This window comes from Pseudomonas sp. G5(2012), from assembly GCF_000408945.1.
Taxonomy (GTDB): domain Bacteria; phylum Pseudomonadota; class Gammaproteobacteria; order Pseudomonadales; family Pseudomonadaceae; genus Aquipseudomonas; species Aquipseudomonas umsongensis.
The window spans coordinates 1-56,496 of the sequence record NZ_APIO01000090.1 but is presented as its reverse complement, the minus strand read 5'-3'; the positions used below and the strand labels follow the sequence as shown (position 1 = coordinate 56,496).

General features: G+C 59.7%; 53 protein-coding genes, 2 tRNA genes, 1 rRNA gene and 2 pseudogenes (1 of these 58 only partly in view). 28 read left to right on the top strand and 30 right to left on the bottom strand.

Going from position 1 to position 56,496, the window contains the following annotated elements; all coding sequences use genetic code 11:
- Both PG5_RS24265 and PG5_RS24260 read right to left on the bottom strand, forming a co-directional pair.
- Positions 1-209 carry the 5' portion of a putative signal transducing protein gene (locus PG5_RS24265; protein WP_020799767.1) on the bottom strand. It extends 52 nt beyond the left edge of the window, so the window shows 209 of its 261 coding nt (coding positions 1-209); it begins with the start codon at positions 207-209; the stop codon falls past the left edge of the window.
- A 9-nt stretch (positions 210-218) separates the two neighbouring features.
- On the bottom strand, positions 219-401 hold the full coding sequence (locus PG5_RS24260; RefSeq protein WP_020799766.1) for a CPXCG motif-containing cysteine-rich protein: 183 nt from the start codon (positions 399-401) through the stop codon (positions 219-221).
- Between the two features lie 139 nt (positions 402-540).
- Between PG5_RS24260 and PG5_RS24255 the strand changes: the two genes are divergently transcribed.
- Positions 541-1,707, top strand: a complete 1,167-nt coding sequence (locus PG5_RS24255; protein WP_020799765.1) for a 1-acyl-sn-glycerol-3-phosphate acyltransferase — start codon at positions 541-543, stop codon at positions 1,705-1,707.
- Between the two features lie 55 nt (positions 1,708-1,762).
- Here PG5_RS24255 and PG5_RS24250 read toward each other — a convergent pair whose 3' ends face one another.
- Together PG5_RS24250 and PG5_RS24245 are read right to left on the bottom strand one after the other, a co-directional pair.
- Entirely contained in the window at positions 1,763-2,041 is a 279-nt protein-coding gene (locus PG5_RS24250; protein ID WP_020799764.1) for a hypothetical protein, read from the bottom strand.
- Positions 2,042-2,315: 274 nt separating this feature from the next.
- Positions 2,316-2,900, bottom strand: a complete 585-nt coding sequence (locus tag PG5_RS24245) for a YajG family lipoprotein (protein ID WP_008060219.1) — start codon at positions 2,898-2,900, stop codon at positions 2,316-2,318.
- 199 nt (positions 2,901-3,099) lie between these two features.
- Here PG5_RS24245 and PG5_RS24240 point away from each other — a divergent pair, with 199 nt between their 5' ends.
- Positions 3,100-3,333 (top strand): hypothetical protein, encoded by a 234-nt coding sequence (locus PG5_RS24240; protein ID WP_020799763.1) that lies wholly within the window; start codon positions 3,100-3,102, stop codon positions 3,331-3,333.
- Between the two features lie 740 nt (positions 3,334-4,073).
- Positions 4,074-5,582 carry a malate dehydrogenase (quinone) gene (gene mqo / locus PG5_RS24235; protein WP_020799762.1) on the top strand — a complete coding sequence of 503 codons (1,509 nt, stop codon included), beginning with the start codon at positions 4,074-4,076 and terminating at the stop codon, positions 5,580-5,582.
- Between the two features lie 87 nt (positions 5,583-5,669).
- Here mqo and PG5_RS24230 read toward each other — a convergent pair whose 3' ends face one another.
- From PG5_RS24230 to PG5_RS24215, 4 genes are all read right to left on the bottom strand, one after another.
- A complete protein-coding gene (locus tag PG5_RS24230) occupies positions 5,670-5,957 on the bottom strand; it encodes a PA4642 family protein (RefSeq protein ID WP_020799761.1) in 288 nt (95 codons plus the stop codon).
- Between the two features lie 63 nt (positions 5,958-6,020).
- Complete coding sequence (locus PG5_RS24225; RefSeq protein ID WP_020799760.1) at positions 6,021-6,506, bottom strand: hypothetical protein; 486 nt, start codon at positions 6,504-6,506, stop codon at positions 6,021-6,023.
- A gap of 16 nt (positions 6,507-6,522) precedes the next feature.
- Complete coding sequence (locus tag PG5_RS24220; RefSeq protein ID WP_020799759.1) at positions 6,523-6,996, bottom strand: WbuC family cupin fold metalloprotein; 474 nt, start codon at positions 6,994-6,996, stop codon at positions 6,523-6,525.
- Between the two features lie 3 nt (positions 6,997-6,999).
- Complete coding sequence (locus PG5_RS24215; protein ID WP_020799757.1) at positions 7,000-7,557, bottom strand: hypoxanthine-guanine phosphoribosyltransferase; 558 nt, start codon at positions 7,555-7,557, stop codon at positions 7,000-7,002.
- 162 nt (positions 7,558-7,719) lie between these two features.
- Between PG5_RS24215 and upp the strand changes: the two genes are divergently transcribed.
- Positions 7,720-8,358, top strand: a complete 639-nt coding sequence (upp, locus tag PG5_RS24210; RefSeq protein WP_008060213.1) for a uracil phosphoribosyltransferase — start codon at positions 7,720-7,722, stop codon at positions 8,356-8,358.
- A gap of 2 nt (positions 8,359-8,360) precedes the next feature.
- A complete protein-coding gene (locus PG5_RS24205; RefSeq protein ID WP_020799756.1) occupies positions 8,361-9,635 on the top strand; it encodes a uracil-xanthine permease family protein in 1,275 nt (424 codons plus the stop codon).
- Positions 9,636-9,732: 97 nt separating this feature from the next.
- Here the strand turns inward: PG5_RS24205 and hemH are convergent, their stop codons facing one another.
- Together hemH and PG5_RS24195 are read right to left on the bottom strand one after the other, a co-directional pair.
- Entirely contained in the window at positions 9,733-10,758 is a 1,026-nt protein-coding gene (gene hemH / locus PG5_RS24200) for a ferrochelatase (RefSeq protein ID WP_020799755.1), read from the bottom strand.
- A gap of 13 nt (positions 10,759-10,771) precedes the next feature.
- Positions 10,772-11,674 carry a TIGR01777 family oxidoreductase gene (locus tag PG5_RS24195; RefSeq protein ID WP_042955700.1) on the bottom strand — a complete coding sequence of 301 codons (903 nt, stop codon included), beginning with the start codon at positions 11,672-11,674 and terminating at the stop codon, positions 10,772-10,774.
- Between the two features lie 198 nt (positions 11,675-11,872).
- On the opposite strand from PG5_RS24195, the gene PG5_RS24190 reads away from it, so the two are divergent.
- The 6 genes from PG5_RS24190 to PG5_RS24165 all read left to right on the top strand — a co-directional run bounded on the left by PG5_RS24190 (position 11,873) and on the right by PG5_RS24165 (position 17,634).
- The gene (locus PG5_RS24190) at positions 11,873-12,859 is read left to right on the top strand and encodes an NAD(P)/FAD-dependent oxidoreductase (protein WP_020799752.1); all 987 of its coding nucleotides are present in this window, start codon (positions 11,873-11,875) and stop codon (positions 12,857-12,859) included.
- 148 nt (positions 12,860-13,007) lie between these two features.
- Entirely contained in the window at positions 13,008-13,967 is a 960-nt protein-coding gene (locus tag PG5_RS24185; protein WP_020799751.1) for a DUF523 and DUF1722 domain-containing protein, read from the top strand.
- A complete protein-coding gene (locus PG5_RS24180) occupies positions 13,967-14,908 on the top strand; it encodes a MerR family transcriptional regulator (RefSeq protein ID WP_020799750.1) in 942 nt (313 codons plus the stop codon). The genes PG5_RS24185 and PG5_RS24180 overlap by 1 nt, the downstream gene beginning before the upstream one ends.
- Before the next feature lie 34 nt (positions 14,909-14,942).
- Entirely contained in the window at positions 14,943-16,388 is a 1,446-nt protein-coding gene (gene phrB / locus PG5_RS24175) for a deoxyribodipyrimidine photo-lyase (RefSeq protein WP_033044014.1), read from the top strand.
- Positions 16,389-16,460: 72 nt separating this feature from the next.
- Positions 16,461-17,243 (top strand): SDR family oxidoreductase, encoded by a 783-nt coding sequence (locus PG5_RS24170; RefSeq protein WP_020799748.1) that lies wholly within the window; start codon positions 16,461-16,463, stop codon positions 17,241-17,243.
- 85 nt (positions 17,244-17,328) lie between these two features.
- Positions 17,329-17,634 (top strand): YkgJ family cysteine cluster protein, encoded by a 306-nt coding sequence (locus PG5_RS24165; RefSeq protein ID WP_033044015.1) that lies wholly within the window; start codon positions 17,329-17,331, stop codon positions 17,632-17,634.
- 60 nt (positions 17,635-17,694) lie between these two features.
- Here the strand turns inward: PG5_RS24165 and PG5_RS24160 are convergent, their stop codons facing one another.
- From PG5_RS24160 to hemA, 6 genes are all read right to left on the bottom strand, one after another.
- Positions 17,695-18,213, bottom strand: a complete 519-nt coding sequence (locus tag PG5_RS24160; protein WP_020799745.1) for an acyloxyacyl hydrolase — start codon at positions 18,211-18,213, stop codon at positions 17,695-17,697.
- Between the two features lie 118 nt (positions 18,214-18,331).
- On the bottom strand, positions 18,332-19,123 hold the full coding sequence (gene murI, locus PG5_RS24155) for a glutamate racemase (protein WP_042955699.1): 792 nt from the start codon (positions 19,121-19,123) through the stop codon (positions 18,332-18,334).
- Positions 19,116-19,871 (bottom strand): molybdopterin-synthase adenylyltransferase MoeB, encoded by a 756-nt coding sequence (locus PG5_RS24150; protein ID WP_020799743.1) that lies wholly within the window; start codon positions 19,869-19,871, stop codon positions 19,116-19,118. Before PG5_RS24150 ends, murI begins: the two co-directional genes overlap by 8 nt.
- On the bottom strand, positions 19,865-20,695 hold the full coding sequence (gene prmC, locus PG5_RS24145; RefSeq protein ID WP_020799742.1) for a peptide chain release factor N(5)-glutamine methyltransferase: 831 nt from the start codon (positions 20,693-20,695) through the stop codon (positions 19,865-19,867). Before prmC ends, PG5_RS24150 begins: the two co-directional genes overlap by 7 nt.
- On the bottom strand, positions 20,696-21,778 hold the full coding sequence (gene prfA, locus PG5_RS24140; protein ID WP_020799741.1) for a peptide chain release factor 1: 1,083 nt from the start codon (positions 21,776-21,778) through the stop codon (positions 20,696-20,698).
- The gene (gene hemA, locus PG5_RS24135) at positions 21,775-23,064 is read right to left on the bottom strand and encodes a glutamyl-tRNA reductase (protein WP_020799740.1); all 1,290 of its coding nucleotides are present in this window, start codon (positions 23,062-23,064) and stop codon (positions 21,775-21,777) included. The genes prfA and hemA overlap by 4 nt, the downstream gene beginning before the upstream one ends.
- 314 nt (positions 23,065-23,378) lie before the next feature.
- On the opposite strand from hemA, the gene PG5_RS24130 reads away from it, so the two are divergent.
- From PG5_RS24130 to ychF, 8 genes are all read left to right on the top strand, one after another.
- A complete protein-coding gene (locus PG5_RS24130) occupies positions 23,379-25,103 on the top strand; it encodes a tetratricopeptide repeat protein (protein ID WP_042955698.1) in 1,725 nt (574 codons plus the stop codon).
- 4 nt (positions 25,104-25,107) lie between these two features.
- Positions 25,108-25,725 carry a lipoprotein insertase outer membrane protein LolB gene (gene lolB, locus PG5_RS24125; RefSeq protein ID WP_020799738.1) on the top strand — a complete coding sequence of 206 codons (618 nt, stop codon included), beginning with the start codon at positions 25,108-25,110 and terminating at the stop codon, positions 25,723-25,725.
- A 1-nt stretch (position 25,726) separates the two neighbouring features.
- Positions 25,727-26,578, top strand: coding sequence for a 4-(cytidine 5'-diphospho)-2-C-methyl-D-erythritol kinase (ispE, locus tag PG5_RS24120; protein ID WP_020799737.1), 852 nt, complete (start codon positions 25,727-25,729; stop codon positions 26,576-26,578).
- Between the two features lie 36 nt (positions 26,579-26,614).
- Positions 26,615-26,689, top strand: a tRNA-Gln gene (locus PG5_RS24115).
- A 45-nt stretch (positions 26,690-26,734) separates the two neighbouring features.
- A complete protein-coding gene (locus PG5_RS24110) occupies positions 26,735-27,676 on the top strand; it encodes a ribose-phosphate pyrophosphokinase (protein ID WP_003171603.1) in 942 nt (313 codons plus the stop codon).
- 142 nt (positions 27,677-27,818) lie between these two features.
- A complete protein-coding gene (locus tag PG5_RS24105) occupies positions 27,819-28,418 on the top strand; it encodes a 50S ribosomal protein L25/general stress protein Ctc (protein ID WP_007981839.1) in 600 nt (199 codons plus the stop codon).
- 169 nt (positions 28,419-28,587) lie between these two features.
- Complete coding sequence (gene pth / locus PG5_RS24100) at positions 28,588-29,172, top strand: aminoacyl-tRNA hydrolase (protein WP_020799735.1); 585 nt, start codon at positions 28,588-28,590, stop codon at positions 29,170-29,172.
- A 22-nt stretch (positions 29,173-29,194) separates the two neighbouring features.
- On the top strand, positions 29,195-30,295 hold the full coding sequence (gene ychF / locus PG5_RS24095; protein ID WP_020799734.1) for a redox-regulated ATPase YchF: 1,101 nt from the start codon (positions 29,195-29,197) through the stop codon (positions 30,293-30,295).
- 64 nt (positions 30,296-30,359) lie between these two features.
- Here ychF and PG5_RS24090 read toward each other — a convergent pair whose 3' ends face one another.
- Both PG5_RS24090 and PG5_RS24085 read right to left on the bottom strand, forming a co-directional pair.
- On the bottom strand, positions 30,360-32,561 hold the full coding sequence (locus PG5_RS24090; protein ID WP_020799733.1) for an OsmC domain/YcaO domain-containing protein: 2,202 nt from the start codon (positions 32,559-32,561) through the stop codon (positions 30,360-30,362).
- 100 nt (positions 32,562-32,661) lie between these two features.
- Complete coding sequence (locus tag PG5_RS24085) at positions 32,662-33,879, bottom strand: MFS transporter (protein WP_020799732.1); 1,218 nt, start codon at positions 33,877-33,879, stop codon at positions 32,662-32,664.
- Positions 33,880-34,121: 242 nt separating this feature from the next.
- Between PG5_RS24085 and PG5_RS24080 the strand changes: the two genes are divergently transcribed.
- A tRNA-Met gene (locus tag PG5_RS24080) sits at positions 34,122-34,198 on the top strand.
- Between the two features lie 182 nt (positions 34,199-34,380).
- Here the strand turns inward: PG5_RS24080 and PG5_RS24075 are convergent.
- A complete protein-coding gene (locus tag PG5_RS24075; RefSeq protein WP_020799731.1) occupies positions 34,381-35,490 on the bottom strand; it encodes a DUF2817 domain-containing protein in 1,110 nt (369 codons plus the stop codon).
- Between the two features lie 154 nt (positions 35,491-35,644).
- On the opposite strand from PG5_RS24075, the gene ggt reads away from it, so the two are divergent.
- Entirely contained in the window at positions 35,645-37,477 is a 1,833-nt protein-coding gene (gene ggt, locus PG5_RS24070; RefSeq protein ID WP_020799730.1) for a gamma-glutamyltransferase, read from the top strand.
- Positions 37,478-37,528: 51 nt separating this feature from the next.
- On the opposite strand, the gene ddlA is transcribed toward ggt, so the two are convergent.
- The 4 genes and pseudogenes from ddlA to PG5_RS24055 all read right to left on the bottom strand — a co-directional run bounded on the left by ddlA (position 37,529) and on the right by PG5_RS24055 (position 41,469).
- A complete protein-coding gene (gene ddlA / locus PG5_RS24065; protein WP_020799729.1) occupies positions 37,529-38,623 on the bottom strand; it encodes a D-alanine--D-alanine ligase in 1,095 nt (364 codons plus the stop codon).
- Between the two features lie 87 nt (positions 38,624-38,710).
- Positions 38,711-39,145: pseudogene (locus tag PG5_RS35450) on the bottom strand (methyl-accepting chemotaxis protein); the annotation flags it as partial.
- A gap of 105 nt (positions 39,146-39,250) precedes the next feature.
- Positions 39,251-39,937, bottom strand: a pseudogene (locus tag PG5_RS35445) (PAS domain-containing protein); the annotation flags it as partial.
- A 218-nt stretch (positions 39,938-40,155) separates the two neighbouring features.
- Positions 40,156-41,469, bottom strand: coding sequence for an MFS transporter (locus tag PG5_RS24055; protein WP_042955697.1), 1,314 nt, complete (start codon positions 41,467-41,469; stop codon positions 40,156-40,158).
- A gap of 200 nt (positions 41,470-41,669) precedes the next feature.
- Here PG5_RS24055 and PG5_RS24050 point away from each other — a divergent pair, with 200 nt between their 5' ends.
- The 3 genes from PG5_RS24050 to PG5_RS24040 all read left to right on the top strand — a co-directional run bounded on the left by PG5_RS24050 (position 41,670) and on the right by PG5_RS24040 (position 44,900).
- On the top strand, positions 41,670-43,088 hold the full coding sequence (locus PG5_RS24050) for a short-chain fatty acid transporter (protein WP_020799726.1): 1,419 nt from the start codon (positions 41,670-41,672) through the stop codon (positions 43,086-43,088).
- Positions 43,089-43,255: 167 nt separating this feature from the next.
- Positions 43,256-43,576, top strand: coding sequence for a hypothetical protein (locus tag PG5_RS24045; RefSeq protein ID WP_020799725.1), 321 nt, complete (start codon positions 43,256-43,258; stop codon positions 43,574-43,576).
- A gap of 151 nt (positions 43,577-43,727) precedes the next feature.
- Entirely contained in the window at positions 43,728-44,900 is a 1,173-nt protein-coding gene (locus PG5_RS24040) for a hypothetical protein (RefSeq protein ID WP_020799724.1), read from the top strand.
- Positions 44,901-44,982: 82 nt separating this feature from the next.
- On the opposite strand, the gene can is transcribed toward PG5_RS24040, so the two are convergent.
- Positions 44,983-45,627 (bottom strand): carbonate dehydratase, encoded by a 645-nt coding sequence (gene can / locus PG5_RS24035; RefSeq protein ID WP_008055619.1) that lies wholly within the window; start codon positions 45,625-45,627, stop codon positions 44,983-44,985.
- Positions 45,628-45,794: 167 nt separating this feature from the next.
- Between can and PG5_RS24030 the strand changes: the two genes are divergently transcribed.
- A complete protein-coding gene (locus tag PG5_RS24030) occupies positions 45,795-46,199 on the top strand; it encodes a hypothetical protein (protein WP_020799723.1) in 405 nt (134 codons plus the stop codon).
- A gap of 48 nt (positions 46,200-46,247) precedes the next feature.
- On the opposite strand, the gene rimI is transcribed toward PG5_RS24030, so the two are convergent.
- Both rimI and PG5_RS24020 read right to left on the bottom strand, forming a co-directional pair.
- Complete coding sequence (gene rimI, locus PG5_RS24025) at positions 46,248-46,700, bottom strand: ribosomal protein S18-alanine N-acetyltransferase (RefSeq protein WP_007978046.1); 453 nt, start codon at positions 46,698-46,700, stop codon at positions 46,248-46,250.
- A complete protein-coding gene (locus tag PG5_RS24020) occupies positions 46,693-47,433 on the bottom strand; it encodes a hypothetical protein (protein WP_020799722.1) in 741 nt (246 codons plus the stop codon). Before PG5_RS24020 ends, rimI begins: the two co-directional genes overlap by 8 nt.
- Positions 47,434-47,669: 236 nt before the next feature.
- On the opposite strand from PG5_RS24020, the gene mksB reads away from it, so the two are divergent.
- From mksB to mksF, 3 genes are read left to right on the top strand one after another with little or no spacing between them, the layout of a single operon-like run.
- Positions 47,670-48,947: an Mks condensin complex protein MksB gene (gene mksB / locus PG5_RS24015; RefSeq protein WP_177326151.1), complete on the top strand. Its 1,278-nt coding sequence runs from the start codon at positions 47,670-47,672 to the stop codon at positions 48,945-48,947.
- Positions 48,937-49,638, top strand: a complete 702-nt coding sequence (gene mksE / locus PG5_RS24010) for an Mks condensin complex protein MksE (RefSeq protein WP_020799720.1) — start codon at positions 48,937-48,939, stop codon at positions 49,636-49,638. The genes mksB and mksE overlap by 11 nt, the downstream gene beginning before the upstream one ends.
- Complete coding sequence (gene mksF / locus PG5_RS24005; RefSeq protein ID WP_020799719.1) at positions 49,635-52,475, top strand: Mks condensin complex protein MksF; 2,841 nt, start codon at positions 49,635-49,637, stop codon at positions 52,473-52,475. The genes mksE and mksF overlap by 4 nt, the downstream gene beginning before the upstream one ends.
- Positions 52,476-52,659: 184 nt before the next feature.
- Here mksF and PG5_RS24000 read toward each other — a convergent pair whose 3' ends face one another.
- From PG5_RS24000 to rrf, 4 genes are all read right to left on the bottom strand, one after another.
- Positions 52,660-54,963, bottom strand: a complete 2,304-nt coding sequence (locus PG5_RS24000) for a PqiB family protein (protein ID WP_020799718.1) — start codon at positions 54,961-54,963, stop codon at positions 52,660-52,662.
- Complete coding sequence (locus PG5_RS23995; protein WP_020799717.1) at positions 54,956-55,579, bottom strand: paraquat-inducible protein A; 624 nt, start codon at positions 55,577-55,579, stop codon at positions 54,956-54,958. The genes PG5_RS24000 and PG5_RS23995 overlap by 8 nt, the downstream gene beginning before the upstream one ends.
- Positions 55,566-56,225: a paraquat-inducible protein A gene (locus PG5_RS23990; RefSeq protein WP_020799716.1), complete on the bottom strand. Its 660-nt coding sequence runs from the start codon at positions 56,223-56,225 to the stop codon at positions 55,566-55,568. Before PG5_RS23990 ends, PG5_RS23995 begins: the two co-directional genes overlap by 14 nt.
- 149 nt (positions 56,226-56,374) lie before the next feature.
- Positions 56,375-56,490: ribosomal RNA gene (gene rrf, locus PG5_RS23985) — 5S ribosomal RNA — on the bottom strand.
- Positions 56,491-56,496: the final 6 nt, after the last annotated feature.

The following is a 56,496-nucleotide window of genomic DNA, read 5'->3' as shown; positions in this document are numbered from 1 at the left end:
AGCGCAGCATTGTACGCAGTGATCAGCTCTCGGGCGTATTCAGCCTGGTCATTTTCCACCGCCAGTCCCAGCAGGCCGAAGATCGGCAATTCACCCGTGGCGCCCACCAGATCGCGCCCCACCAGGTGCGCCTCGACACCCTCGCTGGCGAGCATGCCCTGCAGCAACTCGCCTTCCATCAGGTTTTCCGGTTCGTAGATTCGCTGCATGGGCGCCTCTCACTCGTTTTCACTGAAGACTTCCAGAAACCAATCCTCTCCGTGAACCTGCAACACGAACGTGATCGGCCGGCAACATACCTGACAGTCCTCGATATAGGTCTGATCGCCGCCCGACAAGTCCACCGTCGTTTCGACTTCTTCACCACAATACGGACATTCATACAGTGCAGATTCCAGCATCGCGGTCTCCCAGGTGACTTGTGCGTATAATCGCCGGTCTATTTGCAGGGCTATTTTTGTCTGGCTACTTTTTCAGACCGTGCCCTGCTGGTTTTCGATCAAAACCTTTACTTACCCTAGCCGTTTCTAACAAGAGAGCATGATGGGCGAATTCGATGCCATCCGACCTTACGACGATAGCGAAGTCCCAGCGGTGCTGGCACGACTGCTCGGCGACAAGGCGTTTCTAGATATCCTCACCCACTTCCGCTTTCCGCGTTTTGCCGGCGCCTTAGGCTGGGCGCTCAAACCCCTTATAGCTCATCGGCTACGCCGTGAGTTCGCCGGTATCACGTCGGTGGCCACCCTGCAGGACAAAGTCGAGTACTACGTCGACCACACGATCGAGCGCGCCACGGACGGTGTGACGTACACCGGCGTGGAGCAATTCAAGTCCGGCAGTGCCTACCTGTTCATCGCCAACCACCGCGATATCGTGATGGACCCGGCTTTCGTCAATTACGCCGTGTACCACGCCGGCCTGCCGACCCCGCGCATCGCCATCGGTGACAATCTGCTGCAAAAGCCCTTTGTCAGCGATCTCATGCGCCTGAACAAGAGCTTCATCGTGCACCGTTCGATCACCGGACGTCGCGAGAAAATGGCGGCGTACCAACTGCTGTCGGCGTACATCAACCATTCGATCCGCAACGATTGCGCCTCGATCTGGATCGCCCAGGCGGAAGGCCGAGCCAAGGACGGCGACGACCGCACCGAGTCGGCGATCCTGAAGATGTTCCACATGAGCCGCAAGGACGAGCCGTTCGGTGAGGTCATCCGTTCGCTGAACCTGACCCCCGTGTCGATCAGCTACGAGTACGACCCGTGCGACCAGGCCAAGGCCCGCGAACTCTACATCCGCGCCACCACCGGCAGCTACACCAAGGCCCCGGGCGAGGATGACGTGAGCATCGCCAAGGGCATCACCGGCTACAAGGGCCGGGTGCACGTGAACTTTGCGGCTCCCATCACGGAGTTGTTCGAAGACACCAAGCAATTGGCGATCGAGATGGACAAGCAGATCCTTGGCGGTTACCGCTTGTTCCCGGTGCACTACCTGGCCTATGCCCAATGGCAAGGTGCCGACCCGCAACTGCAGGTACCAAGCGCCAGCAAGCTGTTCCCGGCCGACGAACTGGCCAAGGCTCAGGAACAATGGCAGCAACGCCTGGATGCGTGCCCCGAGGAACATCGCCCGTACCTGGTGCTGCAATATGCGAACCCGGTGCGCAATCAGTATCGGGTGAAGGCTGGATTGCCGCTTTAACCTTGGATACGAGAACGGCGCCTACGAGCGCCGTTTTTGTTCCAGATAAAAAGATTCAGACCTGGGTGCTGATCCACGACACCAGCAGCGCCAACCCCATGCAGGCAAAACCGAAGCGATAGAAAAACCGGTTCATGCGCAGGGTTGCCCAATCCAGCGTCGGCTCCTGACTTGGACTGCTCTGGCGTTGCGCCTGGAGACTGGCCATCGCGCGCTGTTCGCGGCGACGCGTGGCGTGCAGCAGCCAACTGCCCGGGAAGGCCAGCAGCAAAGCCAGCAAGTTGATCAATTTTGCCGGATGGGCGGTAAACAGCGTCATCAAATGCAGCGACATTACGAACCTCAAACAAAACAGGTAGGGCAGACGCCGACCGACGACCGCGGCCGTGATTCTACCGAATGCCTTGCAGCCTTCCCTGTCTTTCCGACAATTAACGCCGTTTTGCTCAAGACCGCCTGCGATCCTTTTGTAGGAGCTGCCGCAGGTTCGGGCCGAGTTCGGACGATCTTTTGACTTTGCTTTTGGGGGATTTGGAACTGCCGAAGATCAAGATCAAAAGATCGTCCGAACGCGGCCCGAACCTTCGGCAGCTCCTACGGGGCTCGCATTACTCGCCGAGAACCTGACCCACGGTTGGATCCTTGAACAAGCGGGTCAACGCATCGCTCAACACGTCGCTGACCAGCTTGGTGTTGGTTTCCTGGTTGGGTGCCATGCCGAAACGCTGGTCCAGGGACGCGCCGTAACGACCGCTGTAGCGACGGTTGGCATTCTGTACATCGGAACGGAACGTCGCACCAATGGTTGCCTCGGTCACGTACATGCCCTCTTTCGGCGACTGGTACTTCAATTCGGCCAGGGTCACGGTGATTTGTGGGGCGTTCAGCGCATTCGCCGTCGGAGTAAAGCCCAGCAATCGCACGGCCGCTTCAGCCTGCGCCTGCAGTTTCGGCAGGATCTGTGCGCCCTGCACGGTAATCGCGCTGGTTTCCGGGTACAGGCCGCCACGGGTGCCCAGGGTTGGCGACGGGCGCCCGTCGACCACTCGCACCACCACCGGCTGGCCGTGGCCGACCGGCGCCAATTGAGCCGTCAGCTTGGGTTCCGGGTTCAGTTGTTGCGGGCTGTGGGCGCAGCCGACCAACGTCAAGCTGGTCACAGTGATCAAACCGAACAACAGGCGTTGCAACATTCTCTTCTCTCCAGAATCAGGCACTAACAGGTCCGCAGTATAGCGGTGCGTCGCTGCAGCGAACCAGCGCAACCATTGCAGAAAATTCTGACAAAACTTTCAGAATCCCCTTCCTGTCACGCATCTGTCACCCCCCATACACTTGCACGTAACGGCTCGCTGCCATTCTTTGCAACAGCCCCCCACACGGTACGTCGCCATGCGTTTCCTCGTTTCGCTGTTCGCACCACGTCCACGGCACCGCTGCTTTGCCCTGCTCGACAGCAACGGCCTCTGCCTGGCATTCAAGCAGTGCAGCCTCCAGCCCATGGGCGATGGCTGGGTTGAAATCGAAGAAATTCGCCTCAACTGGTTGCACCAACCGCTGCCTGCCAGTGCGCGTGTCAGCCAGCACCCACCGCGCTCACGGGTACAAAACCTGATGGCGACCTGACCAGACGCCTAATAAAAGTCATTAAACACGACCAATTCCCTGCGTTTCTTCGCTACAATCTCCCCCCGATTATAAGGACGTCTCCTGATCGGGCCTCGCAGCATCGTCAATGCTTCGGTTTTGGCACCCCGCACCGCCCACAGAGAGCCGCCCACACAGATCGAGTGAAGCTGGCGCGCTTGCTGTTCCTCAAGCACAACCTCCACTTTTCGCGAATCTGCAGAGCTGTCATTACGCTCGGTCACTGAGCTGTTTGCCCGTATTGCCTGCCTGGGTTCCCTTGGCGGCCAATCATCCGGGCACGGTGCCAGGCTGGGACAGCCCTTTTTTGAGGTTCACGTCTTCAAAAGAGCGTGAAAAAAACGGGTTTTCACAACTTCACAAGAGTGTGGCGAGCAAATGAATAGTTTTGCGTCTGAATATGCACCATTAGCGTCCAGTACAGCCCAACGACACAGGACCGAGTACACCTCGAATACCGGAGCCTGAAGCCTGTCCGCTACGGATTTGGTTGCACAAGCGGATGTATCGACCATAAGTCGAATTGCCAGTCGCACGTTGAAATGAGTTCATGGGACTCTTATTAGACCCGGCAGGTAGCGTCCGTCGAAGTTGCGAAAAATTGCGAAGATTCGGACATGGCGATCCTGCCATGGGTACCTGGGGCAACACAGACACGCCCCGTCACTCCTGGCAGCCATGCCGTCAATTTGGTGCTGCAGATTTTGGAGACGCGTTAAATGGCGCATAACGAAGCAGTCGACGTAGTACTGGTAGGGGCCGGCATCATGAGCGCCACCCTCGCGGTACTGCTCAAAGAGCTCGACCCCGCGATCAAGCTGGAAGTCGTCGAGCTGATGGATTCCGGTGCCGCGGAGAGTTCCAACCCGTGGAACAACGCCGGTACCGGTCACGCCGGCCTGTGCGAGCTGAACTACACGCCGCAGGCTGCCGATGGCACCGTCGACATCAAGAAAGCCGTGCACATCAACACCCAGTTCGAGGTGTCGAAGCAATTCTGGTCATACCTGACCAAGAAAGGCACGTTCGGCTCGTGCAAATCGTTCATCAGCCCGGTGCCACACCTGAGTTTCGTGCAGGGCGAGAGCGGCGTGTCGTTCCTCAAGGAGCGCTTCAACGTACTGCACAAGCACCACGCCTTCGCCGACATGGAATATACCGAAGACAAGGCCACGATGGCCGAGTGGATGCCGCTGATGATGCCGGGGCGCGATCCTGGCGAAGTTCTTGCGGCCACTCGCGTGATCAACGGTACCGACGTCAACTTCGGCGCCCTGACCAACCAGCTGCTCAAGCACCTGACCAGCGCTCCCGATGCCCAGGTCAAGTACTGCAAGCGCGTAACCGGCCTCAAGCGCAACAACGGCGGCTGGACCGTGAGCATCAAGGACGTCAACAGCGGCAACAGCCGTGAAGTCGACGCCAAGTTCGTCTTCCTCGGTGCGGGTGGCGCGGCATTGCCTCTGTTGCAGGCTTCGGGCATCGAAGAGAGCAAAGGCTTCGGCGGTTTCCCCATCAGTGGCCAATGGCTGCGTTGCGACAACCCGGAAGTGGTCAAGCATCACCAGGCCAAGGTCTACAGCCAGGCTGCCGTGGGCTCGCCACCGATGTCTGTCCCACACCTGGACACCCGCGTCGTCGACGGCAAGAAATCCCTGCTGTTCGGACCATACGCCGGTTTCACCACCAAGTTCCTCAAGCACGGCTCCTTCATGGACCTGCCGATGTCGGTTCGCGCTGGCAACATCGGCCCGATGCTGGCGGTGGCAAAAAACAACATGGACCTGACCAAGTACCTGGTCAGCGAAGTGATGCAGTCGATGGAGCAGCGCCTGGAGTCCCTGCGTCGCTTCTACCCCGAAGCGAAAGCCGAAGACTGGCGCCTGGAAGTGGCCGGCCAACGGGTGCAGATCATCAAGAAAGACCCGAAAAAAGGCGGCGTCCTGCAATTCGGTACCGAACTGGTCGCGGCCAAGGACGGCTCCCTTGCCGCCCTGCTCGGCGCCTCGCCAGGTGCTTCGGTGACGGTTTCGATCATGTTGGAACTGATCGAAAAATGCTTCCCAGGCAAAGCCAAGGGTGAATGGGCTGCCAAGCTGGCAGAGATCTTCCCGGCGCGGGAGAAAGTCCTGGAAACCGACGCGGCGCTGTATCGCAAGATCAACACGCAGAACAACGTCGCCCTGGAACTGGTTGAAGCCAGCAGCGAGACTGAAAGCTACGCTTGATCCGACCCCATGAAAAACGCCCCGTCCATCATTGATGGCGGGGCGTTTTTTTATGTCGGGGGGATTTATACCCTCGCCACAGATAGATCAGCCACGGGCCTTTTCGATCAGCTCGATGTATTCCGGCGCATTGCGCTGATCCTGGATCAGTGCAATGAAGGTTTTGCCATGCTCGTCCTTGCCGTTCACGTCATAACCGGCCTCGACAAAGAACGTCAGGAAACGCTCGAAGTCGTCGATCCGCAGACCACGGTACGCCTTGATCAGCTTGTGCAGGGACGGAGAAGTCGCGTCGACCGGTTCGAAATCGAGGAACAACTTGATCTGCTCATCGCCGATCTCGTCACCAATCACTTGTTTCTTATCTTTACGCATTGCCGACTCCAGCTCGCAGACATTTCACGGGGCGGGCAGTTTACCCCTGCGCGGGCGCCGGGCTCAACGCGGACGAACTGCCCCGGTGTGCAGATCGGCCCAGATGTGGCCGTTGGCATAGCTGAGAAACTGGCAATACACCGTGTCGTTGCGCAACAAATCCATGATCACCCGGTATTGAGCCTGCGGGTAATAAAGCGTCAGCGTCTTGCTCTTGTCGTCGTAGAGCGGTTTTTTCAGGCTTTTGCTTTCGCCATCGAAATTGACCAGCACCTGACTGATGGTCGCCCCCTTGTTCAAGGATTTGCCCTTGAGGCGGATCAGCAACGGCGAAGTGACGGGGATCGGCTGCTGGCTGGACTGACGCTGACTGCCGACCACCACCGAATACTCGGTGACTTGCAGCAGTTGTTGCTGCTCTGGTTGCGCATCACGCAGGGCCAAGTCGTCCGGCGGCAGGAATTGAGCGTGCATGGGCGCGGGGGCGGCGGCCAGGGGCAGGCTGAGGGTCAGCAACAGGGCGGCGCAGCAGCGGATCAACAGGTTCATGAAAAGCTCCAAGTGATCAATCGAACTGTGCGCGCATCCAGGCCTGATACTCGGCAACACCGGGTTCGCCTTCACGTGGCGCCCAGTGCGCCAGTTCACCTTCGCCCACCGGGCGATAGGGACCCGCCTTGCACTCGAACATCAGGCTATCGGCTTCGAGCACCACCAGCCCGTGGAACACGCCCGTAGGCAAATCCACGCCGACACAGTCGCCACCGGCCTGCAGCACCGTCTTGCTCAGGACTGCGCCCGACTCATCGAAGATCAATACGCCCAGCCGCCCCTTGAGCACCAGCAAGGTTTCAGCCTTGTTGTCGCCCAGGTGACGATGAGGCGGGATATACGTCGAGGGTTGCAAGCCCACGGCCATGCGATGGCAGGCGTCTTCCATCTGGTGGAAGTTGTGATGCTGGCGTCCACGAGGGTTGGCCGCCGCTTTCTCGGCCAATTCGGCGAACAAGGTGTGGTCAAGAAAGCGAGGCGAGGTCATGTCTTACATTCCTTTAACGGCAAAAATCCCGTTGGCGTTGCGCCAGTAGCCTTTGTAGTCCATGCCGTAGCCGAAGATGTAACGGTCGATGCAAGGCAAACCGACGAAATCCGCCTTCAGGTCCGGACGAGCCTTGCGGTCGTGGTCTTTGTCGATCAGCACGGCAGTGTGCACTTTACGCGCGCCAGCGTGCTTGCAGAAGTCGATGATGGCACCCAGGGTGTGACCTTCGTCAAGGATATCGTCGATGATCAGCACGTCACGGTCGATGAACGACACTTCAGGCTTGGCTTTCCAGAACAGCTCGCCGCCGCTGGTTTCGTTGCGATAGCGGGTGGCGTGCAGGTAGGAGGCTTCCAGCGGGAATTGCAGATGGGTGAGCAGTTTGCCGGAGAAAATCAACCCGCCGTTCATCACGCAGAACACCACCGGATTGCTGTCCGCCAATTGTTCGTTGATTTGTGCACCGACGCGGGCGATGGCCGCCTCGACTTCAGCTTCGGTGTACAGGCAGTCAGCCTCTCGCATGATTTGACGGATATGCTCGAGATCAGCGGACATGGCGCTCTCCAGGGGGGGCAGTTTCGGAAAAGTCGGCAAAGGTACGCATCAAGTGAGGCCAGATCAAGCGATTGTGGACTAACGTACTCTATGTCTATAGGACATCACCCTCGGATAGATTAATCTAGCCCGGTTTTTTTGCCCGCCGCCGGAGCCTTTCCCATGCCCATCCTCGAGATCCGCCACCCGCTGATCCGTCACAAACTTGGCCTAATGCGCCGCGCAGACATCAGCACGAAGAATTTCCGCGAGCTCGCTCAGGAAGTCGGCGCCCTGCTGACCTATGAAGCCACCAAAGACCTGCCGTTGGAAACCTACGACATCGAAGGTTGGTGCGGCACCGTGTCGGTCGAGAAAATCGCCGGCAAGAAAATTACCGTCGTGCCGATCCTGCGTGCCGGTATCGGCATGCTCGAAGGCGTGCTGAGCCTGATCCCGGGCGCCAAAGTCAGCGCCGTGGGCGTGGCCCGCAACGAGGAAACCCTCGAAGCCCACACCTACCTCGAGAAGCTGGTGCCGGAAATCGACGAACGCCTGGCAATGATCATCGACCCGATGCTCGCCACCGGCGGCTCGATGGTTGCCACCATCGACCTGCTGAAAAAAGCCGGTTGCAAGGACATTCGCGCCATGGTCCTTGTCGCTGCACCAGAAGGTATCGCCGTGGTCGAGAAAGCTCACCCGGACGTGATCATCTACACCGCGTCCATTGACCAGAAACTCAACGAACACGGTTACATCATCCCGGGCCTGGGCGATGCTGGCGACAAGATCTTCGGCACCAAGCAGAAGGACGCGTGAGCATGCAGCAAGAGTTCAACGATCCGCTCTGGCGCACGGTGCTGTCTGGCGCCCAGATGCTGTTCGTGGCCTTCGGCGCCCTGGTGTTGATGCCGCTGATCACGGGGCTCGACCCCAACGTGGCACTGTTCACCGCAGGCCTGGGGACGATTCTGTTCCAGGTCGTCACCGGGCGCCAGGTGCCGGTGTTCCTGGCATCGAGCTTCGCGTTCATCACTCCGATCATTCTCGCCAAGGGCCAATTCGGCCTCGCTGCGACCATGGGCGGCGTGATGGCGGCCGGTTTTGTCTATACGTTCCTCGGCCTGGCAGTGAAAATCAAAGGCACCGGCTTCATCGACCGCCTGCTGCCACCGGTGGTGATTGGCCCGGTGATCATCTCCATCGGCCTGGCAATGGCGCCGATCGCCGCCAACATGGCGATGGGCAAGGCCGGTGACGGTAGTGAACTGATTCATTACCAGACGGCGATGCTGATCTCGATGCCGGCGTTGCTGACCACCTTGATCGTCGCAGTGTTCGGCAAAGGCATTTTCCGCCTGGTGCCGATCATTTCCGGCGTCTTCGTGGGGTTTGCCATGTCGTTCTACTTTGGTGTGGTCGATACCGCGAAAATTGCCGCTGCACCATGGTTCGCCATTCCCCACTTCACCGCGCCAGAATTCAACTGGCAGGCGATCCTGTTCATCGTTCCGGTAGCCTTGGCCCCAGCCATCGAGCACATTGGCGGCGTGATCGCCGTGGGTAGCGTGACCGGTCGCGATTACCTGAAGAAGCCTGGCCTGCATCGCACCCTGTTGGGCGATGGCATTGCCACCACCGCCGCCGGCCTGTTCGGCGGTCCGCCCAACACCACCTATGCCGAAGTGACGGGCGCGGTGATGCTGACCAAGAACTACAATCCGAAAATCATGACCTGGGCGGCGATCTTCGCCATTAGCCTGGCGTTCATCGGCAAATTCGGTGCGCTGCTGCAAAGCATTCCGGTACCCGTGATGGGCGGGATTCTTTGCCTGTTGTTCGGCTCGATTGCGGCCGTGGGGATGAACACCCTGATTCGCCACAAGATCGACCTGGGTGAAGCACGCAACCTGGTGATCGTCTCGGTGACGCTGGTGTTCGGTATTGGCGGCGTGCTGGTCGGCACGGGCACTGGCCCGGACGATTTCGGCCTCAAAGGCATCGCGCTGTGCGCGGTGGTGGCGATTGCGCTGAACCTGATCCTGCCGGGCAATGACAGCTGGAAGCACAAGAAGGCGCAAGATCCGCTGTTGTAATGGCTTGAGTTCATCACCGTCGATGAAATAGCTTTCGCGAGCAGGCTCGCTCCCACAGAGGAGATCTATTGTGGGAGCGAGCCTGCTCGCGAAGCTTTTAAAGCACCAGCGGTGCTCGTTCGCACAACGCACTCAACGCCTTCGCCCACTGCGGATCATCGTTGAGGCACGGCACCAGCACCAACTCCTCCCCTCCCGCTTCGCGGAACTGCTCCAGCCCCCGATCACCGATTTCTTCCAGCGTCTCGATGCAATCGGCCACGAACGCCGGGCACATCACCAGCACCTTTTTCACGCCGCTTTTGCCAAGCTCATCCAGGCGAGCCTCGGTGTAGGGTTCAATCCACTTGGCGCGCCCAAGGCGCGACTGGAACGACACCGACCATTTGCCATCCGGCAATCCCATGCGCTTGGCGAATTCGGATGCCGTGCGCAGGCATTGGGCGCGGTAGCAGGTCGCCAATACTTCTGGCGAAGCGGTCTGGCAGCAATCAGCGCTTTTGAAGCAATGGTGACCGGTAGGGTCGATCTTGCTCAGGTGCCGCTCCGGTAATCCATGGAAGCTCAACAACAGGTGATCGTAACCCTGCAGCAAATACGGCTTGGCGCTGGCCACCAGCGCGTTGAGGTATTCCGGTTGATCGTAGAACGGCTGGAGAATCGAAAACTGCACATCCAGCCGCTTCTCGCGCACCACTCGCTTGGCCTCCTCGATCACCGTGGTCACGGTGCTGTCGGCGAACTGTGGATAAAGGGGTGCGAGAGTGATCTTCCTGTGACCCTGGGCCGCCAGGCGTACCAACGTCGATTCAATCGATGGCTCGCCATAACGCATCGCCAATTCCACCGGGCCGTGATGCCACTGCTCAGTCATGGCCTGCTGCAGGCGACGGCTGAGCACCACCAGCGGCGATCCCTCGTCCCACCAGATCGATGCGTAGGCATGCGCCGACTGTTCGGGACGCTTGATCAGGATCAGCGAAACCAGCAAGCGTCGCACCGGCCATGGCAGGTCGATCACATACGGGTCCATCAAAAATTGATTGAGGTAACTGCGCACATCCGCCACCGAAGTGGAGGCTGGTGAGCCCAAGTTGACCAGAAGCAACGCGTGATCGGTCATGCAACGTCCTATTTCAAAGGCGGCTGGAAAGGTCGTCCAGGGCCGCGCGCAAATCAGTGAACTGGAAAGTGAATCCCGCTTCCAGCAAGCGAGTCGGTACTGCCTTCTGGCCGCCCAGCAACAACAATGACAATTCACCCAGGCCTACCTTTAATACCAGGGCCGGCATGGGCATGAACGTCGGGCGATGCAGCACGCTGCCCAACGTCTTGGCGAATTCTCGGTTGCGCACCGGTTTGGGCGCGCAGGCATTATAAGGACCACTGGCGCTTTGCCGGTGCAGAAGAAAATCAATCAGGGCGATCTGATCGTTGATATGGATCCACGGCATCCACTGCCGGCCACTGCCGATAGGCCCGCCCAGTCCCAGTTTGAACGGTATCAACAGGCGCGACAAAAAGCCGCCCTCTGCCGACAACACCAGTCCGGTACGAATGAAAATCACGCGAATGCCCAAACCTTCGGCGCGCTGGGCAGTTTCCTCCCAGGCAATGCATAACTGACTGGCAAAATCATCGATGACCGGTGGTGACTCCTCAGTCAGTTCGCGCTCACCGCCATCGCCATACCAACCGACCGCGGACCCAGAAATCAGGACCGGCGGCTTCTGTTCACGGCTTTCGAGCCATGCCAGCAGGGTTTCAGTCAGGGTGATGCGGCTACTCCACAACAGGGCTTTGCGTTTGTGGGTCCATGGGCGATCGGCAATGGGGGCACCGGCCAGATTGACGATGGCGTCGAGCGGGTCTTGTCCGATTTCTTCAAGCCGCCCGATGCCGCGCACTTGGGCGCCGCAGATCTTGGCGACCTTTGCAGGCGTGCGGCTCCAGACCGTAAGACGATGTCCTTGACTCAACCAGTGCCGGCAGAGCTGACGTCCTATCAAACCAGTACCGCCGGTCAGCAATATGTGCATGACTTCTTCCTCGCGTGGCGTTTTACCCTGATCACTAGTCTATTTTTATAAGCAAGGGATCTTTTGGTATCGGGTAGGCTCTGTGTTTAACAATAGGCCAAGCTGTCAGAACGAGAACGCTGAAAGTTATACCAAAAAACAATATTGTACAGGTTTCAACCCCGGCGTAGTCTGTACAGACAGGTAAACGAGGCCCTTATGACTGTACCTATCGCAATCATCGGCACCGGCATTGCCGGACTCTCAGCCGCACAAGCCCTGACCGACCTGGGGTATGTCGTGCAACTTTTCGATAAAAGCCGCGGCAGTGGCGGACGCATGTCGAGCAAGCGCAGCGATGCGGGTGCCCTGGACATGGGCGCGCAATATTTCACCGCCCGCGACCGTCGTTTTGTCACCGAAGTCCAGCGCTGGCAGGCCCGTGGCTGGGTCGCCGAATGGACTCCGCAGCTATACACCTTCCATGGTGGCCGGCTCGATCTGTCGCCGGACGAGCAGACGCGCTGGGTTGGCACCCCGCGGATGAGCGCCATCACCCGATCCCTGCTGGGCGACCTGGAAGTGCATTTCGCCTGCCGGATCACCGAGGTGTATCGCGGCGAAGAACACTGGCACCTGCAGGATGCCGAAGGCTTCACCCATGGTCCGTTCAGCCATGTGGTCATCGCCACCCCGGCACCCCAGGCAACCGCGCTGCTGGCCTCCGCGCCAAAACTCGCTGGCGCCGCCGCCGGGGTAAAAATGGACCCTACCTGGGCCGTTGCACTGGCGTTCGAGACCCCCCTGGAAACACCAATGGAAGGCTGCTTCGTGCAGGACAGTCCGATTGACTGGCTGGCTCGTAATCGCAGCAAACCAGGGCGCGACAACACCCTCGACACCTGGGTGCTGCACGCCAACAGTGCCTGGAGTCGCCAGCATATCGACTTGCCCAAAGAAGCAGTGATCGAGCAATTGCACGGCGCGTTCGCCGAGCTCTTGCACGATGCCATGCCCGCACCCAGCTTCAGCCTGGCCCACCGCTGGCTCTATGCCCGCCCTGCCAGCAGCCATGAGTGGGGCACCCTGGCTGATGCGGACCTGGGCCTGTATGCGTGCGGCGACTGGTGCCTTTCCGGACGCGTCGAAGGTGCTTGGCTCAGCGGCCAGGAAGCTGCCCGACGCTTGCATGCACACTTGCAGTGAACTGCATTAGACCGAGTTGAAGGCTGGTAACCGTAGGAGCCGCCAACAATCCTGTACAAACAGTTTGACTTGTACACCTTTGAATCTATGATGAACCTATGTTGTACAGACTTTCAGCTCTGTACAGGTTTAGATTCCGAGGTGTTCGATGCCCCTGCCCCCTGCCAAACCGAAAATCGCCATCAGCGCCTGCCTGATGGGTTTTGACGTGCGCTACAACGGCGGGCACAAGGCTTCTCGCCTGTGCATCCAGGTCCTCAGCGACTATTTCGATTTCGTCCCGATCTGCCCTGAAGTCGCCATCGGCCTGGGCACCCCGCGCCAGCCAATCCGCCTGGTAGGGGATGCGGATGCACCTCAGGCCGTCGGCACTGTCGACCGCGAGATCAACGTCACCCGGCCGCTGGCGGACTATGGTCGGCACATGGCGGCGGAACTTGACGATATCTGCGGTTACATCTTCATGCAGCAATCCCCTTCCTGCGGCCTGGAGCGGGTCAAGGTCTACCACGTCAATGGCGCACCGCAGAAGGGTGGTGGCCGGGGCATCTACGCCCAAGCGTTCTGTGCCCAGCAAGGAGACTTGCCGGTGGAAGAAGACGGTCGGCTGAACGACCCGGTGTTGCGAGAAAACTTTATCACCCGTGTATTCGCCTACAGCGCCTGGCAACAGTTGTTGCACGAAGGCCTGAGTCGCCGCGCACTGACAACATTTCACTCACGCTACAAGTACCTGCTGATGGCCCACAACCCGGTGCAATACAAAGCGCTCGGCAATTTGCTGGGCAACATGGGGCAGACCGACCCGAAAGAGCTCGGACCACGCTACTTCAGCCTGTTGATGGCGGCCCTGAAGCAATGCGCAACCCGCCGCACCCACACCAATGTCTTGCAGCACCTCTGCGGTTACCTGAAAAAAGCCATCAGCGCCGAGGACAAGAAAGAGGTGCAAAACCTCATCGGGCAATACCGCCAAGGCATCGTGCCGCTGGTGGTGCCGCTGACGTTGCTCAAGCATCACTTTCGCCAGCATCCCGACCCGTACATCGATCAGCAGGCGTACCTGCAACCCCACCCGGAAAATCTCAGCCTGCGAAATGCAATCTAATGAAATCCCGACTCGACAGCAGCGCCAGCGAAGACTTTGGTGCCGACTTCAAGAAGGCCCTGGATGATGGCTGGCTGCCGATTCGCGAAGTTGCCCGGCAGACTGGGGTGAACGCCGTGACACTGCGAGCCTGGGAACGTCGCTACGGCCTGATCGTGCCGCACCGCACGCCCAAGGGGCACCGGCTGTTCTCGGCTGAACATGTCCAACGTATTCTGACGATTCTCACCTGGCTCAACCGCGGCGTGGCCGTCAGCCAGGTCAAGCAACTGCTCGACACGCCGCAGGCTTTCAGCGAACTCGTTGAAAACGATTGGCAAGTGTTGCGCAATACCCTGTTCACCGCCGTCACGCAGCTGACCGAACGCCCCCTGGACGACACCATCAACCAAGCCATGGCGTTGTACCCGCCGCGCACCCTGTGCGAGCAGTTACTCATGCCCCTGCTGGCGGAGCTGGAACAACGCTGGCAAGGCCAGTTCGGCACGCAAATGGAGCGAGGATTTTTTTACTCCTGGCTCAGAAGCAAATTTGGCGCGCGCCTCTACCACAACAACCGCCAGTTACACGGCGCGCCACTGCTGCTGATCAATCAATCGGATCTGCCACTCGAACCTCACGTGTGGCTCACGGCCTGGTTGATCAGCAGTGCCGATTGCCCGGTGCAAGTGTTTGACTGGCCATTGCCCGCCGGTGAACTTGCGCTGGCTGTCGATTTTCTGCAAGCACGGGGCGTACTGCTTTATTCCAGCAAAGCCATAAAACTTTCAACATTGCCGAAACTTTTAAACAGCCTCAGTTGCCCAAAAATGATCGTCGGAGCGACGGTGTGCATCCACCACACCGAGTTGTGCGCAATAACTTCCGAAATCAGTGACCTGTACCTGGCCGACAGCCCCTTGGCGGCGCACCAGGCACTCGTTCAACGCGGGCTCATCTAATGGCGTTTGTTCAATGAAACGGGCGAACACAACAATGCAATTGATCTGGCTGCGCAGCGACCTGCGCCTGCATGACAACACCGCCCTCTCGGCCGCGGCAGCCCGTGGCCCGACCGTGGCGGTGTATCTATTGAGCCCGGAGCAATGGCGCGAACATGATGATGCCCCCTGCAAAGTGGACTTCTGGCTGCGCAACCTGCAGGCGTTGAGTGGTGCGCTGGGCCAGTTGAACATTCCCCTGCTGATCCGCCATGCCCCACGCTGGGATGACGCACCGGCAGTGCTGCTCGAGTTGTGCCGGCAATTGCAGATCGATGCGGTGCATCTCAACGAGGAATACGGCATCCACGAAACCCGCCGCGATGCAGCGGTAGCCCAGGCCCTGAAAGCCGAAGGCATCGAGGTCCATGACTATCTCGACCAACTGCTATTCAAGCCCGGCAGTGTGCTGACCAAAACCGGTAGTTACTTTCAGGTCTTCAGTCAGTTCCGCAAAGTCTGTTATGAACGACTGCATCATTCACTGCCCAGCCTGGTACGCACACCACTGGCGCAAACCGCACTGAATATTGCCAGCGACGCCATCCCGACGCAGGTCGAAGGGTTCGACGCCCCCCCGGAGAGCCTGCGTGAGCTGTGGCCGGCCGGTGAAGACGAAGCCCGGCGCCGTCTCGACAGTTTTACCGACATACAGATCGACTACTACCAGAGCGAGCGCGACTTTCCGGCAAAACCCGGCACCAGCCAGCTCTCGGCCTATCTGGCCGCCGGGGTGATTTCGCCCCGCCAGTGCCTGCATGCCGCGCTGCAAAGCAACCAGGGCGAGTTCGAAAGCGGCAAGGTCGGCGCCATCACCTGGATCAATGAACTGCTGTGGCGCGAGTTCTACAAACACATCCTGGTGGGCTACCCGCGGGTTTCTCGTCACCGTGCCTTTCGCCCGGAAACCGAAGCCCTGGCGTGGCGCAACGCCCCTGAAGAACTGGCCGCCTGGCAGCAGGGCCGCACCGGTTTGCCGATCATCGACGCAGCCATGCGCCAACTGCTGGAAACCGGCTGGATGCACAATCGCCTGCGCATGGTGGTGGCGATGTTCCTGACCAAGAACCTGCTGATCGACTGGCGCGAGGGCGAACGCTTTTTCATGCGCCATCTGATCGACGGCGACCTGGCCGCGAACAACGGCGGCTGGCAATGGAGTTCGTCCACCGGCACCGATTCGGCGCCTTATTTCCGTATCTTCAACCCGCTGAGCCAGTCGGAAAAATTCGACGCCGAAGGCTTGTTCATCAAGCACTGGCTCCCGCAACTGTCGGGGCTCGATAAAAAGGCTGTGCATAACCCGGCGCATCTTGGCGGTTTGTTCGGCGTGGCAGGTTATCCGGCGCCGATCGTCGACCTGAGCACCTCCCGCGCCCGCGCCCTGGCTGCCTTCAAGAATCTGCCGTCGCGGCAGACTGCCGGGAGCCTCCATGAATAACCTCCTGCAGCGTCTCTATGAACACCAGATGGAATTTGGCCGGGCGACTGGCTTTCTGCAAAGGAGAATGGGATGAATCTTACCCCTCCACGACGATACTGGTTGACCGGTGCGAGTAACGGCATTGGCGCCGCGCTGGCTGAAGAAATACTCAAGAGCGGCGCCCACCTGGCTGTTAGCGCCCGCTCGCTGGCCCCACTGAAAGTCTTGTCCCTGCGTTACCCCGGAAAAGTATTGGTGGTCGCTGGTGACTTGACCAACAGCCAGACAGTACGTGAAATCGGCGAACGGATTGCTCGGGACTGGGGCTCTCTGGACACCGTGATCCTTAACGCCGGCACCTGCGAATACGTCGATGGCAAGCAGTTCGACGCCTCGATCATCGAGCATGTGGTGCGCACCAACCTGCTCGCCAGCAGCTTCTGCATCGAAGCCGCGTTGCCATTGCTGCGCGCTGGTACCGCACCGCACCTGGTGGGCTTGGCCAGCTCGGTGACTTACCTGCCACTGCCCCGCGCCGAAACTTATCGCGGCTCGAAAGCCGGGATGCGTTACCTGTTCGAATCCCTGCGCATCGACCTCGCACCGGAAGGGATCGAAGTCACAATGGTCAATCCCGGGTTCGTCCAGACGACACTGAACGGGAAAAATGATTTACCCATGCCACTCTCCTGGAAGGCAGGGAAAGCTGCGCAGCACATCTTCCACGAAATCAGGAGCCGACCACTGGAGATCGCGCTGCCGGGGATGCTCATGTCCACCCTATGGCCGCTACCGAAAATGCTCGACCGGACGAAGCTGGCGATTGGCAAACGCATGGTTCGCAGCAGCCCGCCAATCATGGATCAGTTGTGATCGAAAGACTTGCAGCGGATGCCAGCGACTGAGCGTCCGTCAGAGCTTTCACACGGTGCCGGCTGACTGCCTTACACTGCGCGCCATGAAAAACATCCCTCACCTACAAATCGCCACCCCCGCGGTGACCTGCTCGACTTGTGCAGCCTGCTGCTGCCAGCTCGAAGTCATGCTGATCACCGATACCGGCGTGCCCGAGCGATTCATCGACACCGATGACTGGGGTGGAGAGGTCATGTTGCGCCTGGACGACGGCTGGTGTGCCGCGCTGGATCGCAACACGATGATGTGCACCATCTACGAAAAACGCCCGCTGATCTGCAGGGAATTCGAGATGGGGGCGGCGGAATGCATCGAAGAGCGCCAAGGGATTTCGACGGCGTATCGCTGAAACTCAATGTGGGAGCCAGCAGGCTAGCTCCCACAGGGTATGTTGCTCAGACAGTGATCCTTACAACGGCATCGTGTAATGCAGCGCGTAACTTTCTATACCATCGTTCGGGCTGGTAATCCCGGCATTGGAATAGTGCGTCGCGCGAATTCCGACTTCATGCCCACCGGCAAAGCGCAGTCCCACACCTAAGCGGTCCTCGAACTGAAACGCGCTGCCCAGTTCATTGCTTTCGACTTCAGTACTGGCGAACACCGCCACGCCAAACCCGAGCTCGACGTAAGGCTTAACGCTCTGACCGGCGAACTCGTAAACAAACACTGGCGAAAATGAAAGGCTGTGATTACTGGTGGTCTCGTCGCCATCCCAATAGGTGTAGGCGCCGCTCCAGTAACCGGTTAAACGACCCACGTCGCTCTGCCACCAACTCTTGTCCCAATCGAATTGCATGCCCAATCGATAAGTCATGGTTGATTCGCCGGTCTGACCGACTCCGAACTCCACGCCTGCTGCTTGCGCAGTGAAACTGTGCCCCATCAATGCAGCCGCAATCGCGGCCAAACAAAATAGTCGCTTCATAGAAACATCCTTATCCCAACGATTACGTTCGGTATTTTATTGATCTACGTTCACAGCTATAGAAGTCGACGGTTATTCAGAAGTTCAGCCCAAATTCTTCCTCTGCCCAGAAAATTGCTTACCCTTCAAAGCTTCGCACAACACCAGCGTTATTCCACAGTATCGGCAATATATTTGTGAAATGAACAGGATCGGCGCTCGTCCAGAATTGCGCAGCACGAGCAGGCCCGGCGGCCAGTAATTCGCGCTCGGCGAGCAAGCGCTGAAGCTGACGCGCAACCGCCGCACCTGTATCGATCAGGCTGATGTCGTCGGGGATCATCTGTTTGAGCAAGGGCTTGAGGAAAGGGTAATGGGTGCAGCCCAGGATGATGGTGTCGGCACCCTCGGCAAGCAGCGGCCGGACGTAACGCTCCAGCAGCTGGTGCAGGACGGGACTGTGCAAGTCGCCTTTTTCGATCAACTCGACCAACCCCGGGCAAGGTTGGGTGATCACTCGAACGTCGGTGGCGAAGCGGTCGAGCAACGCGGCGAACTTGGCGCTCTGCAGGGTTCCCGTCGTGGCCAGCACGCCGACCACGCCACTGCGGGTAGCGGCAGCGGCCGGCTTGACGGCGGGCTCCATGCCGACGATGGGCCATTGCGGGTAATCGCGACGCAAGTCGGCAACACCGGCGACAGTGGCGGTGTTGCAGGCCAGGACAAGGGCCTTGGCGCCCTGGCGTTGAAAAAACTCGGCCATGACGCTGCAACGCTGCTGGATAAATTCCGGGGTTTTCTCGCCGTAGGGAATGTTCCCGCAATCGGCGACATACAACAGGGATTCGTCAGGCAACAAACGCTGGATCTCGGCTAGCACCGAAAGCCCGCCGACACCGGAGTCGAATACGCCAATCGGCGCTTCACGCATGCTTGGGCCCACAGACGCTGCAACCCGGATCTCGCTTGACTCGCAATTCGCGAAAGCGCGAACCCAAGGCGTCGATCAGCAGCAGGCGCCCTACCAGCGGCTCGCCGAATCCGGCCAGCAACTTCAACGCTTCAAGCGCTTGCAGGCTGCCGACCAGTCCCACCAACGGCCCGACCACCCCGGCCTCACTGCAGGTCAATTCAGCTTCGCTGCCGTGCCCATATAGACAGTGGTAGCACGGGCTTTCTGCTCGACGCGGATCGAACACCGACAACTGCCCTTCAAGGCGAATCGCCGCACCACTGACCAGCGGCTTGCTGGCGCTCACGCAAGCCGCGTTGACCGCTTCACGGGTGGAGAAATTGTCCGAGCAATCGAGGACCAGGTCTACGGCGGCGACAGTAGCGGCCAGGGAATCTTCATCGAGTGCTGCACGATGAGCGATCAAGCGGATTTCGGGGTTGATCGCCGTCAGGCGCTTGATTGCCGAATCGACTTTGCCCATGCCGACGCTGTCGGTGTCGTGAATGATCTGGCGCTGCAGGTTGGTCAGGTCGACCGTGTCGAAATCCGCCAGATGTAATTCGCCAACCCCTGCGGCGGCGAGGTACAGCGCCACCGGCGCACCAAGGCCACCGAGGCCGACGATCAATACTCGGCTGTCCTTGAGCCGCAACTGGCCGTCGATATCGATGTGTTGCAGCAGAATCTGCCGACTGTAACGCAGCAACTCCTGATCATTCAGCACGGCAGGCGCCCCAGACTGATGCGTTGGTGACCGCCCAGATCGGTGCGGCTGTGAACTTGCTCGAAACCGCGGGTCAACAGCAAATCGCGGACGGCCTCGGCCTGATCGTAACCATGCTCGAGCATCAGCCAGCCGCCCGTGTCGAGATGGTCCGGCGCCTGGGCGACGATCAGACGCAGATCATCAAGCCCGTCGACACCGGCCACCAGGGCGCTGGCCGGTTCAAAACGCACATCGCCCTCGACCAGGTGCGGGTCGGTGGCTGCGATGTAGGGCGGGTTACTGATGATCAGTTGAAAACGTTGGCCTTCCAGGGCGCTAAACCAATGGCTGCTCAGTACCTTGGCGTTATTCAGATGCAGGCGTTGGCGGTTGCGTTCGGCCAGGGCTACGGCTTCCAGCACGCGATCCACGGCAGTCACGCTCCAGGCCGGACGCTCGCTGGCCAGGGCCAAGGCAATCGCGCCACTGCCAGTGCCCAGGTCGAGTACTTTGGCGGGGGTGGCCGGCAACAGCTCCAACGCGGCCTCCACCAGCAACTCGGTGTCTGGCCGCGGGATCAGCGTGTGCGGCGCAACTTCCAGGTCGAGCTTCCAGAAACCTTGCTGGCCAAGAATGTACGCCACCGGTTCACCGCTGCGGCGGCGCTGCAAATACTCGGCGAAGGTCAACGCCGCTTCGCTCGGCACGATGCGTTCCGGCCAGGTGTGCAGGAAGCTGCGGGACTTGCCCAGCGCAGCCGCCAGCAACAGTTCGGCATCCAGGCGCGCCGTGGGCGAGTCGGGCAGATCGGCTGCACGCAACAAACTGGCAATGATCGTCATTTACTCACCTATCGCGGCCAGTTGATCGGCCTGGTACTCGGCCAGCAACGGCTCGATCACGGCATCGACGCCCCCGGCGAGGATTTCGTCGAGCGAATACAGCGTCAGGTTCACCCGGTGGTCGGTCACCCGGCCCTGGGCAAAGTTGTAGGTACGGATACGTTCGGAGCGGTCCCCCGAGCCCACCAGCAGCTTGCGCTCACTGGCGATGGCATTGGCGGCGGCACTGGTTTGCTGGTCATTGAGCTTGGCCGACAGCCAGGACATCGCCCGCGCACGGTTCTTGTGCTGCGAACGCTCTTCCTGGCACTCCACGACAATACCGGACGGCAAGTGTGTGATGCGGATCGCCGAATCGGTCTTGTTCACGTGCTGACCGCCCGCACCGGAGGAGCGGTAGGTATCGATGCGCAGGTCTGCCGGGTTGATCTCGATCGCTTCCTGCTCGTCCGGCTCGGGCAACACCGCCACGGTGCAGGCCGACGTGTGGATGCGTCCCTGGGACTCGGTCGCCGGCACCCGTTGCACGCGGTGGGCGCCGGACTCGAACTTCAGCTTGCCATAGACGTTGTCGCCTTCGACTCGCGCAATCACTTCCTTATAGCCGCCGTGTTCACCCTCGTTTTCCGAGAGGATCTCCACCCGCCAGCCGCGACGCTCGGCGTAACGCGAGTACATGCGGAACAAGTCGCCAGAGAAAATCGCCGCCTCGTCACCGCCGGTGCCGGCGCGGATTTCGAGGAATACGTTGCGCCCGTCATTCGGGTCCTTGGGCAGCAACATGCGTTGCAGGTTGGCTTCGAGCTCGACCAGGCGCTCCTTGGCTTCGCGGACTTCTTCCACGGCCATCTCGCGCATGTCCGGGTCGCTATCCTTGAGCAGCGCCTGGGCGCCTTCGAGGTCACCCTGCACCTTGAGCAACTGTTTGTAGGTTTCGACGATCGGCTCGACTTCCGCGTATTCCTTGGAATAGGCACGGAACTTGTTCTGATCGGAAATGACCTCGCCATCGCCAAGCAAGGCGGTCAATTCCTCGAAACGGTCCTGGAGGATGTCCAGCTTATTGAGCAGTGACGCTTTCATTGCGGTTTCTTATCCGAAAAGCTTTCCGATGAGCCCTCACCGAGGGCAAAGAGTTCCTGGGCCATCGCCAGCGCATCGAGGCGACCTTCGGCAGAGAGCTTTTTCAATTGCACGCTCGGTGCGTGCAAGAGTTTATTGGTCAGGCCGCGTGCCAGTTGCACCAGCACCTCCTCGGGGCTGCTGCCATTGGCCAGCAGACGCTGGGCCTTTTGCAATTCTTCGTCGCGCAGGCGCTCGCTCTGTTGACGATAGGCCTTGAGCACGTCCACCGCCGCCAACTCACGCAGGCGCACCATGAAGTCTTCGGCGCCCACCGAGACCATCTCTTCGGCCGCCTGGGCTGCACCCTGGCGACTCTTGAGGTTCTCGGCGACCACTTCGTGGAGATCGTCGACGCTGTAGAGGTATACGTCGTCCAACTCGCCGACTTCTGGCTCGATATCCCGTGGCACGGCAATATCGACCATGAAGATCGGTTTGTGCTTGCGCAGTTTCAGGGCGCTTTCAACGGCGCCCTTGCCAAGGATCGGCAACTGGCTCGCCGTGGAACTGATGACAATGTCGCTGCGCACCAACTCTGCCGGAATGTCCGATAGCAGCACCGCATGGGCGCCAAACTGCTCGGCCAGAATACTCGCGCGCTCCAGCGTGCGGTTGGCCACCACGATACGTTTCACGCCCAGGTCGTGCAGATGGCGGGCGACCAGTGTAATGGTCTCGCCGGCACCGATCAGCAAGGCCTGGCTACGTTGCAGGTCACTGAAGATCTGTTTGGCCAGGCTGACCGCGGCAAACGCCACGGACACCGGGTTCTCGCCGATGGCGGTGTCGGTGCGCACTTGCTTGGCCGCATTGAACGTCGCCTGGAACAAGCGCCCGAGCAACGGTCCGACGGTGCCGGCCTCGCGAGCCACGGCGTAGGCCGACTTCATCTGGCCGAGGATCTGCGGCTCGCCCAACACCAGCGAATCAAGCCCGGAAGCGACTCGCATCATGTGACGAACTGCCGCATCGTCTTCGTGCACATAAGCACTCGCACGCAGCTCATCGAGGCTCAAATGATGATATTCGGCCAGCCAGCGCAACACGGTATCCGCCGACAGGTGATCCTGCTCTATATAGAGTTCACTGCGATTGCAGGTGGAGAGGATCGCAGCTTCGCGGCTGTCGGTGAGTCGGCAGAGCTGCTGCAAGGCCTCGACCAGCTGTTCAGGGGTAAAGGCCACGCGCTCGCGGACGTCTACTGAAGCAGTCTTGTGGTTAATACCGAGTGCAAGGAAGGCCATTCAAAGTCGCTGGTGGTGACGTGAAGCCGGCAATTGTCCTACTTCGCCAGATTCAGAACAACTACTCGATATCTATTGGCCTGGTAGGCGGTATCCCGACCTGCGATCCATTCTCGTTTCAGCCTTTGTAGGAGCTGCCGCAGGCTGCGATCTTTTGATCTTGAAAAAGCAAAATCAAAAGATCGCAGCCTGCGGCAGCTCCTACAGGGTGGGGCCGGGCATGGGGTGTGACGGTAAATTGCCGGGGCCGGTTATGTTTGACCGAAGGCTTGTGTCATGATGATCCGACCGCAGGTTAGTCGTCCTCTTCCTATATGAATAGATCTTCCGCGTTGCTCCTCGCCCTTGTCTTTCTCAGCGGCTGCCAGGCCTTGGCTCCCGTGTCGACGGATGACCCGTCGCCGGTCGAAGACTCCACCCCGGCCCCTGAAAAGCCCAAGGTCTACAGTTCATTCAGCGAAGACACCGTCTTCAGCCTGCTGAGTGCGGAGCTGGCTGGCCAGCGCAATCGTTTCGACATCGCCCTGGACAACTACGTGACCCAGGCCATCAATACCCAGGATCCGGGCATCTCCGAGCGGGCATTCCGCATTGCCGAGTACCTGGGCGCCGACCAGGCCGCCCTGGACACGGCACTGATCTGGGCCAAAAACGCGCCGGACGACCTTGAGGCCCAGCGGGCCGCCGCCGTGCAGTTGGCACGCGCCGGGCGCTATGACGATTCCATGGTCTACATGGAGAAAGTGCTGCAGGGCAAGGGCGATACCCATTTCGACTTCCTCGCTCTGTCCGCGGCCGATACCGACCAGGACACGCGCAATGGCCTGATGAAAAGTTTTGACCGTTTGCTGCAGCGCCACCCGAACAACGGCCAGCTGATTTTTGGCAAGGCTTTGCTGCTGCAACAGGATGGCGACACCAAAGGCGCGCTGACCCTGCTGGAAGACAATCCGCCGGACGACGGCGAAATCGCCCCGATCCTGCTGCGCGCACGCTTGCTGCAGTCCCTTGATCGCGGCGACGAAGCCTTGCCCCTGCTGCAAAAAAGCATCAAGAAGTATCCGGATGACAAGCGCCTTCGCCTGACTTACGCGCGCATGCTGGTTGAACAGGACCGCATGGATGATGCCAAGGCCGAGTTCTCAAGCCTGGTGCAGCAATACCCCGAAGACGACGACCTGCGTTATTCCCTGGCGCTCGTCTGCCTGGAGGCCAAGGCCTGGGACGAGGCCAAGGGCTACCTTGAAGACCTGATCGCCCGTGACAGCCATGTCGACTCGGCGCACCTGAACCTTGGGCGCATTGCTGAAGAACGTAACGATCCCCAAGGCGCGCTGATCGAGTACGGCCAGGTCGGCCCGGGTAACGACTATTTGCCTGCACAACTGCGTCAGGCCGACATTCTGATGAATAACGGCAAGACTGCCGAAGCCCAGCGCAAGCTGGCGGCAGAGCGCGATGAGCAACCGGACTATGCGATCCAGTTGTACCTGATCGAAGCCGAAACCCTGTCCGCCAACAAACAGGGGGACAAGGCCTGGAAAGTCCTGGAACAAGCCCTGCAAAAATACCCGGACGACCTGAATCTGCTTTATACCCGCGCCATGCAGGCGGAAAAACGCAATGACCTGGCACAAATGGAAAAAGACCTGCGCCTGATCATCAAGCGCGATCCAGACAATGCCATGGCATTGAACGCCCTCGGTTATACCCTGTCTGACCGCACGACGCGGTACGCCGAAGCCAAGGCGCTGATCGAGCAAGCGCACCGGATCACTCCGGAAGACCCGGCGGTTCTCGACAGCCTCGGCTGGGTGAACTACCGCATGGGCAATCTCGACGAAGCCGAGCGCCTGCTGCGCCAGGCCCTGGAGCGCTTCCCCGACCAGGAAGTCGCCGCCCACCTCGGTGAAGTCCTGTGGGCCAATGGCAAGCAACGCGAAGCGCGGCAAATCTGGGGCAAGTTCCTCAAGGATCAGCCCGACAGCCCTACCCTGCGCAGTACCATCAAGCGCCTGACCGGATCAGAGACTCTTTAAGATTATGTTTTTGCGCCACCTCATCGTTTTCAGTTTTATCGCCCTGCTCGCCGGCTGTGCGGGTTTCACTGCCCGCGAATCGGTCGTGGGCCACGGCAGCCCAGCGCAATGGCGCGAGCACAAACTGCAACTTGCGAGTCTTGATGGCTGGCAGATCGACGGCAAGATCGGCATCCGTGCGCCCAAGGACTCCGGCAGCGGCACGCTGTTCTGGCTGCAACGCCAGGAGTACTACGACATCCGCCTCTCGGGCCCATTGGGTCGCGGTGCAGCGCGCCTGACCGGGCGTCCGGGCAAGGTTTCCCTGGAGGTCGCCAACCAGGGACGCTACGAAGCGCCTTCCCCGGATGCCCTGCTTGAAGAACAGCTGGGCTGGAAGCTGCCGGTTTCCAACCTGGCCTGGTGGGTCCGCGGGCTCCCCGCACCGGACAGCAAAAGCCGCCTGACGCTCGATGGCGACAGCCGTCTGGCCAACCTCGAACAGGACGGCTGGCAGGTCGAGTACACGGCCTACACCGAGCAGAATGGTTACTGGTTGCCCGAGCGGATCAAACTGCACGGCACCGACCTGGATGTCACGCTGGTGATCAAGGCCTGGCAACCACGCAAATTGGGGCAATGACATGCCAGCCAATCGCCTGACCCTGCCGTCGCCGGCCAAACTCAATTTGATGCTGCACATTCTGGGTCGCCGTGAAGACGGCTACCATGAGCTACAGACGCTGTTTCAATTTCTCGACTACGGCGACGAAATCACCTTTGCCGTGCGCGACGACGGTGTCATTTGCCTGCACACCGAGTTCGAAGGCGTCCCCCACGACAGTAACTTGATCGTCAAGGCCGCGAAAAAACTTCAGGCGCAATCCGGCTGCTCGCTCGGTATTGATATCTGGATCGATAAAGTCCTGCCCATGGGCGGCGGCATCGGCGGCGGCAGTTCGAATGCCGCCACCACCCTGCTCGGCCTCAATCACCTCTGGCAACTGGGTTGGGACGAGGATCGGCTGGCCGCGCTGGGCTTGACGCTGGGCGCCGATGTCCCGGTTTTCGTGCGCGGCCATGCGGCTTTCGCCGAGGGCGTGGGCGAGAAACTGACCCCTGTCGACCCGGAGGAACCCTGGTATCTCGTGCTGGTGCCGCAAGTCTCTGTAAGTACGGCAGAAATTTTTTCAGATCCGTTGTTGACACGTAACACTCCTCCCATTAAAGTGCGCCCCGTTCCCAAGGGAAACAGTCGAAATGACTGCTTGCCGGTGGTAGCAAGGCGTTATCCAGAGGTACGTAACGCATTGAATTTGTTAGGTAATTTTACCGAAGCAAAACTCACCGGAACTGGAAGTTGTGTGTTTGGGGGCTTCCCAAGCAAAGCTGAAGCTGATAAAGTCTCGGCCCTTCTTACAGAGACCCTTACAGGGTTTGTAGCAAAAGGAAGCAACATCTCGATGTTGCATCGCAAGCTGCAAAGTCTGCTCTAAAGGAACCGATTACTGGGTAATCGTTGCAACAGATACAGGGGCGTCGCCAAGCGGTAAGGCAGCAGGTTTTGATCCTGCCATGCGTTGGTTCGAATCCAGCCGCCCCTGCCATTTTCTATACTCATCCAGGTTACCCTCAGCCTCTAGGTACTGCGCGTGTCCAAGATGATGGTCTTTACGGGGAATGCTAACCCCGATCTGGCTCGGCGTGTCGTACGTCAGCTGCATATCCCTCTCGGTGACATCTCTGTCGGTAAATTCTCCGACGGCGAAATTACAGCCGAGATCAATGAAAACGTCCGCGGTAAAGATGTCTTCATTATTCAGCCGACTTGCGCTCCGACCAACGATAACCTGATGGAACTGGTAGTGATGGCTGATGCCTTCCGCCGCTCCTCGGCTACTCGTATCACTGCTGTTATTCCTTACTTTGGTTATGCCCGCCAGGATCGCCGTCCGCGTTCCGCACGTGTAGCTATCAGCGCGAAAGTCGTGGCTGACATGCTTACCGTAGTCGGCATCGACCGTGTTCTCACGGTTGATCTGCATGCTGACCAAATCCAGGGTTTCTTCGATATTCCGGTAGATAACATCTACGGCTCCCCGGTTCTGGTGGATGACATTGAAGATCAGCGCTTCGAAAACCTGATGATCGTATCCCCGGACATTGGTGGCGTCGTGCGTGCACGTGCCGTTGCCAAATCCCTGGGCGTGGATCTCGGGATCATCGACAAACGCCGTGAGAAAGCCAATCACTCTGAAGTGATGCATATCATCGGTGATGTCGAAGGGCGTACCTGTATTCTGGTCGATGACATGGTCGATACCGCCGGCACCCTGTGCCACGCGGCCAAGGCCTTGAAAGAGCATGGCGCTGCCAAGGTTTTCGCCTACTGCACGCACCCTGTGTTGTCCGGTCGGGCGATCGAAAACATCGAAAATTCCGTGCTGGACGAGCTGGTGGTGACTAACACCATCCCGCTGTCCGCTGCAGCACAAGCCTGTGCGCGTATCCGCCAACTGGATATCGCACCGGTAGTTGCCGAGGCGGTTCGCCGCATCAGCAATGAAGAATCGATCAGCGCGATGTTCCGCTAAGGGCCCTGCCCTTCTCGAAATGTCTCGTTGACGAAAAGCGCCCCGCCCCGGCATTCCTGTCGGGGCGGGGCTTTTTTGCCCATATCGCCTTTAGCGCTGGTCGCAAACGCTGGGGCGAGTGTGGTTATTTTGGAGATACAACATGAACGATTTTACTCTGAATGCTGAAGTGCGTTCCGACCTGGGGAAAGGTGCGAGCCGCCGCCTGCGTCGTCTCGCAAGCCTGGTTCCAGCTGTAGTTTACGGTGGCGACAAAGCCCCTGAATCCATCAGCATGCTGGCCAAAGAAGTTGCCAAACTGCTCGAAAACGAAGCGGCTTACAGCCACATCATCGAGCTGAACGTTGGTGGCACCAAGCAAAACGTCGTAATCAAAGCTCTGCAACGTCACCCGGCCAAAGGCCACGTGATGCACGCTGACTTCGTACGCGTAGTTGCCGGCCAGAAGCTGACCGCTATCGTTCCAGTGCACTTCATCAACGAAGAAGCACCGACCAAGAAAGGCGGCGAAATCTCGCACGTTGTTGCCGAGATCGAAGTTTCCTGCCTGCCGAAAGATCTGCCTGAGTTCATCGAAGTCGACCTGGCTGACGCTGAAATCGGTTCGATCATTCACCTGTCCGACCTCAAAGCCCCTAAAGGCGTTGAGTTTGTTGCTCTGGCACACGGCGATGACAAGGCTGTTGCCAACGTCCACGCTCCACGTGTTGCTCCAGAAGCTGCAGAAGGCGCTGCAGAGTAATTTACTCTGCGCTGCCGGAGTGACCGGAAACATCGCGGACTAGAGCGTAGCGAGAAAGCGGGCGAGAACGCGGAGTTTACATCATGGTAAATGAGCAATTTTCGTCCACTTTCGCCGCACTCCCTGATTGCGGCGATGTTATCCACCACTCCAATGAAGGGCCCCTATCGTGACTGCCATTAAACTGATCGTTGGCTTGGGAAATCCAGGCGCTGAATACGAACAGACCCGGCATAACGCAGGGGCCCTTTTTGTTGAGCGCATCGCGAACGCACAAGGTGTGAATCTTGTGGCGGACCGCAAATATTTCGGCCTGACCGGGCGCTTTTCGCATCAGGGTCAGGATGTTCGTCTGCTGATTCCCACCACGTACATGAACCGTAGCGGCCAGGCCGTGGCGGCCCTTGCAGGTTTCTTCCGCATCAAGCCTGAAGAAATCCTCGTGGCACACGACGAACTCGATCTTCCTCCGGGCGTTGCCAAACTCAAAGTGGGCGGCGGCCATGGCGGTCATAACGGTTTGCGCGACATCATTGCGCAACTGGGCAATCAGAACACTTTCCACCGCCTGCGGCTTGGCATCGGTCACCCGGGCGTCGCCAGCATGGTTTCAAATTTCGTCCTGGGTCGTGCGCCACGCGCCGAACAGGAAAAACTCGATGCCAGCATCGACTTTGCCCTCGGCGTGCTGCCGGATATCCTCGCCGGTGAATGGAACCGCGCGATGAAAAACCTGCACAGCCAGAAGGCCTGACTTTTACCCGAGGGGAAACACCATGGGATTCAATTGCGGCATCGTCGGCCTGCCTAACGTCGGCAAGTCCACCCTGTTCAACGCCCTGACCAAATCCGGTATCGCGGCCGAGAACTTCCCCTTCTGCACCATCGAGCCCAACAGCGGTATCGTGCCGATGCCGGATCCGCGCCTGCAGGCCCTGGCGGAAATCGTCAATCCAAAGCGCATCCTGCCGACCACCATGGAATTCGTCGACATCGCAGGTCTCGTGGCCGGCGCGTCGAAAGGTGAAGGCCTGGGCAACAAGTTTTTGGCCAACATCCGTGAAACCGATGCCATCGCCCACGTGGTCCGCTGCTTCGAAGACGAGAACGTGATTCACGTCTCCAACAGCGTCGACCCCAAACGCGACATCGAAATCATCGACCTGGAACTGATCTTCGCCGACCTCGACAGCTGCGAGAAGCAACTGCAGAAAGTCGCGCGCAACGCCAAGGGCGGCGACAAGGACGCAGTGGTCCAGAAAGGCCTGCTGGAGCAATTGATCTCGCACTTCACCGAAGGCAAGCCGGCGCGCAGCCTGATGAAGAACATGGGCACCGACGAGAAGGCGGTGATCAAGGGCTTCCACCTGCTGACCACCAAGCCGGTCATGTACATCGCCAACGTCGCTGAAGACGGTTTCGAGAACAACCCGCACCTGGACGTGGTCAAGGCCATCGCCGAAGAAGAAGGCGCCATGGTTGTTCCGGTGTGCAACAAGATCGAAGCGGAAATCGCCGAGCTCGATGACGGTGAAGAGAAAGACATGTTCCTCGAAGCCCTGGGCCTCGAAGAGCCTGGCCTGAACCGCGTGATCCGCGCTGGCTACGAAATGCTGCACCTGCAGACTTACTTCACCGCCGGTGTCGAAGAAGTCCGCGCCTGGACCGTGCGAGTCGGTGCTACCGCACCACAAGCTGCAGGCGTGATCCATACCGACTTCGAAAAGGGCTTCATCCGCGCCGAAGTGATCGCCTACAACGACTTCATCCAGTACAAGGGTGAAGCCGGTACCAAGGAAGCAGGCAAATGGCGCCTGGAAGGCAAGGATTACATCGTCAAGGACGGCGACGTGATGCACTTCCGCTTCAACGTCTGACGTTCGCAACCATTAACAAAAAAAGCACCCTGGGGTGCTTTTTTTGTGGGCGCTTTAAACGGGGTTAGCCCGTCACCTTCGCGCGCGCCGCGTGCAGTTTCTTGTAGCTCTCGATCAGTCGCAGATGCCTGTCGAGGCCTTCCAGCTTCATGCTGGTAGGCGTCAAGCCGAAGAAGCGCACGCTGCCGTTCACGGAGCCGATCGCGGCGTCCATGCGCTCGTTGCCGAACATCCGGCGGAAGTTGGCCTCGTAATCGGCCAGCTCCAGGTCCTCGTCCAGCTCCATCTCCAGCACCACGTTCACGGCCTGGTAGAACAAGCCGCGCTCGACCGTGTTGTCGTTGTACTGGAGGAACATTTCCACCAGCTCCTTGGCCTCTTCAAATTTCTGCAAGACGAGATTGAGCAACAACTTCAACTCCAGGATCGTCAACTGACCCCAGACGGTATTGTCGTCGAATTCGATGCCGATCAAGGTGGTGATGTCGGTGTAGTCATCCAGCTCGCTGTCTTCCAGACGCTTGAGCAGTGACTTCAGGCCGGCCTTGTCCAGGCTGTGCAGATTGAGGATGTCCTCACGGAAAAACAGCGCTTTGTTGGTGTTATCCCAGATCAGGTCGTCAACCGGATAAATTTCCGAGTAATCCGGCACCAGAATGCGGCAGGCCGTCGCGCCGATGTGCTCATACACCGCCATGTACACTTCTTTGCCCATGCCTTCGAGAATGCCGAACAAGGTCGCGGCTTCCTCGGCATTGGAGTTTTCACCCTGGCCGGAGAAGTCCCACTCCACGAATTCGTAATCGGACTGGGCACTGAAGAAGCGCCACGACACCACGCCGCTCGAATCGATGAAGTGCTCGACGAAGTTGTTAGGCTCAGTCACCGCATGGCCTTCAAAGGTCGGCAGGGGCAAGTCATTGAGGCCTTCGAAGCTGCGGCCCTGCAACAACTCCGTCAGGCTGCGTTCCAGCGCCACTTCCAGGCTCGGGTGCGCGCCGAACGAGGCGAATACACCACCGGTACGCGGGTTCATCAAGGTGACGCACATTACCGGGAACTCGCCCCCCAGGGACGCATCCTTCACCAACACAGGGAACCCCTGCTCTTCCAGCGCCTGGATACCGGCCAGTATCGCGGGGTATTTCGCCAGCACGTCGGCCGGCACATCCGGCAGGGCAAATTCACCTTCGATGATTTCGCGCTTTACCGCGCGCTCGAAGATTTCCGACAAGCACTGCACCTGCGCTTCGGCCAGCGTATTACCGGCGCTCATGCCATTGCTCAGGTACAGGTTTTCGATCAGGTTGGAGGGGAAATACACCACCTCGCCGTCTGACTGGCGTACATACGGCAGCGAACAGATGCCGCGCTCTTCGTTGCCCGAGTTGGTGTCGATCAGATGCGAGCCACGCAACTCGCCATCGCGGTTGTAAACCCGCAGGCAGTAGGCGTCGAGAATCTCCGGCGGCAGTTCATCTTTAGGGCCAGGCTGGAACCAGCGTTCGTTCGGGTAGTGTACAAACGCCGCATTGGCGATGTCCTCTCCCCAGAACTGATCGTTGTAGAAGAAGTTACAGTTCAACCGCTCGATGAACTCGCCCAAGGCCGACGCCAACGCGCCCTCTTTGGTCGCGCCCTTGCCATTGGTAAAGCACATAGGCGAGTGCGCATCGCGGATATGCAGCGACCATACATTGGGCACGATATTGCGCCACGAAGCGATTTCGATCTTCATGCCCAGGTCGGCCAGAATGCCCGACATGTTGGCAATGGTCTGTTCCAGCGGCAGGTCTTTGCCCACGATGTAGGTGCCCGCCCCTGAACCTGAAATGGAAGCCGGCATCAGCAACGCCTGGGCGTCGGCATCCAGGTTCTCCACCTCTTCAATCACGAACTCAGGCCCGGCCTGCACCACCTTTTTGACGGTGCAGCGGTCGATGGAGCGCAAGATGCCCTGACGGTCTTTGTCGGAGATATCTGCCGGCAACTCGACCTGAATCTTGAAAATCTGGTTGTAGCGGTTTTCCGGGTCGACGATGTTGTTCTGCGACAGTCGGATGTTTTCGGTAGGGATATTGCGAGTGTCGCAGTACAACTTCACAAAGTAAGCCGCACACAACGCCGACGAAGCCAGGAAGTAGTCGAACGGACCCGGTGCCGAGCCATCGCCCTTATAGCGGATAGGCTGGTCGGCCACCACGGTGAAGTCATCGAACTTGGCTTCAAGTCGAAGGTTGTCGAGAAAATTGACCTTGATTTCCATGCGGGATACCACAATAGCGAGCAAACGAATGGCCGCCATTATCCGGCTTTTCAGCCGGAAGTCTTGTGCAAGCTCGCGCTAACGGCTTAGTGGCAGGTGATCAGGCCTTTTTGGCGCGTGGCAGGAAAATCGCCAATACACCCAATAACGGCAGGAATGAACACAGGAAGTACACGTATTCGATGCCGTGTATGTCCGCCAGGTGGCCCAGCAGCGCCGCGCCAATCCCACCGAAGCCGAACATCAGGCCGAAGAACACCCCGGCAATCATCCCGACATTGCCTGGCACCAACTCCTGGGCGTACACCACGATGGCCGAGAAGGCTGAGGCGAGGATGAAGCCGATGACTACACTCAGGACAGTGGTCCAGAACAGGTCCACATGCGGCAGCAGCAATGTGAACGGCGCAACGCCCAGGATCGAGAACCAGATCACCGCCTTGCGCCCGATTTTGTCGCCGATGGGCCCGCCGAAGAAGGTCCCCGCGGCCACCGCACCGAGAAACAGGAACAGGTGCAGCTGCGAACTGGCCACCGACAGGTCGAACTTCTCTATCAGGTAGAAGGTGAAATAACTGGTGAGGCTGGACATGTAGAAGTATTTGGAGAACACCAGCAGCCCGAGCACCACCAGCGCGCTGGTCACCCGCCCCTTGGACAGGCCGTGGGTCGCTGCCTGGCCCTGCTTGAGCTTGAACAGGTTCAAGTGGTTGGCGTACCAGCGACTGATCCGGTACAGCACGAACAGTGCAAACACCGCGAACAAGCCGAACCAGGCCACATTCCCTTGGCCGTAAGGGATGATGATCGCCGCCGCCAGCAACGGACCGAACGCCGAGCCCGCGTTGCCCCCGACCTGGAAGGTCGATTGTGCCAGGCCAAACCGCCCCCCCGAGGCCAGCCGCGCCACGCGAGAAGCTTCCGGGTGAAAGGTCGAGGAGCCAATGCCGATCAAGCCCGCCGCCAGCAGAATCAGCGGGAAGCTGCCGACCACCGACATCATCACGATGCCGATCAAAGTGCAGACCGTACCGGCTGGCAACAGCCAGGGCTTGGGATGGCGGTCAGTGTGGTAGCCGACCCAGGGTTGCAGCAGCGAAGCGGTCAGCTGGAAGGTCAGGGTGATCAGGCCGACCTGGGTGAACGTCAGGCCATAGTTGGCCTTGAGCATCGGGTAGATCGACGGCAGCACCGATTGAATCAGGTCGTTGATCAGGTGCGCCAGTGCCACCGCGCCGATGATGCGCATGACCAGAGGGCTGCTTTGTGAAGGCGCGGACGCCGCCGCAGTGGCGGGCTGAACGTTGCTGATAGCCATGAAATTTCCGAAAAACAGAGGGGTGCACACGGGCAGGTGCGTCAATGTGCCATTTTTCGTTGCGGCAGCGCCATCCCCTTAGCCTGCTAACGACCTCGGTATTGGGCAGATTTCCACTCGATCGATACCCTCCTCCGCCCCGTTTTTTCGGCTCAGGAAGATAAGCGGTTGAAAGTGTAGAGAAATATTTTAAATTTACGCTTGACGCATCTGCATTACCGGTGAATAATGCGCGCCATCTTGGCTACATAGCTCAGTTGGTTAGAGCATAGCATTCATAATGCTGGGGTCCGGGGTTCAAGTCCCTGTGTAGCCACCAAGTGCTAAAAACGGCTTACCGAAAGGTAAGCCGTTTTTTTATGCCTCAAGAAAATGGCTGCTCCCTTGTAGGAGCGAGCATGCTCGCGATGGACTTGAACGATAACGCGGGGAGTCAGGTTCCCCCGCGGTGCATTTGAGTCCATCGCGAGCATGCTCGCTCCTACACCATCATCGTCATCATCAGCAACGAATCGCCGGTAGCGCCGACAACGCCCGCTCCCAGATCTGCCAGGTACGCAGCCAGACCATGGCCTGCCAATCGCTATCGGCCGGATAGAACTGTTCAAGCAGATTCAACTTGATCTCTCGCCCCTGCGCATCGTGGACATTACCGTGCAGATGCAACCAGTGGTCATCGCGCAGATGTCGATGGACGTCCGGCCCCGGATAAGTCCCGCACTCGATCACGAACGGCATCAACCGCACCTGCGGCAGCGCATTGAGCAACGCCTGCGAGGTGTAGCCGGTCGCAGTGGCTGCAACACCGGTTTCGCTCAGGGTGTCGGCGCCGGTGTGCAACGTGTAGAGCCACGGACCGTAAATTGCCTGGGCATCGGCCAGCGCCGGATAAGCCGCTTCGGTGATCGTCAACAACATCGGATGCCCATACTCCCCGGCCCCGGTGTGCAAGTCGAAACACAGGCCGACGTCAGCATGGGCCACGTGCTTTTGCATAATCTGCTGCAATGTGCGATTCGACCAACTGGGGGCCACCCCACCGTAGAACAATCCGTCCGGGTGCGCATGCTGGCCACCTTCGACAATCGACATGACCGCGGGCCATCCGTGGAGGCGGATTTGCTCATCCAGCAAGGCATCGGCCCGATCTCGCTCAGGCCCGCGCAACTGCGTGCAGGCATAAATTTCATGCAGCGCGTCATAAGCCTGGTTATCCGGCAGCGCACGATCGAAGTCCAGGTGATTGCGGTTCAGGTCGATGTTGTCTTCATTGACCCGACGCAGCCACGCCATACCCCAGGGATTGATCGCATGAATCATCACCACGGCGACATCCGTCGGCAACGAGCGCTTACCGAGCTCCTGCAGCCACTTGATCTGGCAACCCGAGCCATAGAAGCCCTCGACCCCGTGAGTACCGCTCAGCGCGATCAGCAGGCGTTTGGCGCCAGGATCGCCGAGCACCGCCACATAGGTGCCCAAGGCCTCGCCGGATGGCCCCTTGAGAGGATGGGGATACTCGCTCAGCGTCGCACCGGCCGCGGTTGCCGCCGCCAGGAATTGTTCGCGCTGGGAACGGTAGCTGGGCTGGGCTGGAAACTCGCTGTGCATGGCTGCCTCTTGTGGGTCTTGTGGGGTGATCGCTGGCAATGACCCTACAGAAAATCCGTCGATTGATGAAGAGCGACCACGGGACCTGGTTTGCGTCACTGCGAGGTCACCGATACAGTCCCCGGTATATTTATCCCACGGACGGAGTGCCCCCATGTTCCCAGCCTCCCATTCGAGTCGCGCGCGCCTGCCAGCCCTGGCGCTGATCATCACCGCGCTGACCCTTGGTGCCTGCCACAACGCGTCCGCCCCGACGCTGCCCACGGCACCGGAAAACGCGTCCGGTTATCGTACCGACCTGCAGACCCGACACGCTTCACGCCACATGGCCGCAGCCGCCAACCCATTGGCAGCCGAAGCCGGGCGCGAGATGCTGCGTCGGGGCGGTTCGGCCATCGATGCCGCCATTGCCATGCAAGCGGTTCTGACGCTGGTCGAACCGCAGTCCTCGGGCATCGGTGGCGGCGCGTTGATCGTGCTCTGGGATGGCCAATCCGTGCGCGCCTACGACGGGCGCGAAACCGCACCGGCCGGTGCCACCGAGAAACTGTTCCTGCAGGCCGATGGCCAGCCGATGCCCTTCACCCAGGCACAGATTGGCGGGCGCTCGGTGGGAACTCCCGGGGTGTTGCGAGCCCTTGAGCTGGCCCATCGCAAACACGGTCGTTTGCCATGGGCGCAGCTGTTCGAGCCCGCCATCGAATTGGCCGATCAAGGCTTTGTCATCTCGCCTCGCCTGCATCGGTTGATCGCTGCGGATTCGTCCATAAAGCGCTCTGCGGAAATGACGGCCTACTTCCTGAATGCCGATGGCAGCCCGAAAGCCAGCGGCACCCTGTTGAAGAATCCGCCCTTGGCTGCCGCCTTGCAACGCATCGCCAAGGAAGGACCGGATGCCTTGTACAAAGGGCCTATCGCACAAGAGATCGTGGCCAAGGTCCAGGGTCACGCCAACCCAGGCAGCCTGTCGCTGAGCGACCTGGTCAACTACAGCGCCAAGGAACGCGCGCCTTTGTGCACCGACTACAAGCGCTGGCAGGTCTGTGGCATGCCGCCCCCCTCATCGGGCGGGATCGCCATGGCGCAGATCCTCGGCACGCTGCAAGCCCTGGAGACAAGCGACAAGCGTTGGGCCCTGGCGCCGATGCAACCGGTGAAAGCCAGCACAGCCGCTGGCCTCGAACCAACCGCCGAGGCCGTGCACCTGATCAGCGAAGCCGAGCGCCTGGCCTATGCCGATCGCGCGCAGTACGTGGCCGACTCGGACTTCGTGCCGGTGCCCGTCAAGGGCTTGATCGACAAGGCTTACCTGGCCAGCCGGGCGGCGCTGGTCGGCGAGCACAGCATGGACACGGCCAAGCCCGGCACGCCACCGGGCATCCAGGTCGCCTACGCGCCAGACCGCTCCCCCCTGCGCATCTCCACCTCGCAAGTGGTGGCGGTCGATGACCAGGGCGGCGCGGTGTCGATGACCACCACCATCGAATCCGCTTTCGGCTCGCATGTGATGGTCCAGGGCTTCCTGCTCAACAACGAGATGACCGACTTCTCGTTCATTCCCGAAGAGAACGGCCAGAAAGTCGCCAACCGCGTCGAACCCGGCAAGCGTCCGCGCTCGTCCATGGCCCCAACGCTGATCTTCGACCGCCAGAGTGGCGAATTCGTCGCCAGCCTCGGCTCTCCCGGCGGCTCGCAAATCATCGAATACGTGGCCAAAACCACCGTCGGCCTGCTCGACTGGAACCTCGATACACAGGCAGCCATCAACCTGCCCAACTTCGGCAGCCGAAATGGCCCGACCGAACTGGAGAGCGGCCAGTTCAGCCCGGCGCTAATCCAGGCACTCAAGGACAAGGGCCACAGCGTCAACGAAATCGACATGACCAGCGGCACCCAGGCGATTGTCCGGGTCAAGGATGCACAGGGGAAGGCGTCGCTGGCCGGTGGGGCTGATCCTCGGCGGGAGGGGGAAACGTTGGGGGATTGAGTCGCTTGCAGCGTGAAGGGGCCTGCCTGGGCGAAGGCAGGCCCATTTTCCTCAACGACTGATTTTCAACGCCCGTCGAGCCTGGTGTTTTTCCAGCGCCAATTCGATCAGCCGCGTGACCAGTTCACTGTAGGTCATCCCCGCTGCCTGCCACAGTTTCGGGTACATGCTGATGCGGGTGAAGCCTGGCAGGGAGTTGATTTCATTGATCAGGACTTCGCCACTGTCAGTCAAAAATACATCGACGCGCGCCAGCCCGGAACAGCCGAGCAGCTGGAACGCCTCGACCGCCATCGCGCGAATGCGTTCGCTGGACTCGACGCTGATATTGGCCGGCACCACGACTTCAGCAGCTTTGTCGTCGATGTACTTGCTGTCGTAGGAATAGAAGCCACTGTGCACCACGATCTCGCCACAGCCGCTGGCGATGGCGTCTTCGTTGCCAAGCACCGCACATTCGATCTCTCGGCCCTTGACCGCCGACTCGATCAGCACTTTTTCATCGAAGCTCAAAGCCAGCTCGACTGCCGCCGCATATTCGGCTTCGTCGCTCACCTTGCTCACACCGACGGAAGAACCCTGGTTGGCCGGCTTGACGAACAGCGGCAGGCCGAGCTTGCCGCTGACCTCGGCAAAGCCTGTGCGCGCGGCGCTGGCGCGGGTCAGGGTGACGAACGGCGTGACGGCCAGGCCGGCATCACGCAACAGGCGCTTGCTGATGTCCTTGTCCATGCAGACCGCCGAACCCAGCACATCGGAACCGACAAACGGCAAGTCGGCCATGCGCAGCAATCCCTGCAGGCAACCGTCTTCGCCAAGGGTGCCGTGGACGATGGGGAATATCACGTCGACGTGACCCAACAGATCGGCACCGGCGGTTTCCACCAATTGCTGGTGGGCCTTGCCCGGAACCACGGCCAATTCGCGATTGGATTGATTGAGCGCGATCAGGGCCGGATTTTCCTGGTTCAGCAGGAAGTTCGAGGGGTCGTTGAGGTGCCAATGGCCTTGCTTGTCGATGCCGATCAACACCGGCTCGAAGCGCGAGCGATCCAGTGCATCGACAATGTTTTTCGCCGACTGCAGCGACACCTCGTGCTCGGTCGAGCGGCCCCCGAAAATAACGCCCACACGCAGTTTACTCATTGCCTGACCTCATCGTGGATGGCTTGCAACCTGGGTAGCCGCCACGTTACGACTGCAAGGTCCTGCCGTCCAGCGGCTCGCAGGGAGTCAGCTCGCCAACTGATTGGCAAACTGCCCCACTGCATTGACCACTTTCTGCGCGCCATCCTGGATCTCGACGATCACCGAGCCTGCTTCCGCCGCCAGCGCCAGGCCCTGTTCCGCCTGGAGCTTGCCGTCGGCCATCAGGGCCACGGCGTTGCGCGCCATGTCCTGGTTTTGCCGCACCACGAGGACAATCTCGTCGGTGGCCTGGCTGGTGCGCGAAGCCAGTTGCCGAACCTCGTCCGCCACCACGGCAAAACCTCGTCCCTGCTCACCGGCACGGGCCGCTTCGATGGCCGCATTGAGCGCCAGCAGGTTGGTTTGTTCGGCAATCCCGCTGATGGTCTTGACGATGGTGCCAATTACCAGTGATTGCTCATTCAAGGCTTCGATGCCATCGACAGCGGTTTGCATGTGCCTGGCCAGGTCACGCATCACATCCACCGCCTGCGTCACCACGGCGTTGCCGCGCTGGGCGCTTTGATCGGTTTGCTGCGAGGTGCCGTAGGCAATGTTGGCCGCTTCGGCCACCGCTTGCTCCTGGTTGACCTGATCGGTGATCACCGTGGCGAATTTCACCACTTTGTAGAGTTTATTGTTGGCATCGGTCACCGGGTTGTAGGAGGCCTCCAGCCAGACTGTACGACCGTGGCTGTCGACGCGCTTGAAACGTTCGGCCACGAACTCTCCGGTGTTCAGACGGCGCCAGAACGCCTGGTATTCGGCGCTGTTGTAGTCCTCGGGAAAGCAAAAAGTACGGTGATGCTTGCCCTTGATCTGCGCCAGGCTGTAGCCCATGCCACTGAGAAAGCGCTCGTTGGCGGTCAGCACATTGCCATTGAGGTCGAACTCGATCACCGCTGTCGAACGCACCAGTGCACCGATCAGGTTTTCATGCTCACGGGAGGCCTCGATGGTGCGGGTCAGGTCGCTGGAGAAAATCGAAAAATGCTTGATCCGCCCGTCCGCCGTGCGCACGGGCTGCACAATTGAACGCAACCAGGCTTCCTGGCCAGTGCCACGCAACAGACGCACGGCACCGGCAAAGTGCTCGCCCCGACTCAGTGCGGTCTTGAAACGTAGTTGGAATTCGTCGTTTTTCACATGATCCGGAACGATCTCTTCGATGTGCCGGCCGATCAGCTCGTTGCTCTTGTAGTGCATCTCGCCGAGGAAGTTCTGGTTGACCGACTGCACCCTCCCGTCAATATCGAGGGTCAGCACGAGCATCTCGCTTTCCAGGCTTTCCTTCACTTGCTGCAGGCTGGAGAGTTCTTCGCGAAGAGCCGACAGCTCCTGCTTCAAGCGTTTATTGAACATGGGACGCACCGATGGACTGGAATAGAAAGCGACTTAGAGCCTAGCCATCGGCCTTGCAGGGATTTTCTGAAGAGCGCTTGAGGATTGTCCTACAAATATAATGAAACCGCGCCAATCGTCCCTGCCTATCACGCTGTACCGGCGGCTGGGCAACCGGCGACTCCCGGTGCCCGCGAGCCGAAATACGCCGCACTGCCCACACCCACCGCCCCCATCACCGCGCAAAAAATCACGCAGATCCAGGGGCTCCATGGCATCAGGCCGATCAACAGCAAGGGCGTGATGCTCGCCCAGGCGGCGTAGGCGATGTTGTAGGTGAAGGAAATACCCGAGACGCGAATCCGCGCCGGGAACAGGCTGACCATCACCGATGGCACCGCGCCCACTACTCCGCAACTCAGTCCAGCCACCGCGTAGGCCAGGCCGACCCAGTTGCCACCGCTGATCAGGCAGGTGTAGAGCACGCCGATACCCAGTGGCAGCAACAGGCTATAAAGCATGACGGTACGCCAGGCGCCGATGCGATCGACCAGCAGACCGGCGAGCACGCAGCCAATGTTCAGAAACACGATGCCCAATGCGCTCAGGGCGAAGGTGTGGCTGGCGGTCATGCCGAAGGTTTTTTGCATCATGGTCGGGGTGATGACCACGAACACCACCACCGCTGATGTCAGCACGCAGGTGAGAATCATCGCTGGCAGCAGGGCCAGGCGATGTTCACGCAGGACTGCCCGTAACGGCAACTCGATGGCTGCCTCGCGCCGGGCTTGCATGGCCATGAACACCGGCGTTTCGCTGAGCCAGCGCCGCAACCAGACGCCAATCACGCCAAACACCCCGCCCAGCAGGAAAGGATAACGCCAGGCGTGATCGAGGATTTCCGCTGGAGTAAAAGTCTGCGCCAGGAAGGTTGCCGTCAGGGCGCCAAGCAAATAACCAAAGGTCAGCCCCGCCTGCAGGAAGCCCAGGGCGTAGCCGCGATGGCCGACTGGCGCGTGTTCCGCTACGAATACCCAGGCGCTCGGCACCTCGCCACCCACCGCCGCGCCCTGGAGGACGCGCAGGGCCAACAGCAGCAGTGGCGCGAAATAGCCGATCTGCGCGTAGGTCGGCATGATTCCGATCAGCAGGCACGGCAGCGCCATCATCAGGATGCTCAGGCTGAACACCTTCTTGCGACCCAGACTGTCGGCGAAATGCGCCATCAGGATCCCACCCAGGGGCCGCGCCAGGTACCCGGTGACGAAGATGCCAAAGCTTTGCAGAAGCCGCAGCCACTCAGGCATTTCGGGCGGGAAAAACAGCTGGCTCAAGGTCAGGGCGAAAAATACGAAGATGATGAAGTCGTAGATTTCCAGCGCGCCACCGAGAGCCGCGAGCCCCAGGGTCTTGTAGTCCGAGCGGCTGAATGGCAGCGGACGTGGATCTATATTGGCAGTCATGAAAAGAACTCTGGCACAGGCAAAAACCAAGGCGCCCATGGTCTACGCAAACGCGCCGACGGACAACCCGTTAGACCAAAGTCCCATAGGCCTAAATCAGCGCCGCAAAAAACACTCGTTTGAATTAAGGTTGGCGTCTGTCCTGAGGGGCCTATGCTGCCCCGAAGACCACAACAAACATAATAATTCGAGGTAGTCCCGTGGCCGCTGATATCGAAGATACCCGCTCCGCCCGCTTTGCCCTGCGCTGTTCAAGCTTTGCCAAACGCTGGTTCCCCGACTCCTGGGTATTTGCCGCCCTGGCGGTGATCATTGTCGCCGTGGCCACCATGGCCATGGGCGCCAAACCGACTGATGCGGCCATGGCCTTTGGTGACGGCTTCTGGAGCCTGATCCCGTTCACCATGCAAATGGCGTTCGTGGTGATCGGCGGTTATGTGGTCGCCAGCTCGCCACCAGCGGTGAAGCTGATCGATCGCCTGGCGAAGTTGCCGAAAAACGGGCGCTCCGCGGTGGCCTGGGTGGCCCTGATTTCCATGGTCGCGTCGCTGCTTAACTGGGGTTTGTCACTGGTGTTTGGCGGCTTGCTGGTGCGCGCCCTTGCCCGCCGTACCGACCTTAAGATGGACTATCGCGCCGCGGGTGCAGCCGCGTACCTGGGGTTGGGCGCGGTGTGGGCCCTGGGCCTGTCTTCGTCTGCTGCGCAGTTGCAGGCCAACCCGGCCAGCCTGCCGCCGTCGATCCTGTCGATTACCGGGGTGATTCCGTTCACCCAAACGATCTTTCTCTGGCAGTCGGGCGTCATGTTGCTGGCCTTGATCGTCATCTCGCTGATCATCGCCTACGCCACTGCCCCCGGCCCGAACACGGCACGAGACGCCCAGGCCTGTGGCGTCGACCCGAGTTTCAACCTGCCACCACTGCAACCACGCACCCGTCCCGGAGAATGGCTGGAACACAGCCCGCTGCTGACCATCCTGTTGGTGCTGCTGGCGGCTGGGTGGCTGTTCCATGAGTTTTCCACCAAACCTGCGATCAGCGCGATTTCCGGTCTCAACACCTACAACTTCCTGTTCATCATGCTCGGTGCCCTGTTGCACTGGCGCCCGCGCAGCTTCCTCGACGCGGTGGCCCGCGCGGTGCCGACCACCACCGGCGTGCTGATCCAGTTCCCACTGTACGGTTCGATCGCCGCACTGATGACCACGGTCAAGGGCGCCGACGCGCAGACCCTCGCCCACCACATCTCGACCTTCTTCGTGAGCATTGCCTCCCATGACACCTATGCCCTGCTGATGGGCGTGTACTCGGCGATCCTCGGCTTCTTCATTCCGTCCGGCGGCGGTAAATGGATCATCGAAGCACCGTATGTGATGCAAGTGGCGAACGACTTGAACTACCACCTGGGCTGGGCCGTGCAGATCTACAACGCCGCCGAAGCGCTGCCCAACCTGATCAACCCGTTCTACATGCTGCCGCTGCTGGGCGTGCTGGGATTGAAGGCGCGGGACCTGATCGGCTTCTCGTTCGTGCAATTGCTGGTGCACACACCACTGGTGCTGGTGCTGCTGTGGGCACTCGGAACGACGCTGGCGTATACGCCGCCGGTGATGCCATAGGGAAGCGGCTACAGCGAGGGTCAGCGCGACCTGAGACTGCGCGTTTTTCTTACAAAACGCGCAGCGTTGTCCCACCCAATCCAAGGGCAAGCCCTGACTCTCGCAACCAGCCTCCTTGAATTAACCTGTCCCGGAGTATCAATCACCAAAAACCCAAGGAAGATCCGATGACACCGATATCCAAGACACTGGAAGAGTTGATCAATGAAATTTACCAGGACGGTAACGTCTCGGTGGTTGAGTACAGGGCCCTGCGAGACGATGCCGATCGCCGCATGGACGCTGTTGTCCGCGAATTTGGCCAGCACAACAATGTGACGGCCTTTCAGAAAGCGATGGATGTCGCCATGCAGTTATTGCAAAGCGCCGTCCTCGATGCCAAAAAAGCCAGGCTGAGCGATACCGGTGAGGCTATCGTCAAGGATGCGGTTACCGCACAGGTCGAGTACTTGCGTGCCGGCAGCCAATTGGCGCTACGCCTGTTGTGATCGCCTGACCTCACTCCCCCGCAAACACTGATCGCGGGCTGGATCGCACGCTTCGAAAAAAAAGTGCTTGAGGCCTGGTTTTCTGCATCATTGTGTTGATCCAGTATGACGTGCATCTTCGTATCGCGACCACGCTGAAAAGGATCTGAGCATGTTAAGACTCGCAGGCCTCACTCTCGCGGCCCTCACCCTGAGCACCGCTGCTCATGCCGATATCGCCCTGAAGCTGGGCAGCACCGAACGCGTCAGTCGTTTGTTCGCCTATCCCAACAACTGCAACGTGATCTGCTTTCGCAACTGGACGCTGGAGCAGACCGTCGAGCACTACCTGACGCAAAGCGTGCAGCGCGATGGCTATAGCGAGGCCAAGGTCCTGGTCAAAACCGAAAACGGTCAACTCCATGCCGAAATCACGGGCGTGCCCAGGCGCTATGAAAAACCCCTGGCAGCGCTGCTTGACGCCGGCGACCTGGCCTACGACGGTGCTAGCAAACTGAATGCCGACGGCAAGTGGGCCTATAACTGGCATTTTTTCCTGCCACTGGGCATGGCCTTGGAAAACCGCAGAAGCGTCGAGCTGCTGCACTTCCCACCCGATTATTCGCTGACCCAGGCCCAGGATTACCTGAAGTCGGCCACCACGGATCGCTGGGCCACGCTGCTGACCATCAATGGCGTCCCGCCCGAGCAGCTACCGGGCTACCAAACCATTATCGATATCGCCCCGATTGCCGCACCTTCGAACGCCGGCAAGGATCTGGAAGGCGTCTACGACTACTTCAAGGACTACCAGACCAACATGGTCAAGCAGGTGACCGTACATTCCAGCGGCGCGGCCTTGCCAACGGTTGCCTTCGGTGCACCGGTGCGCAATTGGATCAAGCAGCAATACGGGCCAACCGTGAATGTGTTGAGCCTGGTGACAATCAGCCCGGTCGACGGAGTAAAAGTACCGCTATTGGGCGCCAACCATCCCAGCTACATCTGGTACGCCGCCGATCCAGCCAGCTACACCGGCAAAGACGCCCAGGCCCAAGCCGATACTGCGGGCCTGAAAGTCATGGGCCAGGATTTGAGTGCCGCTTGCTGGCAGGCCGCCATGGGCCGTGAAACGGACACCAATCCCGATATCGAGCTGAAAAGCTGCACCCAGACATGGCAAGTAGCCCAGGCCGATAAAACCTGTGCGCTGTTCTACACCTCGATCCGCAAGCTGACCCCGGGACAGGCCGCGGGCAAATGTGCGACAGCATCGATCAAGGCCCAGCTCAAATTGCTCAAGGTGCCAGCGCCAGCCCCGGCGATACCCGCGCCCGCGCTATAGGCTGACGAGTCAACTGACGGAGAGCGCCGACGACCAGATGTTTTTGCAACACTGGCGTCGGCAAAGCGTCTGCTGCGCAGGCTTACAACTTCTCGACCGGACGCAGTCGATACTGCGGTGGCAATTGCTCGAAACCGCTGATCGTGGTGTTCAGGCTTTTCCAGCGACCGTCCTTGATGCCGTAGATGCAACCGTGAATCGACAGGTTCTGCCCGCGGTGCCAGGCATTTTGCACAATGCTGGTATGGGCGACGTTGGCCACTTGCTGAATCACGTTGAGCTCGCAGAGGCGGTCGACCTGCTCCTCTTCGGTGGCCAACTTGGCGAGCTCTTCACGTTTCTCGTAGTAAAGATCGCGAATCGAACGCAGCCAACCGTCGATCAGGCCGAACTGACGGTCCTGCATCGAGGCGCGCACGCCGCCACAGCCATAGTGGCCGGTCACGAGGATATGCTTGACCTTGAGTACGTCAACCGCGTACTGGATCACCGACAGGCAGTTGAGATCCGTATGCAACACCACGTTGGCCACGTTGCGGTGCACGAACAGATCGCCCGGCAGCATGCCGACGATCTCGTTGGCCGGCACCCGCGCATCGGAACAGCCGATCCACAGGTACTCCGGCGTTTGTTGACGAGCCAGCTTGGCGAAGAAGTCAGGATCTTCTTTGGTGATCGCGTCGGCCCAGCGCTCGTTGTTATCAATCAGATCTTGTAATTCGTTCATGCAATGAAGCCTCGATAATGGTGCGCTGCTTTGACAGACAACCGTCCGTCGGGGTCACGCGCGTTATGCAAATGCCCGCCGCTGCCCGTTCATGGCGCTCCATGCCGGTGGAATTCCCTGCAACCCAGTGGGTCCACTCTATAAGGCTAACAGTATGAGGAATTGCCATGACTGATTCACGACGTCCGTACGATGCGGTGCAACCGGAACCCATCGATGATAACGAAGATCGCATGGGCTCGGTGCATGAGCTGGATTTCGACACGGAAGAACCCAGCGCAAAAATCGGCGATGAATTGCCACACAAGGAACGCAAGCAGCTGATACCTGAAGAACGCGTGCGTGAAGCCGGCATGACGGGTGCATCGACCGATGATCATGAATCGACCGATGATGACCTGACCCCGGAAACACTCATCCGTGAGGACGGTGCGCGGGATGCCCAGGAATTGGGTGAAGGTGATCAGGCCGATTGGGACTTGAGCATTGTCGATGAAGACGAGATTGGTGGGGGCAACGGGTTGGACGAGGCAGAGATGGCGCAGAGCGATCCGCTGGACAAGAAACGCTGATCTGTAGGAGCTGCCGCAGGAATCGGCGTTCAACCAAAACGATGGTGATCAATCCACCAATGTACAGGCCATGACCACCGCATCTTCGCGCCCACCCACCGCCGGGTAGTAATCCCGTCGACGTCCGATCTCGTTGAAACCGTAACGCTCATACAGCTTGAACGCCGCGGTATTGCTGTCGCGCACTTCCAGGAAGCATTCCCGGGCATCGGCCTTGTAGGCGATCGACATCAAATGTTCCAGCAAGGTCAAACCCAGGCCTCGGCCCTGGTTTTCCGGCTTGACGGTGATGTTGAGCAGATGCGCCTCGTCAAGAATGATCTGCACCACCCCATGGCCCACCTGCTGCTGACCTTCGAACATCAGCCAGATCTGATACTTGCCCAGGCCATCGAGAAAAATCCCGCGGGTCCAGGGATGGCTGTAGGCCGCATACTCGATCTTCAGAACAGTTTCCAGGTCCGCCTCGGTCATCGGGCGGAACGATACAGCGTCACTCATTCGATTCTTTCCAACGCGCCATCAGCCGACGCATGGCTTGCCACACGGCGGCCTTGCGCTGTGGCTCTTCCATTAACAATTCCAGGCCCGGTACCGCCCACGCCGAGCCCAGGCCCTCAATCTGCAATTCGCGGTTGAACGCATCAGAGTCCGCTTCACCGGCAAACCGCACCGCGGGCAGGCCGATCAGCCAAAGGCAGGCGCATGGCACTTCTTCCATGCGCACCGAGAGGAAACCTTGCACAAAGTCACGGGCGGCCTCCGGGCCCTGGTCCATCGTCCCACGCACCAGCAGCGGCCAGCGTACCGGCTCGCCGATGATCTGCGGACTGTCCGGCAGACCGGCCGCTCGCAGCATGTCCTTGAGCAGCAGATAAGCAGGGTCGCGTGCCTGGAAGGATTCACCTGTGGGTAACTCCACCAGCAGCAGGCAGCGGTCGGCTCGCAGCAGTTGCAGGGCAAAGCGCGGCGGCGGCACTGGCGCGACCCTGGCGACCACCGGCGCCTCCTCGGCCGCAGGTTTTGCGCCAGTGCGCGTGCTGGCCAGCGATGGCCGCGGCACCTCGACCTTCACCCGCTCGGCGGGTTTTACCGTAGGCACGACGGGCGTCTCGACCACCGGCACAGGCGCCACGGGAGCCTCGACCAGCGCCTCGGGCGGCTCCAGCAGCTCGGGCCGCGACGGGGCGGCAAAGGGCAATTCGGTGCGCGGCAACCAGTTGACCACCTGCATGGCGTTCAAATAAGCGCGACGACGGGACTCGATAAGCAAAGGTCGGCCACTTGTGGATAACTAAAGTGCGCCGATTCTACCGCCCTTCGCGCAAGATCGCCCGCTGTTGATCGATAGACTGCACCGATAATCTTTCCACTTATGAAAAATGGCGACAGCCCGTCCCGAGAGTGAATCGCATCGTGCCTGATGCAGTACAATCGCGGCTTTTATTCGCCAACCAGCCGGCCATTCCGATGATCGAACCCAAGCGCGTCTTGCGCGCCCTCGCTGAACACTGGGCACTTCTGGAGCCACTGTGCGAGCATTTCGACCAAGGCACCCTGAGCCTCAACGAACTGCGCACGCAACTGGCCGCCCAGCAACTCGACAGTACGCCGCAGGACATCACCAGCCTGCTGGACGTGTGGATTCGCCTCGATATTCTGGTTCCGGTGGCGAAAAGCCCGAACCGTTTCGAGCTCAATGCGCAAATTCACGACTTCCTCGCCTACCTGCGCCGTGAACACCGTTTGGGCCTGTGCCTGGAAATCGAAGCCTATCTGCGCCATCTCGAGCGCCTGGCCGGCTACATCCAGGACGCCTTCGACACCCGCGACGGCAACGACCTGGCCCGCCAGCTTCGCCTGCTCGACATGCGAGTTCGCGATGTACTGAAAAAACTCGATAACGACGAACAAGCACTGGTGGCCGTCGCCGAAAGGGCGAAAACCAGCGACCGACAGATTCCATTGCGCCAGCGTTACGCTGAAGTGCTGGCGACCTGGGACGAATACGTCGAGCCGATGATTGATCTGGTGAACGCCGACGGCGCTTTCGAACAAGGCGTGCGCAAGGTTGAAACCGTGCTGCTGAAGATGCTCTCCGAGCAGCAACGCCTCGGCCACCTGGTCGATGACGACATGTTGCTGCGCACTCACGCGCGTATCCTTGAAATGCAGACCAGCGCCCAGTTGACCCTGCGTCACGCGCGCGAACTATTGCTGCCGCTGCGTGAAGAGGCACGTCGCCACAACGCTGTCACCCGTGGCGCGGCTCTGGCCCTGTCCGCCATTCGCCGAAAAGGCATCGATGCCGTGCCGCAGGCGGCAATGCCGTTGTTCACACGCCCGCAAAGCACCTTCCTCGGCAGCGCCAGCCAGGTCGAGGCCTACGTTTATGCCCTGGCCCGCTTCGAACCGAAACCGGCGCGCTTCCCCAAGGCCCACAAAACCCAGAAAGGCGAAGCTCCACGTGCGCCACGCACGGTTCGGGAAATGCTCGAACGCTGCGAAGACGCCCTGCCGATGCCGGACCTGATGACCTGGCTGCTGGAGCAGGAGCCGGACGGTGCCACCGACGAATTGCTGTACTGGTTCTCGCGACTGTCCCGGGAAAAACGCTTCAAGCGCGAACGCCTGGAACGTCGCGACTACCACACACACGAGCACCAGGTCAGCCTGCGCTCCTTCGCCCTGCTCTCGGTCGGCGATGACCCTACCGAGAATTCTGCGAGCATCCCCCATGCATCTTGATCTTTCCGAACTGTCCCAACTGGCACCGATCTTTCGCGAGCTGTTCAAGGGCTACCACGTCAGCCGCCGCGATCCTGAGCTGTATGCGCAGCTGTCGAACTTCCAGGACCAGTACCGCACGCTGTTCAAGGCCCTGGGGTTTGAACTGGTCTGCGACACCCGTGGTTTCTACTATTTCGTACCGGACCTGGCCGCCGCGGCGGTGAATAAGACCGCGCAGCGTCTGGCTCTGTTCACCTTCATCCTTGTCGAGCACCTGGCCGATCAGGGCCGCGACCCGGTCGCCGTGCTCGACGGCGGCAGCCTGGGTCGCGATGAACTGCCATCGCTGCTGGAAAAGTACCGCGACCTGTTCATCCAGGCCGAAGTACAGACCCAGGATGAGCTGGAAGAAAAAATCATGCGCCGCATGACCCAACTCGGCTTCGCCGGCGAAGAAAACGGCGTGTACCGTTTCCTGCCGCCGATGCACCGTTTCCTCGATGTGTGCCTATCGGTGCAACAGGACCGTGACCTGGCGGCCAGCCTGCACAGCGTACTGCCGCTGCCGGCTCCGGTGCTGATCGATGAAGACAGCGATGAAAAACTACTGCAGACCGACGACCCGCTCGACTTGGCAGAGTTTGCAGATGAAAGCGAAGAAGACGCCCTGGCCCGCGCCATTGCCGAAGAACAGGAGCTCGACGCATGATCAAGGAACGCTACGGCATCCGCCGCTTTGCCCTTTTGAACACCGCCGGCTACACCCTCGGCCTGTTCCCGCTGGAAGAGCCGCTGTCGGTCTACGGCGCGAACAACCTCGGTAAATCCGCTTCGATCAATGCGCTGCAGTTCCCGATCCTGGCACGCATGTCGGACATGAGCTTCGGCAAGTACAGCCTGGAGCAATCCCGGCGCTTCTATTTCGCCTCCGACACCAGCTACATCCTGGTGGAGGTGAACCTGCCCCATGGCCCCCACGTGATCGGCGTGGTCGGACGCGGTCCGGGTGGCGGCTTCGGTCACCAGTTCTTTGCCTACGCCGGCCGGCTGGACCTGGCCCACTACCAGAAAAACGACACCTGCCTGCGCCAGAAGGAGTTGTTCAGCAACCTTGAGCGCGAAGGCCTCAAAGCCTACGAACTCAAGCCCGATGAATTGCGGCGCTTGCTGGTCGGTGGACACACCTCGATCCCGCTGGACCTGACACTGATCCCCCTGCGCTCTACCAGCGAACAGAGCCTGAAGACCTTCCGCGCGCTGTTCATCAACCTGCTGCACATGCGCGAAATCACCGCGGCCAAGCTCAAGCAACTGTTCCTCGACGCCTTCGAGCACAGCCTGCGTTCCGGTAGCGTCGACTACATCGCCGCGTGCGAAGAAGCTTTCCGCGACGTACGACGCATGGAACAGGACTACCAATCGCTGGTGGCAGCCGGTCCCCTGGTCGAAGCCCTCGCCAACGGCGTGAAACAGCGCGATATCCTGCGCGGCAAGCTGCACCGCCTCTCGCCGCTGCTCGACTCCCTGCTCGGCACTTGGTCGGACTACGCCAGTGCCCGCAAGGAAGAGCTGACCATCCAGGCCGAGCACTATCGCCACGAGCAGGACGCCCTGCAGAACGACCAGCGTGGCGGCACCCAGGAGCTGATGCGCCTGGAGCGGGAAATCACTGGCATCCAGCGCTGGCTCGGCGAACTGGCGGTGCTCAAGCATCGTTTTGCCCTGGTCGAAGACGTCAAGGTGCTCGAGCAACAACTGCTCGCGGCCAAGGACGCCCACGATGAGCTGGCAGGTGCCTTGGCGCAGTCGCGGCAATTCAGTGCCGAGGACCTGGAAGAACGCCTGCGTGAGCTGGAAAAACGCCTGAAGTCGGTCAAGCAACAACTCGACCACGCCGACAACAACAGCTACGCCCGCCTGCGCGAAGAATTCTCGCAGCAGGACGTCGAGCGCCTGATGCGCCTGTTCAACAGCGCACTGTTCAGCCTGCCGCTGGGCGAGCACGGCATTACCCTCGACGACAACGGCGACTGGGTCAAATCCGTAGAGCTGATCCTCGACGGTTTCAAAGGCGAGCGCTTCGAAGTACCGGGCCTGTCCATCGACATCTCGCACATCGAGCCCCCGGCCCTGCAAGCCCTGGCTGACCGTGCCGCGCTGCGCGACCAGAAAGAGCGACTGGAAAAAGAACTCAAGCAACTGAAAACCCAGCAAGCCGTGGCCGCCGACCGCGCCGCGAGCAAGACCCAGACCGAAGCGCTGTACCAGCAGGTGCTGGATGCCCAGAAAGCCTTGGAAGACTTCCGTCGCGCGCAAACCCTGAGCGCCGAAGAGGGCGACAAGCTGGAGCAGCTGGCGCAGATGGAAGCCGCCCAGGACGAATTGAAGCGCTCCAGCGATGCTTTCACCGAACGCGTCCAGCAACTGTCCGCCAAGCTGCAACTGGTCGGCCGGCAGATCGGTGACATGGAAGCCAAGCAACGCACCCTCGACGACGCCCTGCGCCGCCGTCAGTTGTTGCCGGCGGATCTGCCGTTCGGCACACCGTTCATGGATCCGGTCGACGATTCGATGGACAACCTGCTGCCGTTGCTCAACGACTATCAGGACAGCTGGCAAGGCCTGTTGCGTGCCGATGGCCAGATCGAGGCGCTGTACGCCCAGGTGCGCCTCAAGGGCGTGGCCAAGTTCGACAGCGAAGACGATATGGAACGTCGCCTGCAACTGCTGATCAACGCCTACGCACACCGTACCGACGAAGCCCTGACCCTCGGCAAGGCCCGGCGTGCGGCTGTTACCGACATCGCCCGGACCCTGCGCAACATCCGCAGCGACTACGACAGCCTCGAGCACCAGTTGGCGCTGTTCAACCGCGAGATCAACAAACGTCAGGTGTCCAACCTGCAAAGCTTCCGCATCGTACTGGCGCCGAACAAGGAAGCACTCAAGCACATCGACCAGATCATCCACAGCGCCGGCCAGTACGAAGAAGGCGAGACCCTGTCCGTCTTCGACCTGAGCCAGAGCGCCGAGCAGGACAACAAGAACGAAGAGGCCAAGGAATACCTGGCGCGGCTGGTGGCGGCAAACCACAACCAGCTCGGCCTCAAGGACTTGTTCGAACTGGCGTTCGAGATCACCAAGGTCAACGGATCGCCGGTTATCCACACCGACATCGACGGCGCCGCGTCCAACGGCACCACCATGACCATCAAGGCGCTGACCAACATGTATTTGTTGCTGCACTTGATGGACCGCGACCTGGCCGGACGTGTGCGCTTGCCGTACTACCTCGACGAGGCGGCGGACATCGACGAGAAAAACCAGGCGGCGTTGCTGGAGACCAGTCTACAACTGGGCTTCGTGCCCATCCTGGCCAGTGTGAAGCCACAGGTCTGCGCCAGTGTCGCCATCGACCTGGAAGGTGGTAGCGGCCCGGCTGGCATCTACATTGATGAGGATGACTGGAAGTACATTCGTCGTCACGACGAGGTGAAGGCGACTGTGAACGTTGAAGCGGATGAGCCGGAGCTGGATGCGGTCTGAGACTTGAATCGAAGGTAATAAAAAGGCCGCGATCCAATGGATTGCGGCCTTTTTATTTGGAGAGGTTCTTCGCGAGCAGGCTCGCTCCCACATTTAGTCCGTGGCGTACACAAAATATGTGAACGACGCTGACCACTGTGGGAGCGAGCCTGCTCGCGAAGGCGGCATCACAGCCGCCAATACACTACTTGCCGAGCGGAATCTTCGGCGCCCAGGTCAGCCATTCCTCTTCGAACTTGTCGAACAGCGGGTAAGTCTGTTCCGGTCGTGCTGCAGTGCCCATGCGCTCACCATCCGGCGTAGCAAAGGCGACACCGCCCTGGATCATCGTCTCAAGCGATTCAGTACGCACTGTCGCCCCTCTGAACAGACCCACATCAAAGTCAAAACCGCTGGTGTTCCAGAACCGCGTGCCGCTGCGGACCAATGGCGCGTACTTGGGCTCGATCAGGATGCGGATCAACACACGATCGGCCGTCTGGCCCAAGTCATAACCCGTCACCTTGCCCACGGTGATTTCTCGATAAGTCACCGGAACCCCAGCCTTCAGCGAACCACGACGAGGAGCGCTCAACGTCAGGCTCAAACCAGCTTCCTGCTTGGCAGTTTCCGGGGGATTGGCCAGCGCCACGAAATTCTTCTGCGGGCCCAGGTTCTTCGCTGCCGGTTGCACCTCGATGTATTGCCCGGTAACCAATGTTTCCAGGTTCGACGTCTTGATCAGCCCCAACTCGGGCTTGACCACCCAGAACTGACTGCCGACACGAGCGATGCGCTCCGGGACTTCATCGATCCGCGCAGTCAGCAGCACCGACTGCAGATCGTCACTCAGGTCAACGTCTTCGATCTTGCCGACATCCAGCCCCTTGAAGCGGATGGGCGTGCCAGTGCGCAGGCCATCGGCACGGTCAACCTTGATGGTGATCACCGCGCCTTTCTGGTTGGCTAGCTCATGGCTGGCGAACAGGCGGAAACGCGGGATGCGCTTCTGCAAGGGTGCCTTGGCCTCCGGTGTTTCGAAGGCGATGCCGCCAGCCATCAGGCTTTGCAACGATTCACTCTTGACCTGGATCCCGCCAGTCAGGCCACCGGTCAAGGTGATGCCACTGGCGTTCCAGAACCGCGTGGAAGCGTTGACCAGGTCTTCGTATTCCTTCTCGATATGGACCCCGATCACCAGCTGTTTCTTTTTGCGCGAAAACTGATAGCTCTGTACCGAACCCACCTTGACCTGCTTGTAGAGTACCGGGCTGCCCACTTCCAGCGAACCGAGGTTATCGGTGAACAACACCAGGTGCAGGCCCGGTGCACGCAAATCCAGCGGCGGCGCCTTGGGCCGTGCGACAAACTCACGTTGCGGCGCGGCGCCTTTGTCCCCAGGACGCACGGCGATGTAGTTACCCTTGACCAATGCTTCCAGGCCGGTAATGCCCGCCAGGGAAATCGACGGCTTGACCACCCAGAACTGGGTGCCATCGACCAGGTAATCCTCGGCCAGCGGGTCCAGGGTCAACTCGGCGCTGGCGCCGGACAAATCGGGATCGACCTTGAGGGCCTTGAGGGTGCCGACCTGAATACCTTTATACATCACCGGCGTACGGCCCGCCTGCAAGCCTTCGAAGTCGCTTAGCTTGACCTTGACCTTGATCCCGGCGGCAGCCGCATCGAAGTCCTCATAAAGGCGGAACGGCAGGCTCGGATCGGTAGGCGGGCTGTCCTTGCGATTTTCAGGAGTGGCAAACGCAATACCACCAGCAACAATACTGGCTAGGGATTCACTGCGAACTTTTACACCGGACAGGTTGGCATCGATGCTGATGCCGCTGGCGTTCCAGAAACGCGTGTGTTTGCGCACGAGCTTGGCGTACGTCGGCTCGATGAAGACCTTGAGTTCGACAGTACTCTGGTCCTCGGAGAGCACGTAGCTCTTGATCTGCCCGACCTTGATCTGCTTGTAGAACACCGGGCTGCCACGGTTCAGCGAGCCCAGGCGATCAGCCTTGATCGTGAGGTGCAGGCCGGGTTGGGCGTCCGACAGCGGTGGCTCCTGTGCCAGGGCCTTGAACTTGCGGGCAGGCTCGCCCTCACCCGGGCTGATTGCGACATAGTTACCCGAGACCAGCGTCTCCAGCCCGGTAATACCGGCCAGCGTCACACTCGGTTTGACCAGCCAGAAGCGCGTGCTGGTGCGCAGGTATTGCTCCACGTCCTTGTTCATCTCAACGGTCGCGATCACCCCTTTGGAACTGCCTTCATCATCAAGCTTGAGGGTTTTCACCTTGCCGACCGGCATGCCTTTGTAGACGACTTCGGTCTTGTTGGCCTGGATGCCTTCACCGCTTTCGAAACGAACCTGAATCTCGATGCCGGTTTCGGTGTAGGCACGCCAGCCGAGCCAGCCACCAATGATCAGGGCAATCAGGGGCAATACCCAGATAGCCGACCAGTTCGAAGCCGGTCGGATTTTAGCTGTAGGCAGATCAGTCATGGTCGTCGTCCGACTCCGTGTTATCCCAAATCAGTCGGGGATCGAAAGTTACTGCGGCAAGCATCGTCAGAATCACCACGCTGGCGAACGCAATGGCGCCCAGATCAGCTTCAATGGTGGCCAGCCGGCCAAAATTCACGAGCGCCACCAGGATGGCGATTACAAAGATATCGAGCATCGACCAGCGGCCGATGAACTCGATAAAGCGGTACATCCATATGCGCTGGCGGGCCGAGAGTGGCTGGTGGCGCTGTACGGAAAACAGCAGCAAGGCGATCCCCACCAGTTTGAACGTGGGCACCACAATGCTGGCGATAAATACCACTGCGGCAATGGGAATCATGCCGTGCTGAACCAGTTGGATCACTCCGGACATGATGGTGCTGGGATCACCCTTGCCCAGGGAGCTCACGGTCATGATCGGCAGCACATTGGCCGGTATGTAAAGAATGGCGGCGGTGATCAGCAACGCCCAGGTCCGCGCCACACTGTTGGGACGGCGGGCATGCACCAGTGCGCCGCACCGAGTGCAGACCTGATCGTCGACATCAGCTTCCTGCTTGTTCAATTCATGGCATTCGGCGCAAATCAGAATGCCTGCATCAATCGCCCGCATGGGCATCCTCTCCTGATAAAGCCTGCCAGATCTGGTGAGGAGACATCACTACCTCCAGCCAGACCTGGACCAACAACAATCCAATGAAGCACGCCAAGCCAAGACCAATGGTCATTGCTGCCATATCTGCCAGCTTGACGATCGCGACCAGTACGCCCATGAGGTAAACCTCAAGCATCCCCCAGTCCCGTAAATGGTGGTAAATACGGTAAAGCAGCAAGCCGTAGCTACGTCCGACGTTAAATCGGATACTCAGCAACACGACCAGTTGGCAGAGCAGCTTGAGCAGCGGAATCGCCATGCTGCACAGGAACACAATGACTGAAACGCTTTGCATGCCTGTATCGAAAAGCCCGACAACCCCGCTCCAGACAGTGTCTTGCGACGATTGCCCAAGCAGGTTGAGTTGCATGATGGGTAAAAAGTTCGCCGGGATGTACAACAGCAATGCCGCGATAACCAGGGCGAGACTGCGCTGTACGACGTTGTATCGATGAGCATAGAGCTCGTAACCACATCGCGGACACAGGGCTTTCTCACCATGATCGAGCTTGGGCTTGCGCATCAGCAAGTCGCACTCGTGGCACGCCACCAAATCGTTCAGCGGTAATTCTGACAGCCTTGAGGCGTCAACCGGATCTGGCATATAACGCTCTGACTCCGAAAAGGTTGGGCCTATTCTAGTGCCCTGAATCGAAAATAACTGTGCCAATTTGTGCACGAATCAGTGTGATTTTCTTTCGGCAAAAGACAAAACCCCTACCTGCATGCGCAGATAGGGGTTTTGGAATTTAATCTTGACGATGACCTACTCTCACATGGGGAAACCCCACACTACCATCGGCGATGCATCGTTTCACTTCTGAGTTCGGGATGGGATCAGGTGGTTCCAACGCTCTATGGTCGTCAAGAAATTC

Excerpts from the sequence above, each read along its gene's own strand:
- PG5_RS24260 (WP_020799766.1), bottom strand. The coding sequence starts at position 401 with ATGCTGGAATCTGCACTGTATGAATGTCCGTATTGTGGTGAAGAAGTC.
- PG5_RS24255 (WP_020799765.1), top strand. The coding sequence starts at position 541 with ATGATGGGCGAATTCGATGCCATCCGACCTTACGACGATAGCGAAGTC.
- PG5_RS24250 (WP_020799764.1), bottom strand. The coding sequence starts at position 2,041 with ATGTCGCTGCATTTGATGACGCTGTTTACCGCCCATCCGGCAAAATTG.
- PG5_RS24245 (WP_008060219.1), bottom strand. The coding sequence starts at position 2,900 with ATGTTGCAACGCCTGTTGTTCGGTTTGATCACTGTGACCAGCTTGACG.
- PG5_RS24240 (WP_020799763.1), top strand. The coding sequence starts at position 3,100 with ATGCGTTTCCTCGTTTCGCTGTTCGCACCACGTCCACGGCACCGCTGC.
- mqo (WP_020799762.1), top strand. The coding sequence starts at position 4,074 with ATGGCGCATAACGAAGCAGTCGACGTAGTACTGGTAGGGGCCGGCATC.
- PG5_RS24230 (WP_020799761.1), bottom strand. The coding sequence starts at position 5,957 with ATGCGTAAAGATAAGAAACAAGTGATTGGTGACGAGATCGGCGATGAG.
- PG5_RS24225 (WP_020799760.1), bottom strand. The coding sequence starts at position 6,506 with ATGAACCTGTTGATCCGCTGCTGCGCCGCCCTGTTGCTGACCCTCAGC.
- PG5_RS24220 (WP_020799759.1), bottom strand. The coding sequence starts at position 6,996 with ATGACCTCGCCTCGCTTTCTTGACCACACCTTGTTCGCCGAATTGGCC.
- PG5_RS24215 (WP_020799757.1), bottom strand. The coding sequence starts at position 7,557 with ATGTCCGCTGATCTCGAGCATATCCGTCAAATCATGCGAGAGGCTGAC.
- upp (WP_008060213.1), top strand. The coding sequence starts at position 7,720 with ATGCCCATCCTCGAGATCCGCCACCCGCTGATCCGTCACAAACTTGGC.
- PG5_RS24205 (WP_020799756.1), top strand. The coding sequence starts at position 8,361 with ATGCAGCAAGAGTTCAACGATCCGCTCTGGCGCACGGTGCTGTCTGGC.
- hemH (WP_020799755.1), bottom strand. The coding sequence starts at position 10,758 with ATGACCGATCACGCGTTGCTTCTGGTCAACTTGGGCTCACCAGCCTCC.
- PG5_RS24195 (WP_042955700.1), bottom strand. The coding sequence starts at position 11,674 with ATGCACATATTGCTGACCGGCGGTACTGGTTTGATAGGACGTCAGCTC.
- PG5_RS24190 (WP_020799752.1), top strand. The coding sequence starts at position 11,873 with ATGACTGTACCTATCGCAATCATCGGCACCGGCATTGCCGGACTCTCA.
- PG5_RS24185 (WP_020799751.1), top strand. The coding sequence starts at position 13,008 with ATGCCCCTGCCCCCTGCCAAACCGAAAATCGCCATCAGCGCCTGCCTG.
- PG5_RS24180 (WP_020799750.1), top strand. The coding sequence starts at position 13,967 with ATGAAATCCCGACTCGACAGCAGCGCCAGCGAAGACTTTGGTGCCGAC.
- phrB (WP_033044014.1), top strand. The coding sequence starts at position 14,943 with ATGCAATTGATCTGGCTGCGCAGCGACCTGCGCCTGCATGACAACACC.
- PG5_RS24170 (WP_020799748.1), top strand. The coding sequence starts at position 16,461 with ATGAATCTTACCCCTCCACGACGATACTGGTTGACCGGTGCGAGTAAC.
- PG5_RS24165 (WP_033044015.1), top strand. The coding sequence starts at position 17,329 with ATGAAAAACATCCCTCACCTACAAATCGCCACCCCCGCGGTGACCTGC.
- PG5_RS24160 (WP_020799745.1), bottom strand. The coding sequence starts at position 18,213 with ATGAAGCGACTATTTTGTTTGGCCGCGATTGCGGCTGCATTGATGGGG.
- murI (WP_042955699.1), bottom strand. The coding sequence starts at position 19,123 with ATGCGTGAAGCGCCGATTGGCGTATTCGACTCCGGTGTCGGCGGGCTT.
- prmC (WP_020799742.1), bottom strand. The coding sequence starts at position 20,695 with ATGACGATCATTGCCAGTTTGTTGCGTGCAGCCGATCTGCCCGACTCG.
- prfA (WP_020799741.1), bottom strand. The coding sequence starts at position 21,778 with ATGAAAGCGTCACTGCTCAATAAGCTGGACATCCTCCAGGACCGTTTC.
- hemA (WP_020799740.1), bottom strand. The coding sequence starts at position 23,064 with ATGGCCTTCCTTGCACTCGGTATTAACCACAAGACTGCTTCAGTAGAC.
- PG5_RS24130 (WP_042955698.1), top strand. The coding sequence starts at position 23,379 with ATGAATAGATCTTCCGCGTTGCTCCTCGCCCTTGTCTTTCTCAGCGGC.
- lolB (WP_020799738.1), top strand. The coding sequence starts at position 25,108 with ATGTTTTTGCGCCACCTCATCGTTTTCAGTTTTATCGCCCTGCTCGCC.
- ispE (WP_020799737.1), top strand. The coding sequence starts at position 25,727 with ATGCCAGCCAATCGCCTGACCCTGCCGTCGCCGGCCAAACTCAATTTG.
- PG5_RS24105 (WP_007981839.1), top strand. The coding sequence starts at position 27,819 with ATGAACGATTTTACTCTGAATGCTGAAGTGCGTTCCGACCTGGGGAAA.
- ychF (WP_020799734.1), top strand. The coding sequence starts at position 29,195 with ATGGGATTCAATTGCGGCATCGTCGGCCTGCCTAACGTCGGCAAGTCC.
- PG5_RS24090 (WP_020799733.1), bottom strand. The coding sequence starts at position 32,561 with ATGGAAATCAAGGTCAATTTTCTCGACAACCTTCGACTTGAAGCCAAG.
- PG5_RS24085 (WP_020799732.1), bottom strand. The coding sequence starts at position 33,879 with ATGGCTATCAGCAACGTTCAGCCCGCCACTGCGGCGGCGTCCGCGCCT.
- PG5_RS24075 (WP_020799731.1), bottom strand. The coding sequence starts at position 35,490 with ATGCACAGCGAGTTTCCAGCCCAGCCCAGCTACCGTTCCCAGCGCGAA.
- ggt (WP_020799730.1), top strand. The coding sequence starts at position 35,645 with ATGTTCCCAGCCTCCCATTCGAGTCGCGCGCGCCTGCCAGCCCTGGCG.
- ddlA (WP_020799729.1), bottom strand. The coding sequence starts at position 38,623 with ATGAGTAAACTGCGTGTGGGCGTTATTTTCGGGGGCCGCTCGACCGAG.
- PG5_RS24055 (WP_042955697.1), bottom strand. The coding sequence starts at position 41,469 with ATGACTGCCAATATAGATCCACGTCCGCTGCCATTCAGCCGCTCGGAC.
- PG5_RS24045 (WP_020799725.1), top strand. The coding sequence starts at position 43,256 with ATGACACCGATATCCAAGACACTGGAAGAGTTGATCAATGAAATTTAC.
- PG5_RS24040 (WP_020799724.1), top strand. The coding sequence starts at position 43,728 with ATGTTAAGACTCGCAGGCCTCACTCTCGCGGCCCTCACCCTGAGCACC.
- can (WP_008055619.1), bottom strand. The coding sequence starts at position 45,627 with ATGAACGAATTACAAGATCTGATTGATAACAACGAGCGCTGGGCCGAC.
- PG5_RS24030 (WP_020799723.1), top strand. The coding sequence starts at position 45,795 with ATGACTGATTCACGACGTCCGTACGATGCGGTGCAACCGGAACCCATC.
- rimI (WP_007978046.1), bottom strand. The coding sequence starts at position 46,700 with ATGAGTGACGCTGTATCGTTCCGCCCGATGACCGAGGCGGACCTGGAA.
- PG5_RS24020 (WP_020799722.1), bottom strand. The coding sequence starts at position 47,433 with ATGCAGGTGGTCAACTGGTTGCCGCGCACCGAATTGCCCTTTGCCGCC.
- mksB (WP_177326151.1), top strand. The coding sequence starts at position 47,670 with ATGATCGAACCCAAGCGCGTCTTGCGCGCCCTCGCTGAACACTGGGCA.
- mksE (WP_020799720.1), top strand. The coding sequence starts at position 48,937 with ATGCATCTTGATCTTTCCGAACTGTCCCAACTGGCACCGATCTTTCGC.
- mksF (WP_020799719.1), top strand. The coding sequence starts at position 49,635 with ATGATCAAGGAACGCTACGGCATCCGCCGCTTTGCCCTTTTGAACACC.
- PG5_RS24000 (WP_020799718.1), bottom strand. The coding sequence starts at position 54,963 with ATGACTGATCTGCCTACAGCTAAAATCCGACCGGCTTCGAACTGGTCG.
- PG5_RS23995 (WP_020799717.1), bottom strand. The coding sequence starts at position 55,579 with ATGCGGGCGATTGATGCAGGCATTCTGATTTGCGCCGAATGCCATGAA.
- PG5_RS23990 (WP_020799716.1), bottom strand. The coding sequence starts at position 56,225 with ATGCCAGATCCGGTTGACGCCTCAAGGCTGTCAGAATTACCGCTGAAC.